We start from the raw sequence: 57,671 nt of genomic DNA, 5'->3' as shown, positions 1-57,671 counted from the left end.
GCGAGCTACCAGTATCAGCTTGCGGCGCTCCTTTAAAATCACGTCGGCAGCGCGGGTAATCAAATCGTCGGATATTCCGCCTGCAATACGGCCAAGGGTGCCCATTGAGCAAGGCACTATAACCATGGTATCAAACTTTGCCGACCCGGACGCAAACGGCGCCATAAAATCAGTTTTAGGATATATTTTGTATGGGATGCTGTTATAATCTTCGTTATCCAGCTCAAACTTCCAGACATCTTTGGCGTTGTCAGACATCACAACCGACACTTCTGCGATTTGTGACTGCAATACCCTCAGCCTTTCGAGCAATAGTTTTGCATATATAGAGCCGCTGGCGCCTGTAATTGCAACTACAATCTTTTTCTTCATTTCCATACAGCGACAAATCTACAGACTTAAAGGCACAAAAAAAGGGTCGAATATAAATACTCGACCCTACATCTACCTATGAAAAACATGCCCTTTGAGAGGGCACTACAAAAGTAATAATAAGTTTTTTAATTTTTAAATAATTTCTTAAAATAAATTTAACCGGCCTTTGGAAAGTTTTTTTCAATAAGTGTTTGAATAACACCATCAACCAAACCAACAGTGGGCACATATATATTTTTAATATTCGCCCACTTCATAACGGTCATATAAATCTCGCAGGCAGGTATAATTACATCGGCACGGTCCTGGTTTAAACCCAGCACATTTATCCTGTCTTTAAGCGAAAAGGAAGTTAAATAACTGTACAGGGCTTTTAATTTACCAAAAGTTAAAGGCGCTTTATCTTTTTCTTCCGACAGTTTATATAGCTTATTGATGTTTCCGCCGGTACCAATACCCGATATCACTTTAAATTGCTTTGTATTTTCGCGAATAAAATCCTTCATATCGTTCCAGTTTTCTTCGGTATCCTGGTTATCGAGCATGCGGATGGTGCCGATATTAAACGACTGTGAAGCCCACATTTCGCCAGACGAAAAAAACGACAATTCCGTGCTGCCGCCGCCTACATCAATATAAAGGTAGTTTTTACTTTTATCTATAGTTTGTTCAGCATGACTGGCGTAAATCATCCCCGCCTCTTTTTGTCCATGCACTATTTCAATATCCAGCCCGGCCTCTGTTTTTATTTGTTTAGCTATCTCTCCCCCATTATTCGCCTCGCGCATTGCCGAAGTAGCATAACCCATATAATCAACCACTTTATAAACTTCCATTAATTTACTGAAAGCCTGCATGGTTTTAATGAGGTCGGCCGTTTTTTTGTCGGATAATTTATGATCCAAAAAGGCATCATCACCCAACCTCAACGGAACCCGAATAAGTGTATTTTTTTTAAAGGAAACAGAACCATTGTTTTCAATGATGTCAGCAATCAGTAGCCTGACTGCGTTCGAACCTATATCTATCGCGGCGTATCTCAATTTTTATTGTACTTTATATTTCAAATAATTATAAATGTCGACCTGTGCCCGTTGAGGGTGGTCTGACTTTGTTTTGTGATATTTATTAGTGTTGTGGCTATTTATCTCGCGCGATTTGGTGTTATCCTCTAGTTGCAAGTCAATAATATCCCGCACCTCTTTCTTTAAGTGCTCGTCGTATATCGGGAAGCCAACCTCAACCCGGGTGTCGATATTGCGAGTCATAAAATCGGCCGATGTTAGGTAAATAAGCTCATTGCCGCCGTTGCAATAAATATGCACACGCGCGTGCTCCAGGTATTTATCGACTATACTTAATACCTCTATATTTTCGCTATAGCCCTTCATGCCCGCTATCAGGCAGCACATTCCCCTTATTATAAGCGTTATTTTAACCCCGCTATTGTTGGCCTGGTATAGCTTGGCTATCAATTGCTCGTCAGCAAGGCTATTCATCTTCAATATCATGTAAGCCTTTTTGCCAGCCTTAGCGTTCTTTATCTCATTGTCAATCAGCTTATAAATTGCAGGCCGCGCGTCAATCGGAGATACGATAAGGCTTTTCAGTCCTTTGGGTAACACTCCCTTGCCCAATGCCTTAAAAACATTTACGAGGTCGGCGGTTATTTTTTTATTGGCAGTAAGCAAGGTATGGTCGGCATACATTCGGGCAGTTTTCTCGTTAAAGTTCCCTGTTGACAAGCAGGCGTAATAAGCTGGTTTTTCCTTTTCTAACCGCATCACCAGGCAAATTTTCGAGTGTACTTTGTAGCCCTCTATGCCGTAAAGCACATTAACGCCCTCTTCTTCCAGCCTGCGGCTCCAGGATATATTGTTTTGTTCATCAAACCTGGCCCTAAGCTCAACCAGGCAGGTTACCTTTTTACCATTCTTGGCGGCGCTCATCAGCGCATGCATTATGCGCGAATTTTCGGCAAGGCGATAAACGGCAATACTGATCTCTTTTACCTTTGGGTCGATAGCCGCCTCGCGCAAAAAATGGATCACGTAATCATATGACTGATAAGGTGTACTGATCAGGTAGTCTTTCTTAGCGATCATGCCCATCAGGCTCTTACCAAACGACAGGCCATCAACAGGCAAAGCGACAGTTTTTTCGTACTCCAGTTCAGGCCTGCCCACGTTAGGGAATGCAATAAAATTTTTAAAGTTATGATACCTGTTACCGGGAATGAGGCTTTCGCCGCTCAGCCCCATTTTGTTTACCAGGTACTTCAGCATATCCAGCGGCATTTCCGAATCGTACAACAAACGCATCGGTTTGCCCTTTTTACGCTTTTGCAGGCTTTTTGAAAGCGAATCGATAAATTTTTCGCTTACCTCTTTATCCAGATCAAGTTCTGCATCGCGGGTAAGCTGGATGGAGTAAGCCTCGACCGAATCATGTTCAAATATGAAGAAGATATCCTCAAGGCTATACCTGATAATATCATCGAGTAAGATGATAAATTTCAAGTTATTAGTCTCCGGAAGTACTATAAAACGGGGCAAGCTATCCGGGAACTCAATAAGCGCCAGCCTCGATTTTTTATTTTTGGTAAGCTTTACAAAAAAGTAAATCGCCCTGTCGCGCAGTTCGGGAAGCGGCAGGCTTTCATCGAGCATGATAGGAACCAGCGTTGCCAGCAAGCTTTCCCTGAAATAACGCTTCACAAACTCGCCGCGGCTTACGTTGAGTTGCTTGTCGTTCAATATAAATATCTTTTCTTCGGCAAGCTGTTTTACAATAATATTCTCGTATAGGTTGTTAAACTTGCGCTCCTGCCTTACTACGATATTCTTTATCTGGTTAAGGACTTTCTTGGGGTTATAACCTAAAATTTCCTTAGCTTTTTCATTCAAATTGGCAAGGCGACTTAGTGTTGCGACCCTGACGCGGTAAAATTCATCAAGGTTTGATGAAAAGATAGCGAGAAACTTTATCCGGTCAATCAGCGGAACAGAGGGGTCGGCGGCTTCCTGCAGAACGCGGTCGTTAAAGTATAACCAGCTAATTTCACGATTAATTAAAGGTATGTGCTTAATATCCATATAAAAAGGGAGCGGCCCCGGCCTTGGTTACAAATCTGCTTATTTAAATGTTAACTTAATATTAACTCATTGGTATGTTAATGTGTTTTTATTATTTAGTTCATCCAGTTCATAGTTGATGGTTCATAGTTAATGGTAAAAAGACAGCAAGTACAGGCCTATCGGCAAAATTGCAGCAGCTATGAACTATCAACTATGAATGTCTTTGCATCGGCTATGAACTATGAACCATCAACTATGAACTAAAATTCACTATTTTTGTCCCACACCAAATTTACCTTGAATTATGCCAACCTTCGATATTGTAAGCAAAATAGATGGCCAAACGCTTGATAATGCCATTAACATCGCAAAAAAAGAGATTTTGAACCGTTATGATTTTAACGATTCCAAAAGCACTATCGACCTTGATAAAAAAACCAACGTGATAACCGTGGTTACGGAAAATGATATGCGGTTAAAGGCTATCAGCGATGCTATTATAAGCCGTATGGTAAAACAAAACCTGGACCCTAAAGCTTTGGATTTAGACGGCAACGTGCAATCCGCCTCGGGAAACATGATACGTAAAGAGATAAAAATCAAGGAAGGACTTGATAAAGAAGCGGCAAAAAAAGTTGTTAAAAAGATAAAAGATAGCGGACTGAAGGTGCAAGCCTCAATTATGGACGACCAGGTACGCGTTCAAGCCAAAAAAATTGATGATTTACAAGCTGTTATAGCCCTTTGTCGCAAGGATGACTTTGGCCAGCCCTTGCAGTACATTAATATGCGGGATTGAGGAATTTCGGATTTCGTTTATTGTTAAATAGCTAATTGGCCGGTTCTGATAAAACTTTTGCTTATAAGGATAGATTTACTTGTTATTGTTTAATTGTTTACCGGGTTGATGCCAATGTTTTAGGCCATGTTGCTATGAACTATGAACCATCAACTATGAACTGCGCACGAAATGGATAATTTAAAAATTACGGTCTTCCAGGGATACTTATATTGGGAAAATATTGACAGGAACCTGCAGAATATTGAACTGAAACTTTCCAATATCCGCGAAAAAACAAACCTGATAATTTTACCCGAAATGTTTAACACCGGGTTCAGCATGGAAGCCGAAAAGCTGGCCGAGCCAATGGGCGGTAAAACCATGAAGTGGATGCAAAAAATTGCAGCCAAATATGAATGCGTGATAACCGGCAGCATTATTATAAAGGATGAAAACAAGTTTTATAACCGCTTAATATGGATGCGCGCCGATGGCACCTATGAATGCTACGATAAGCGCCACCTGTTTGCGCTTGGCAAAGAACACCAAACCTATACCCCCGGCACCAAAAAGTTAATAGTTGAACTTAACGGCTGGAATGTTTGCCCCATGATATGCTACGACCTGCGTTTCCCGGTATGGCTGCGCAATGTTGACGCCGAATATGATTTACTGCTGATCGTGGCCAACTGGCCCGAACGCCGCATTGCGCACTGGCGTGCGCTGATCCCCGCCCGCGCTATCGAGAACCAGGCTTATGTTATAGCCGTTAACCGTGTAGGTCACGATGGAAATGAAGTTTACCACTCCGGCGATTCTACCTGTATTGACCCGAATGGCAATGTGGTTTATTACAAACGCGACGAAGAGGATATGTACACATTTACCATTATTGCTGAGGAAGTGAAGAAAACACGCCGTGCACTGCCTTTTTTGAAGGATATGGATAAGTTTGAAATAAAGACTGAGATTTAGGGATTAGACACGATTTAGCGATTAACAGGATTTTCAGGATTGCCTTCAATTGAAATATTATCCTGTAAATAAAATCAATAACACGCTTTAGCGATTAAAAGGATTTGCAGGATTACCCTCGATGGAGCTGAATCCTGCAAATCCTTTTAATCTAGGAATCGTGTCAATACCGGCCGCAAAGCATCTTTATCCTCCAGTTTTCCATCACTCAGGTAAATTATCTTTCCAATAGGGTTAATTAATATCAGCGTTGGGAAATAATTCACGCCATAAAGCCTGCTAATATCGCCTTCACTGTCAAAAAAGTGTAGCCAGTTCATTCCCTCTTTTTTTATCGCATCGGCAAAGGCTTTCTTGTTTTTGTCTTGGCTCATCCCGATAATTACCAGTTTATCTGCAGGATATTTTTTCCTTATCTCCTTTATGAAGGGAATTTCGGCCATGCATGGACCGCACCAGGTAGCCCAAAAATCAAGCAGTACATATTTACCTTTCAGCGCTGTCAAATCAATTTTTCTTCCGTCAACATCAATTAAAGAGAATGCTGGGGCCATTTCGCCCGTTTTTACGGGGCTTAGGACGGCATCGAATATCTCCTTCAAATTTTGTCCCTCAATACTTTTAGTAAATTTTGCCGGAAAAATCGTATTAAAATAAGTCAATTGTTCTTTTAGAAAAGCAGTATCCCGGTTCAGATATCCGTTAGGTAACTGCACCAACTGGTTACGGAAATACCAAAATGAAAAGTAATCGCCTGGATAGTTCTGCAAAAATAACATGGCGCGTTTAACCCGGGCTTTGTACAGTTTGACAAACTCCCGTTTAATTGAGTCGTTGCGGCCAAGTGCCCCCTTGTTCTGGTTAAAAAAAGCACCCAGTGCTATACCTTCCTTTTTTGTGAAAGCCCAAAGGTCGAGCAATATTTTATTATCAACTGTATCATAAACCCTCACAGCGTTTTCAACATGTGAATAGTCTAACGAACCGTCCATATTTGGCTTAAAGTAAAAGTCAATTTTGGCAGGCGTATCAGTTAAAAAGAAGTCATTGCCAAAGTAGTTCTTGGCGGAATCGCTGTAATTTACATTAAGCGCTGTGTATGGCGAATAATACGCACCACGTAATACGATGGTTCGGTTGTTACCAAAGGTATCAGGTACAAATATTGTACTTTTCCCATTATCGTATTGATAATGAACTTTTTTCGGATTAATGCTACTATCTAATTCAATCGTGACATTGAAGGTTTTTTGCGCAAACAACGCGCCTGGAAAAAATAATGAAACTAAAAAAAGCGCTTTGAATTTACATATGTTGACAGGCATTTAGGCTCGGATTTTATTTTTTCAATGGTATAAACAAAATACCGAACGCAAAAGCTAAAAGACGTTAAAAACCGTTAAAAAGCGTTAAATTCCTGTTACATACAATTCTTTTGTATGCTGTAAATCCCCGTACAAATAATTTAATCTATTTTTACCAACATTAAATCATCCGCTAATTCAATGAAGATTTTATCGCGCAGTATACTTTCGTTTTGTTTTGTTTCAATTCTGGTTCTTTCGGCATTCGCTCAAAAAAAGAAAGATTTCACCAAATACGTTAACCCATTTATCGGCACAGGCGGGCATGGGCATACCTATCCCGGCGCAGTTGTCCCATTTGGAATGGTGCAGCTTAGTCCGGATACACGACTGACAGGCTGGGATGGCTGTTCGGGTTATTATTATAGTGACACCACAGTATATGGCTTTTCGCATACGCATTTAAGCGGTACCGGCATTGCCGATTACTGCGATGTGCTGTTTATGCCAACTACCGGCGATCCGCAACTTAAAAACACGGATTACATGTCGGCCTTTCAAAAGAAAAATGAGGTGGCAAGTCCCGGCTACTACAAAACACATTTAGATAAATACGATATAGATGTAGAGCTTACGGCAAGTACCCGTGTGGGCGTGCACCGTTATAACTTCCCAGGCACTAAAGAAGCCAATATTATTATCGATTTACAACACCGGGATATAGTGCTTGATTCGTGGATCGAGGTGGTTAATGACCATGAGATCCGTGGGTTCCGCCGTTCGAGCTCATGGGCTACTGACCAGTCGCTTTACTTTTATGCCAAGTTCTCCAGGCCGTTTAAAACTTATGGAATAGCCAGCGACGACCAGCTGCAGCAAGGCAAAAATAAGTTGCAGGGCAAAAACATAAAAATGTATATCCGTTTTGATAATCCCGGCGAAGTAATTTCAAAAGTAGGGATATCATCAGTAAGCGCTGATGGCGCTTTAAAAAACCTGGATACCGAAGTTCCCGATTTCGACTTTAAAAAAGTGCAGCGCGATGCGAAGGCATTATGGGTAGATCAACTGGCAAAAATAGAGGTTGAGGGCGGCGGGCCGGATGCGTCGGCACAACAAATGCCTCAAAACACGCAGGATCCGAACGCAGGCTACAACAGCCGCAACGGCAACTATCGCGGTCGTGCTCCTAAAAAAGTGCAACCCGTTGATTACGCCAAACAAAAGCATGTTATATTCTACACTGCGCTTTACCACGCCATGCTTGCCCCGAATGTTTACAGTGATGTTGACGGGCAATACCGCGGCATGGATCAGAAAGTGCACAAAGCCGACGGCTTTAACTATTATACCGTATTCTCGTTATGGGATACCTATCGCGCGGAAGACCCTTTAATGAATTTAATCGACCGCAAACGAACGCTTGATTTTATAAAATCGTTTTTGGCGATGTACGAGCAAGGCGGGCTGCTGCCTATCTGGCCGCTGGCGTCAAGTGAAACGTTTTGTATGGTGGGTAACCACTCCATCCCGGTTATTGTAGATGCTTATGCAAAAGGCATCCGTGATTTTAATGCCGAAGAAGCTTTTACCGCGATGAAAGCTGCCGTAAACCGCAACCAGTTTGGGATGGACTCGTACCGCAACAATGGTGTGGTATTATCTGATGATGAGCCCGAGTCTGTCTCCAAAACACTGGAATATGCTTTTGACGATTGGTGCATTGCACAAATGGCCAAAATGCTGAACAAACCACAGGACTACACCGAGTTCATCAAACGCGCGCAGTACTGGAAAAATAATTATAACAACCAAAACGGATTTATGCAGGCGCGTGCAAACGGCGGCTGGTATACCCCGTTTGAGCCTACCGAGATAAACAATAACTATACCGAAGGCAATTCGTGGCAATACTCGTTTTTAGCACCGCACGATATTGAAGGGCTTGCAGCACGCATGGGCGGGAAACAGGCTTTTGAAACCAAGCTGGATGAACTGTTCACAACCGACTCGAAACTAAGCGGTCGCCAGCAGGATGATGTAAGCGGTTTGATTGGTCAATATGCCCACGGCAATGAGCCAAGCCACCACATGGCTTACCTGTATAATTTTACCGATGCGCCTGAGAAAACTCAATTATATGTAAGCCGCATTTTGCGCGAAGAGTATAGCGATAAACCGGATGGACTGTCGGGTAACGAGGATTGCGGGCAAATGTCGGCCTGGTATGTGATGAGCTCATTGGGGATTTATAATATCGCACCGGGGCAGCAACAATTTCAAATCGGAATGCCTCAGTTTGATAAAGCCGTAATTAACCTGGAGAACGGTAAAAAATTCACCATCACCAATCCGGGCAGCAGCATAAGCCGGGGCAATATTTATTTGCAGGGCATGAACCTGAATAAATCAGCCTATAACAAGCTTTACCTTAATTATGAAGATATTGCAAAGGGCGGTGATTTTGAAGTGTTGACCGGTAAACTGCCGAACAATATATTCGTTTCGAGCCTTGAAAAACCGACATCGAAGATTACAGACAGCCTCATCTTGTCAAATCCTTACATTATAGCACCATCGAAAACATTTAAGCAACCCATAAAAGTTGAAATAAAGGTTGCTGAAAAAGATGCTAAAATTTACTGCACGACGGATGGCTCCGCTCCTACAGCTTCCTCTACACCATATGCCGGGCCTTTGGATGTTGCAGTGAATACAACTATAAAAGCTATCGCCATTCAAAACGGTAAATCAAGCTTTGTGGTAAGCGGTACTTTTACCAAAATCCGGGATGATATCAAGCTCACCCTTGTAAACAAATACCTGCCCAACTACGCCGACCAGGGCGATAATACGTTAATCAACGGAATCCGCGGCAAAGCCAACTGGCGACTGGGTAACTGGCAGGGCTACCAGGGTAACGATGTAGTTGCCATAATCGATATGCAGCAAGTTAAACCCGTAAAACAGGTAACATTCGGCGCCCTGCAGGATAGCCGCGCGTGGATTGTGTTCCCAAAACAAGTGGAGTACTGGTTATCGGACGATGACGTAAACTACAAGCTGGCTGCAACTGTTAACACAAAAGTGGATGTTGCAGATTTAAACATACAAACTCAGGATTATACCGGGCAGATAAATGCTAATGCACGTTATATTAAGGTAATAGCAAAACAATATGGACCGTTGCCAGAGTGGCATGAGAGTAAGGGTAGCCCGTCTTATATTTTTGCGGATGAAATAATTATAGAATGACAGACATTAAATAACGCACATCGTGGGATTTTGGAATATTTTTAAAGGTGATAAAACTCAAAAACAAAGCCTGAGTTCTCCATTATTTTTCCATGAAGATGATTTTTGTCAGGTAGAACTTTTACCGAAAGAAAACCTGAATTTTATTAAATTACAATGTAATCAAATAGAAAGCTCTTCCGAGAAGAATTTCGATGGCACGGGTTACAAGGAAATTTTCATACGGGACGAAAACCCAATCGGACTAAGTACAATAAGTATACAAAAAAGCGAGCTGGAAAATTTTTTATTAGAACTACATCTTCCACGCGCATCTGAAGTTCTAACAGGTTACGGGCAGGATTATCGTATTCAAAGTCTTGATACCGTTGGTTTTGGTTCTGACTATGTTGCAGTTTACTTCCGTTTTGAAGAGGATATCGTAAAAAAAATATGGTTCACCCAGATTTGGAATATCGAAAGGGAAAAACTGGTACACTTTTTAAATAATGTTGGTTTAAAATGGAATCTTTTATTAGTTGATTGGGAAGCAGCGACATTCGTTGATTTATCTAATGAACAAGCCATCATAAATTATTTGAATTAACAATCGGTGGCACGTTAATTATACACGCTCGAAGGCAGTATTTTGTTAACCTCCAGGCTAGCGAAATTGTTTTGCAAGCCAAGCCGGAACGCATGGCTTGGCGAGGTATGTCGCGGGAAACCAAAGACATGTTGTCCTGCGACTCTCTAGTTCAACCTCCCTGTTAGGCACCAGCATGGAAGAGGGCACCGACCAGGGTTTGCTGTTTGTAAAGACTTTTTAGTAACACATGGCGATACCATAACGGTGGAAAGCGAATTGAACAAAGAAACATGCTTTAAGTTTACCATACAGGGAGTACAGTGAAACCTGTCAAAAATTGCCCATTTGCCTTTCTATCCCCGCAAAATGTCATTTGCCCGCTTCAACGAATTTTCAAGGGTATCCCTGATATTTCCTTTGCCGATTTGAAATATTAAACGCGCCTTTTTTAATTCTTCCATTACCTGTATGCTATTCACTTCTGCCAGGATTAGTTTTGTTCCGTTTCTTTTTACGGCTGTGTGCACCTCACGCAATACCCGGATGCCTGTGGCATCAATAACGGGAACGTTTCTCATCCTGATGATCAATACCCTGGCGGGGTTTTCTATCACATTCATCGCATCCTTGAATTTATAGGCTGCGCCGAAAAACAAAGGGCCGGTAATCTCAAAAACATCAACCCCTTTGGGAATCAATGCCGTTGTAAGCACATCTTCTCCCCTGTCAGTCGAAAGGACAGTTTGTTGCACGGAACTAACCTGCATCATCTTTCGCATAAACAGGAAAGCGGCGAGTATCATTCCTATTTCAATAGCTACCGTCAGGTCAACCAATACCGTAAGGGTGAAGGTGGTTATCAAAACAGCGGCATCGCTTTTCGATCCTTTAAAAACGCTGATAAAATTCTCCAGCTCGCTCATATTCCAGGCTACAACAATCAAAATACCTGCGAGGGTTGCCATTGGGATAAGGGCCGCCCATTTGCCGACAAAAAGGAGGATGATCAACAAGGTAACTGCGTGTATGATGCCCGCAACCGGGGTCCTTCCACCATTTTTGATATTGGTAGCTGTACGTGCAATAGCCCCGGTTGCGGGAATTCCACCAAAAATGGACGAACAGATATTGGCAAAGCCCTGGGCAATTAATTCAGTATTTGAACGATGGTTCCCCCCTATCATGCCATCTGCCACTACCGCAGATAATAGAGATTCGATACTGCCGAGCAATGCGATGGTAAACGCCGGCCGTATTAATTGCTGAAGCGTTGCAAGGCTTACAGCCGGAATAACAGGCATGGGCAAAGAAGATGGAATGGCCCCGAAGCGGCTACCGATAGTTTCGACCGGGAGATGAAAAAAATGAACTGCCAGTGTTGTGATGATAATAGCAATTATTGAACCTGGTACCTTACGGGTAATCCTGGGCCACAGAAAAACCAACAGTAAAGTGAACAGCCCGATGCCTATTGCATAACCATTGATTGAAGACAGGTGCTGCCCATAGGCCAGCCACTTGTTTATAAAATCAGCCGGAACGCTCCCCATTTTTAACCCAAGAAAATCTTTTACTTCGGATGAAAAGATGATGACAGCAATACCGGTTGTAAAGCCAATAATTAATGGATAGGGAATAAACTTAATAGCATTACCTAACTTAGTTAAGCCCATTATAATTAAGAGTATGCCGGCAATAAAAGTTGCTATAACCAGACCACTGACTCCAAATTGCTGGACAATGCCATAAACAACCACAATAAATGCCCCGGTTGGCCCGCCAATTTGAACACGGCTGCCACCCAAAACCGATATGATTAGCCCCGCGATAATGGCTGTAAAAATTCCTTTTTCGGGGGATACTCCCGAAGCAATGGCAAATGCAATAGCCAACGGCAGGGCAACAATGCCCACAATCAGCCCGGCTATCACGTCTTTAACAAACTGCTCCTTGCTATAATTTTTTAAAGTATCTATTAACTTCGGTCTAAACATGCTTTGTTTTTTAACGTATTATCATTTTTACAGTGCTTCACCCGCCTATTCTTTTATCCACATTTTCAATGCCTTGCTGTAAAAATTACTGACTAATTGATAGCCGGAGGGAACCTGCATGTGCGGGCAATGAAAAGTTACCAGCCTTGTCTCCGGGGGTTTTTCATCAAGCATCTGATAAACAAACCGGCTATACAAATCGTAAAGCTCGAAAGAAGTTTTTACGGCATAATCAATGCGCCTGTCAGGTTCAATATTCTCATAGAAAGCGTTATAGAAATAAAAATGGTCATAGTCCCGAAAATCCAGTTCTGTCAAATTGCCGTGAATAAAATTCACATTGGGCAACTCAACTTCTTCTTTGGCTATTTCGGCAAATGCATATAGTTCGCTTCGCTGTTCAATTCCATAGAAATTGGTTTCGGGATGAAAAAAGCCAGCGGTAATACAAAATTTTCCTACGCCGCTTCCTATATCCAAAACCCTGGCGTTAGGAATAGCCAGGAAATTGGCCGCCTTTTTTGCTATGTCAACAGGTGTCCAGTGCAGTTGCGACATGTCCTGTATATGTTGAGGGTACAAATCATCAAATGTGTTGTCATGGCGGAAGAGCGAAGGGTTTAAAGTCTCATTAAGCATTCTTTTATTTTTTCTAACAGTTTGGTACTTTTTAAATTTGGCGTATAAAAACCGGAGCGTTTCCATTTGGTTATGCTTTAATCCACATTTTAAGCAGGGCGTTACATGCAATGGCTGCCAGTTTGTAACTTGATGGTATCTCCTGTTCTAAGCTGTGAAAGGTAACAAGGCGGGTTCCGGGAGGCTTTTCATCCAGCTCCGAATGGAGATATTGGGTATAATAGCTATACAATCCCTCTGAAATTTCAATCGTGTCATCAATTTGGTTTGTCGTATCGATGTTTTCATAAAAGGAATTGTAGAAATAGAAGTGATCAAATTCCTTAAAATTAACCTGGGTAATGTTGGCGTAAATAAAATTCACGTTGAACAATTGTGTGTATTGTTTAGCTTCTTCAGCCAGGTAAATTAATTCCTGCCGCTGCTCTACTCCATAAAAGTAAGTTTCGGGAAAATAGAAACCTCCCGCCAAACAAAACTTACCGATACCACTGCCAATATCAAGTACCCGGGCACCGGGCTCTGCTAAAAAACCAGCCGCTATATGGGCGACTGCCAGTGGCGTCCAGTGTTTAAGCGATAACAATTGAAAATGCTCCGGGTATTGCCTGTCAAATGCCGCGTCGTTTGTAAATAAGGGCGGATATAAATTCTCTGTCTTTGAACTTATTAACTGCGCCCCCGGCTGATGTGCAGCAACCGGCGAAAATCCGGGAAGTGTATAAACTTTCATGCCCGGTAAATCTAGACTTTATGGCAGGGGTATTTGTTGTAACAGATCAGCCCGGAAACTGATATTTATCAATTTTAAAAAAAACGTACCTTTGAATTATGAGCTTGTCCGGAATTTTCCCTATTGACCGGTGGAATTTTACCACGCAATCAATGCTAAATATTCTTTCTGAAGAAGAATATGCAGATTTGGTAGCCAATCAAAGCGATCAGAAATATTTGAAAGGCGATGTTATTTTCAGGGAAGGTTCAGTACCTGCCGGTATTTTTTTGATAAGGAGCGGCAAAGTAAAAAAATACAAGGTCGACAATTTGGCTAAAGAGCTGATAATTTATGTGGCCAATCACGGGGAACTGATCGGGTATCATGCTGTTTTATCAGAAGAACGATACCCGGATTCAGCTGCTGCTATCGAGGACAGCCTGATAAGCTTTATCCCAAAAGAAGATTTTATCAGTATTTTACACCGGTCGCCCGCTTTTACACACCGGTTATTGAAAACTTTGAGTCACGAATTTACCGTACTGGCGAATACCATTTCGGTAATCGCTCAAAGAACAGCTCACGAGCGCTTAGCTATTGCACTAATTGTACTGCGTGAAAAATACAAAGACGATAAACCGGGCGAAAAAGACATCATTCTAAATATATCGAGGATGGACCTTGCCAGTATGGCCGGAATTGCACAGGAAAATGTTATCCGGTTGTTAAAGGAATTTAAAGCAGAAGGCATCATAGAAACTGAAGGCAGAAAGATATTGATAAAAGATATCCGAAGGCTGGTTAAGAAATCAAATTACAAGTAGATATTCTCGCGTCGCCTGGTGCGTAAAAAGTGTCAGCGCTATTATGTCTCCATAATAGCGCTGACACCTATTTTGCCCGCATTTTATTTCCTTTAGCTTCATGTGTTACCTCAGCTAAGCCCAAAGCTTCCATCAATGGCGGTACATACATACCAAAACGCCCGCGCAAGCCTTTCTTCAGGCCATACCAGCCGCCAACCGGGTTATCTGCTGAACGCCCCCAGGATTCAACGGTGCCATCTTTTGCCGGCTTTTGTTCGTCGGCGCTGCCGAGTTCCATCCAGTCGCCTTGTTTTTTAAGCATTTCGTGCAGGTCGGTTAAACAGCGGTAATCGTAAAGCAACACTGTTTTGCCGACTGTGCATACCAAAACGTCTTTGCCGTCCTTTACATCGGTGTGCATAGTGTAGGCCGACGATAATGGCGGCGTTTGCAAAGCCAGCGGGTTTTCTTTTGTGCCTATTTTTTCTTTCATTATGGTAGTTTTAATGGTTAGAAAATTTATCTTTTTAACGCAATCTTATTTAAACTATCCGCCAGGCCCTGGCTCATGAATTTTATGTCGTTACCAATAGCGATAAACGTAAAGCCTTCTTCGATATACTGGTTCACAACATCAATGCTGTGGGCATAGATGCCGGGTATCTTGTTATATTTCCTGCAGGCAGCTACTACTTTTTGCCTGGCCTCGTCTATTAGTTTACCTTCCACATTGCCGGTTTGCCCATATGATGCTGCCAGGTCCCCCAGGCCCATAAATAGGACTTCGACGTTTGCCGTGCTTGCAATACCGTCTAAATTAGCAATGCTTTCTTTACTTTCGATTTGAACGATGGATAGTACGCAGTCGTTAGCTTTGTCAAGGTACTCTTTTGTATTCGTGTAAAATGCTGATGCTCTTATGCCACCGATCCCCCGGTTACCCTTCGGCTGGTAATAGCAGGCATTACTAACTTCAGCAGCCTGCTCCGCAGTATCTACTTTCGGTATCATCACGCCTTTGGTGCCAAGGTCGAGGCAAAATTCAATCATACGCCTGTTTTGATCGGCAACTCTTACTACCGGGGTAATTTCGTAGCCATTAATGGCTTGTAAAATATGGAGCAGGTTTTCGTTGGTTATGTGCGATGCCTCAAAATCAATAAGCATCCAATCAAGCGGAAAATTTGCCATAGCCTCGGCAATAAACGGGCTGCCACTAACCAGGAATACTCCGATCGATACGCCGCCGCCATTAATTTTAGCTTTTATCTTATTGTCAAGATTATGCAGATTGTTCATCTTTTATTAGGCTTAGCTGATATTAACGTTATCGTCAATTAGAATGGATAAACTTGTTTGCCTGAAATTGAAGCAATATAAGCAACAAAGCCCGATATTTTCATACCGGGCTCTGCGTATAATTAAAAATATTACAGTTTACTCGTCAGATTTCCCGACCAGTTGCCATGAATAAGATGTGCCGTTTTTTGCGATACCAAAGTAATCAAAGGTACCATTTGAGCGGTCGCCGAACTCATCAAGTACTTCGGCGCCAACAATGCCGGTATTTTTATTGGCATTTGCAACAAATCCAGCTTTAAGGGCAGCTAAATCGTCGGTACTGCCATTGGTTCCTTCAAGTGTGTAGGCTATAGTCCACATGGCATCATAGGCCACCAGCGCAAAAGCGTCAGGGTCGGTACCTGTCTTTGCTTTTATGCGTGCGGCAACAGGCGCCCATTTATCCTGCGTGGCTGCCGACAAGCCAAAAGATGGCGCAAAAAATCCTGTCTTTATTACAAAATCAGCTACTACCGGATCGTTTAAAAATGCTGTGCTTAATACCACGCCATCCCCGCCGAACCATTTTACGCTGCTTAAGACCGGGTCAGCAGCTGCAAGCTTAAATATCTCAGTGCCTTCGTCGAACGATGCCAGGTAAATGGCTGCCTTATCTGCGCCGTAAGTAGTGATCATTGTATTAAGCTGGGTTTTAATGGATGCGACAACTGCAGCGTAATCTGTAGTGGTAGTTGCATACGGATCGATTGCGGCTACTTGCCCGCCGTCAGTAGTAAACGCTGCGCCTGTCGATGTTTGCAGGCCTTTGTTGCCCGCATCGTCGCGCGCCACGGTAACCAATCCTTTAAAGCCTTTTTTTGCTATGGTATTGGCAATTGCAGCACCTTCTATTTTATCCGAAGGGCAAAAGCGGAAAATATTATCGTTAGCTATAGCCAAACTGCCGGCGGTACTGCTTTGGCTCACCACTATAATATTGGCGGCATCGCTGAGCGGTTTCAGCCCGGCCAGCTCAGCGCTTGACTGCGGGCCGATAATAAAGTGTATTTTTTCGCTATTGGCTTTGTTAAATAATGTTTTGGCAATATCCACATCCAGTTTAGTGTCTGAAACCGATGCTGCTATGCGGAATCCAGCATTCTTCTTCGCCAGGTATTTATTGATGTCTTCCATAGCCAGTTGTATTGCTGCACTTGAGGTAACCCCTAACGACGACCAGTTGCCGGTTAACGAGAAAAGCCCCCTAACATCCACAATTTTTGATGGCACATAATATGTGTGATTTTTTTTGCAGGCCTGGAAGGTAATGATTGCCAAAAATGCAATTAGGAGCGCTAATATTTTTTTCATTTAGGTTGATTTGGTGATATTTTTTTGCTCTAAATTAAATAAAATATCCCTACAGGTAGTAATTAATAACGTTTGACAGGGCTATTTATCCAGTTTAACCGTTTCAATACCCTTCCGCTCAAAAGTAACATTAACCGACCTCTCGTATTTAGGCCTGGTGCGATGCACTACATTGGCAGGTATGGTGATTAGCTGGTTAGGCGACAGTTCAACCGTTTTATCCTCCAGGTCGATACACAATACCCCTTCCAATTCCAGGAAAGTTTCGTCAGAATTGGGGTGATAGTGCCAGTAAAAAGGATCTGTCATTATGCTCAGCCTGACTGTATGATCGTTTACTATTGAAAGGGGGGTGTTTTTTATAAGAGTTAACTCCGTTTGTTTCTTGTTTAATGTCAATGGGTATCAACATTGGCGGTTTCACATGCTATAATTTTTTATATATGCCGGTATTTTATTTACACTATTTTGTCACCGGTAAACTTCGGCGTTTAAAGATATATTCCTGCATCATTTAAACAAAAAACTTGTTTTGCGATAAGCAATCTGTCCGTTTCAATTATGCTGCCGGTAAATATTTTAACTGACCAGACAATTATAAAATTTATGCTGCGTGATACCGGACAGTGACTAAGTGTATCCACATTTCAAACGTTTGCGTTGAGTTTAGCGGGCTTATTGTTCACCGACACCGCGTACCTAAGAATATTATAAGTGCTAAACGTGATAATAATCGACCTTACCAAAAACACGTCTTATTTACCAAGCCCATCTGCTAATTTCCACTGCCAGAAGCATTGCTTTTCCACTGTCGGACCACCATCACAACCTAAGATCGCGGCAAATAACTTATCAATCCGGGCGGTGGCTTGATTTTAGTCTCCATCCAAAATCAGATACTTTGGTGTGAACACAAAACGCGCAGTTCATATGAATTTACGCCGAATTCAACATTAACATGGCTTTAACAGCGCCCATTTTTTGCCTTTTACTTAGCCAATACTACATAAAACACTGTTAATAAAAGATTTACGACGCCGTTTTTTAGCCAGAACAAACGTTTGCGCTGTGTTTGAGGGGGTGTTTTTTCGTTTTGAGATAGCTATATCTCTAATTTTCGTTGCTGAAGTTTTATTATAAAACTAACAATAAATTAATACACTGACCCAATTAATTCTAACACCGAAAATGTATGATTAAAATTTACACACTCTCTGATCCGGGTTCCGCAAAAAGTTCTTTTTCAAAAAAGAAGCTTTTTGGTACCCTTTTTAAAATGGCTTGCTGTTGCCTGTTTTTAATGCTACCGGCACTGGCAAAAGCCCAAACCGTGGTAAACGGCACTGTAAAAGACAAGGACGGCCCCATCATGGGTGCTACGGTAACCGAAAAAGGAGCTAAAAACTCTACTACTACAGATTTAAACGGAAAATTTAAAATTACAGTTAAGACTAGCTCAGGTATATTGGTAGTATCTTATATAGGATACAAAACCCAGGAAATTTCAGCAGGCAGCGCTGATGGGTCGACAATTACTTTGCAGGAAGATCTTAACAAACTGAACGAGGTTGTGGTTGTAGGTTACGGCTCGGTTAAAAAGAGCGACCTTACCGGCTCGGTAAGCTCCGTAAAAGCCAGTGAACTTAACTTAGGCGGCACCACCTCAAATTTGGCCCAGGCCATACAAGGTAAAGCGGCCGGCGTTATGGTACAGCAATCGAGCTTTGCGCCGGGTGGTACCATATCAATTACTATACGCGGCGGTAACTCTATTAATACAAGTAACGCGCCGCTATATGTAGTTGATGGTTTTATCTCTGATAACGGTAACCAGATAAACCCTAACGACATTGAGGATATCCAGATTTTGAAGGATGCGTCGGCCACAGCAATATACGGTTCACGTGGTGGCAACGGTGTAATTTTAATTACTACTAAAAAAGGTAAAATGGGCGTTACTGCTGTTGAAGCCGATCTATCAAACGGTCAGCAGTATCTGACCTATCACCCATCGCTTTTAAATGGGCAGCAGTATACCGATATCCAGAACGCTACCGCTGTTGAAGATGGCAAACCGCCTATATTCCCTTCAAACTTTCCATTGGCTAATACCAACTGGTTAAAGGCTGCTACTCAAAATTCAACAGTTCAAAACCGCAATTTAAGCATTAGCAGTGCCGATAAGACTTCAAAAATTTACGTATCGGGTAATTACCTCAAACAACTCGGTGTATTAAAAAACACCAGTTTGGAGCGTTATACCGCCAGGATTGGTGCTGAAAAAACATTGAACGAAAACTTAAAATTAAGCGCCAACTTTTATGGAGCAAGCGGTAATTCAACGTTACAATCATACTCCGGCGACATTACCGCGCCACTGTTCGGCCTTTTAGTCGCGCAGCCAAATATCCCGGTTTATAATCCAGATGGTACTTATTATGTATACCAGGGTAAAAACAATGCATTAGCCACCCTTTTGGAGCCAACCAACAAAAGCGGCAGCAAATTGATAAACGGTAACGTTTCTTTAGATTATATTTTATTTAAAGGCCTTACCTACCATTTAGGAGCAGGTAGTGAGTACGGCCAGGTTACTGCAGGTCAATATACCCCCAGGACGTTGGTTGCCGGTAAAGCAAACGGCGGTATAGCAGCCGAGCAAATGTCGACGGCGTTCAGGTGGCTGGTCGAAAATTATCTGACCTACAAATACAAGGTTAAAGATCACGACTTTACCTTATTGGTAGGTAATTCAAACCAAAAAGACGTTGCCGAGTCACTTGGTGCAGGTGCCAAGGGTTTCCCTACCGATGTTTTTCTGTATTATAACTTAAGTGCCGGTTCTACAGTAAACGGTTATAGCAGCGGTAAATCGGAGTCGTCACTTACCGATTATTACGGCAGGTTGAACTATGCTTATAAAGATAAGATACTGGCTACCTTCACTTTAAGAGATGATGCTTCCTCAAAATTCGGCAGCAACTTCAGGCATGGTATTTTCCCATCGGGAGCTGTGGCTTATAAATTTGGTGATGAGGATTTTATTAAGAACTTAAACACCTTTTCAAACTTAAAAGTGAGGGTAAGCTATGGTGTCACCGGTAATGACAGGATCAACAACTACCAATACCTGAGCACATTTGGTAACTATAGCACTGTGCTTAGTCCGGGTGGGGCGTTGCAGGTTGGTATCGAGCCATCAACGTTGGCAAACCCTAACCTTAAGTGGGAAAGCACAGCACAATTTGATGCAGGTTTGGATATGGGTTTTGCAAACGACCGGATTAACGTTACCATTGATGTTTACCGCAAAAAAACCAGTGACCTGTTACTTAATCTTCCAATAGGCCAATGGTGGGGCTTTAATACCCAACTGGTAAATGCCGGGGCTATTGAAAACAGGGGTATCGAGCTTTCTGTAAATAGCAACAACATCCGCTCAAATGGTTTTTCATGGAACACCAGCTTTAACATTGCATACAACAAACAAAAAGCTTTGGACCTGGGTGGTATCAAAACCATCAGCAGCAATACCGCTAACCCAAGCGGAACGGTATCTGGCCGTGAATTTTCGCGGTTACAAGTAGGACAGGAATTGGGCGAACTTTACGGCTATGTTTATGCAGGCGTACTTAAAACCGGCGAAACTTATGCACCACAGCCAAATTCAAAACCAGGCGACCCTAAATATGTGGACGTAAATGGTGATGGAAAAATCACCCCTGATGATCAGAAATACTTAGGTAACTCAAACCCTCATTACACCATGGGTTTTGGTAACGATTTTCACTACAAAGGCTTTGACCTTAACATATTTATCCAGGGTGCATTTGGATACAAATTGTTTAATATGAACAGGCTGGTATTAGAATCAACAACCAGCACCGATGCCTTAAACAGGTTTGTGGCCGGTAAAAATGAAAATACTGACATTCCGCGCGAAGGTTACTTCCTGAGTACTTATGGCGGCTACGTAAACTCACGCTTTGTTGAGAATGCTTCATATGCCCGCTTAAAATCAGTTTCATTAGGGTATAGCTTCCCGTCTTCATTGTTCCAGCGTATTAAAATTGTACAGGGCATAAGGATATATGGTGAAGCACAAAACCTGCTTACTGTAACGGGCTATAAGGGTACCGACCCCGAAGTAAACGTGCATAACGGCAATACTTCAGGAGGTTTGGATTTTAACGCCTTCCCTGCGTTCAGAACCTTCGCATTTGGTGTTAAAGTTTCTGTTCATTAATCATAATCATCCTTTAACGGATCAACATAAAATTAAAAAAATGAAAAAATATAATATTATCCTGATCATAGCTGCTGTGTTTTTGCAGTTCTCCTGCAACAAAAACCTCGACCCGAAGGTATACAGCAACTTAACCAGTACTAACGCTTTCCACACACAGTCTGACGCGGTGGCCGCAGTAAACGCAGTTTACGCCCGGTTAAAGGGCCCCGCTGTTGGCGATAACTTTGACTATTGGACAGTTAGACACTTTGCCCTAACCGATTTAACAACCGACGTTGGCCACTGCGATTACGGCGGCGACCCGGGTCAGCTTTCATTAGTTCAATGGAACTCTGCAAACGGTTTATTGGCCGAGGACTGGAGACAAATTTACAAGCTGATTGCAGATGCTAATAACGCCATCTATAATCTTTCGGCCATGACGACGATTGGAAATGACGCTAAAAGCCAGTTCCTTGCAGAAATGAAGTTTTTGCGCGCCATTGCCTACCTTGACCTGACAGATGCATGGGGACCTGTAGTTTTGGTAACCGAAAAAGACCTTGCAAATCCGAAATACACGAATCAACCGCCTGTTACCCCGGTTGCAACAATTGATGCGCTGCTGATATCAGACCTGGAGGGCGCTATTAGCACTTTGCCTGTCGATTATCAGAACAACAAATATTACTCAACAAACGATGTTGGCCGTGCAACCAAAGGCGCTGCCATGACTTTGCTGGCTAAACTATACCTGCGCCAGCACCAATGGCAAAAAGCTGCTGATTTAACCAAGCAGGTTATGGACCTGGGCATCTACCAGTTATATCCAACTTATGCCGGTTTATTTAAAGAGGATAACAAATGGTGTTCAGAAAACATATTCTCGGTGTTAAGCGATGCAAACGTAAATGGAACCGAGTTGCTGAATCACTTTGGCCCGCTAAACCACCCGGTATTAACAGACAGATGGCAGTATTACGCCGTAACCTGGGACTTTTATAACAGTTATGGCGATGAAGACGACCGTAAAAAAATGTTCTTTACCGAGTACGATGGTGTTGATGGATTAACGCACAAAGAAGCCCCAACGTTAGGTGCAACCCCGCCGGCAGGTGTTTTATATATGCCCGATGTTGCAACCATGAAATATGCCGACCCAAGCAGAGCTGATAACACTTACTATGATGGCCATAGCGTTGATATTTTACGTTATGCGGATGTGTTATTGAGCAGAGCAGAAGCATTAAACGAGCTAAGCGGTCCATCTGCGGAAAGCATAGGGTTAGTAAATATGGTTAAAGCAAGGTCGCATGCTAAACAATTGGTACTGGGCGAGCTTAACCAATCTACTTTCCGCGATGCACTTTTACAGGAGCGTGGCTGGGAATTGTATTATGAAGGAAAAAGAAGGGCCGATTTAATGAGGTTTGGTAAATATGATGTAGTGGTAAATGCTTACCTGAAACGGGCCGGGCTAAACCAGACAGTAACTTTACCCCGCGATCAGTATTTCCCTTACCCTATAAACCAGGTGAACATCAACCCTAACCTGAATAATTCAGGAAGGCAATAATTGCTCCCCAATTATCTATATAAATAAGAATATACGGCCTTAAAAAGCTGTATATTCTTTACCTTTTAAAATAATGATTACAAAAAAACGGGGTATAACAAAGCGTTGGGTTTGTTATTTAGCAGTATTGGCAATTGGCATAGCCTTTACCGGCTGTGGCAATAAAGCTATTGTTAAAGAAATTCAAGTTGGGTTACACAACAATAACGATTTAAAGATACAGGTAGATGTGACTACCACCGGCCCGGCCGATGTGTATGTGGAGTATTGGGCAGATAAAGATAAAAGCGGCCGAAAATTCAGGTCTTTGTTGTCGAAAAACAAGGACATGCATTCGCTCGTACTTTGCAATATCGTTCCCAATACCGACTACGCTTACAATGTGATAAGCCTTAGCAATGGGGTTAAAAGTGTTAGCAAGGTGTATACTTTCAAATCGCACGAACTGCAAATGTTTTTGCAGGATCAATTTAAAGCCAAAACGGCCGATAAAACAGCTTTACCGGCAGAATTTAAAGATGGCTTAATGCTTATCAACAAACGTTTTGCACCTGGGGTAGCCTATTTGGTTGATTACCAGGGACAGGTAAGATGGTATCATATGATTGACAGGTTAGGCTTTAAAGTGATCAATTTTACAAAAGAGCACACCTTGCTGTCTATTTTGGGCCGCAATGATGAGCCTACCAGCTATGGCAGCGAGATACTGGAAATTAACCTGCTTGGCGATACATTATTACACCTTACCAAAGGTCAGGGCGATTTTAAGCAAACTATACACCACGAGATCCTGAAAAACGATAAAGGCCAGCTGGTGACTTTATTTGTCGATCAAAAAATAATGGACCTTACTGCTATTGGTGGCGGCAAAAAAGATACGGTTAACGGCGATGGCATTATGGTAATGGATAAAACAGGTAAACAGTTTTACAAGTGGAGCGTGTTCGACGTGATGGACCCGTTAAAGGATAAAAACCTGCTAAACACAAAAAAGGACTGGATGCATGCCAACAGTCTGAATTACGATACCGATGGCAATTACCTGATGTCGTTTTACAACAACGGGCAAATCTGGAAGATTGATGCTAAAACCGGTAAAGTGATCTACAAATTTGGTAAAGGCGGCACCATAGCCTTGCCTGCCGAATGCAATTTTACCCAGGCCCACGCAGCCCATATTAATCAGCAGGGCAATTTGATGTTTTTCGATAACGGCGTTGAGAAACACCAGTCGGGCGTGTTTGCCATGAAAATTGATGAACAGAACAAAAGCGCCAAAATTGCCATGCACTTTCAGTTGCCCAAGCAGATATTTAACGGCCGCATGGGCAGCGCGTATATGATAAACGATACCAGCATTTTAGTATGCTGCTCCAAACGGCACATTATTGTATTAACCAACACTAAAGGTGTGTTACAGTGGACGATGGAAACATCGGTACCAACCTACCGAGCCGGGTTTATTAAATATAAACAACTTGACGACTATTTAAAACCATAGATAAAAATGAAAAAGATTTACCAATATACAGCTATTCTGTTTGCGGCTTTGGTACTGATAATTATGGCACAGCTGCTGTCATCATGCAATACACCTGGCACCGCCCAAGCCAATAACCAGGATTCGTTGGCTACCCATGCCGATACCTTAGTGAAAGTTGATACCTCAAAAATGCCAAAGGGTAAATATGGCGCCGCCGTAAAATACGGGAGGGATCTGATGCTTCACACTGCTTATTATATTGGCCCGGATGGGGTAAACGGCCATTATACCGGCAATAAAATGAATTGCACCAACTGCCACCGCGATGCTGGTACAAGGCCTTTTGCTTTTAACCTTGTGCGCTCTTTCCGCGATTATCCCCAATACCGGGCAAGAGAAGGCAGGATACTGTCGCTTGCCGAACGGATCAATAATTGCGTGATGCGCCCGAACCTTGGCAGGCCTTTACCATTAGATGGCAAAGAGATGATCTCGATAATGGCATACCTTAAATTCCTTAGTGATTCGTCACATACCGATAGTCACACCAAGGGCCTTAAAAACATGACGGTTGAACTGCCCGATGTAGCGGCATCGTCAGACCGTGGCGAAAAACTGTATGCGTTGCATTGCCAGCGCTGCCACGCCCAAAATGGCGAAGGAAAAATGCTGGCCAGTAATGTATCCTATGAATACCCACCGGTATGGGGAATGCTGGCCTATCGCCCCGGCTCAAGTATGCACAGGGTTGTTAAACTGGCGCAATGGTTAAAAGGTAATATGCCTTACGATAAAACCACGCTAGGCAAGGCGTTTTTAACAGATGCGGAATCGCTGGATATTGCGGCTTTTATTAACGACGATACCAAACATAAACGCCCGGCACCTAAAACAACCAAAGAGGTTGATTACCCTTTTTACGAAGAAAAAGCTATAGATTACGATAAAGGCCCGTTTAAAGACCCTTTCACCGAAAAGCAACATAAATACGGGCCATACAAACCGATAATTGATTATTGGCAAGGTAAGGGAATTACGCCGGCGATTTAATATTAACGGGAAAGTGGTTTCGGGGGTACAGCCTAAATAGAAAATTATTAGGATGTACCCCTAATTATTTCCCCGTTGTTTTTGTCTTAATAAAAATTAATTGGGCCTCTGACAGCTTTGACTTATCAATGAAATTTCCAAACCTTTTGGTATGATATAGAATCAAAAATCCCGCTATCTCCTTTTGTTTGACGATATGTGGCCAGGAAACCACGCTTTTAAAAGTAATCCCCTGCACCACCATCCCGTCGTCATTGAAAGTGTAGGTGATGTCGTTTTGAAAACTCGGGTTCGACTTAAATTGTCTGACTGATATGATTACTATAAGCGTTGGAGCCAAAACCAGGAATGCCCCTCCAAATACTTCAAAAAGAGGTTTAGTATCATAATAATTTACTAGCCCTAAATAATCGAGAAATACTGTAATTAAAAGATAAAGCCCGACAACGGCGCACAAAATAAAAACCGGCTTTTTATAAAGGCCGATAAACATAACTTTAGCATATTCCTGCGGAGTCATTTTTGAAGTGACAGAAAAGTTCATGGTGCAGTCGGGGTGAAAAAGTTTCTTAAAATTAAAAATATTCACGAGATTATGGCAGGTATAATTTTAAAAAAAGAGTAATTTCGAAAAAAACCAGGGGCCGCACAATGAAAAAAATCAACATATTTCACAAATGCTTCTCTATCCTGTTTCTATGTCTCTGGGTATATTTAGATATCTATCTCAAATTTCAATCGGCTTACTGGTTAATAGGTAAATGTATTTGCATTTTCTTAATATGTGCTGTCGCTTTTTTTATCCGGCTTAGGCAAAATAACGAAAGCATTTGGTCTTCTGTTTTTGCTTTGTTGATGTGTTTTTTTTTGCTCGGATGGTACGAATATCAAGAAATTACGAAATACAACAGGGACGTTTGTCAGGATAAATTTGGCAGGGAGTTTAATAGCAGGCGCCGGAGCCTTTGCGTTCCTGAAATTCCTGCTGATTGGGCAATAGAAGACAGGGACCGTTTTTCAGTTGTTTGGCAACGGAAAGCCCATACTATTGGTCATCAAAGTAAATATATTTCGATTGATAAATGTGTACTAAAGTATGAAGATGACAGTTATAACCTGAAGCCTTTTGATACCATTAAGAGAAGGGTAACGATCAATACACAATATGCCAGGGGCAAAGGCAAAGATTCATTGTTCTATCACTATGAGGTTGGGGACAACACCCGTTCGATTTCGAAAAAACAGGCAGACAGCATATTTGACGCCGAAAAAATCAGGAAAGACTATTGAACTACACGCCTTTTCGCAACAATTAACCTATCACTCACCTGATTTATTATTAAGTTAAAGCAGGGAAAGCATCAATTTTATTCAACTAAAAAAAAAAATAGAACACGCTGACTATACATAAATCACTCGGACAACTAAATAAAACTACTTGATAATCAAAATGTTTCACAGCGTTCCGGGTGTTCCGCGTGCAAAAATGGAACGCTTTGCTGCTGCAAACAAAGTAAAAAAGCGAAGATTGAATAATCGCAGGCATTGGAGAGCGGCGTTTGATCACTCCACCCTACTCACGCTGTATATCTTCACCGGATTAACTAAATATTGCGAAGTATCTTTTTGTGCCTGTATTTTCTTCACCACGTCCATCCCATTGGTTACCTTGCCAAAGGCTGCAAACCCCTGCCCGTCCGGGTTGCGGGCACCGCCATAGTCTAAAGCTGGCTGATCGTTTATACAGATAAAAAACTGGCTGGTGGCCGAGTTTGGGCCGCTGAGCGCCATTGAGAGTGTGCCGTTTTTGTGCAGCAGGCCGGTAAATTTGGTAGTTTCTATTTTTATACTGTCGAGGCTTAAGCTATCAGGCACGTTGCCGCCCTGTATCACCTGGATCTTTACTTTTCGGCTGGCCTCGTTAGCGGGTGTGCACACTCTGAAAAAGCTGCTGCCGGTGTACAGTTTTTTATCTACATACCGCATAAAATTTGCTACCGTGACAGGCGCTTTACCGGGGTAAAGTTCAATAGCGATATCGCCCAACCCGGTTTTGATGAGACAGTGTATTGTTGACTGCCCAAAAGCACTGAAAGTGATTGCTATTAATAAACAAAGCACGGCTATTTTCTTCATATCACTTTGGTTTAGAATTATTGGGAAAGTTAGTGCTTTTTTGACTTCATCGACCTTTAAATATCTTTTATAGGTGGAGTATCACCCGCAGCGTGCGCATTCCTTTTCCCGGTTAGTGTAACGCCGGCACTTGCAACAATAACCAATGCAACCGCAAGCCATTCCTGAAATGACAAGTACTCATGCAGGAACAGGAGACCGGAAAACGCCGCCACGGCGGGCTCCAGGCTCATTAAGATACTAAACGTTTTTGCTGGTATTTTCCGCAGTGCATGCATCTCAAGCGTAAAAGGGAGGGCGCTTGACAGCACGGCCAGCGCAAGCCCCGGCAGCAGCATTACAGGTTTTAGGTGGATGAATAATCCGTTACCTATAGCAACCGGCAACACCAGGACAGACGCAAAAATCATCCCGATAGTAACGGCCTTTCCTCCATCCATTATTTTAGATATACGCCCGCCAAGTAAAATATAGGCTGCCCAAAGTGCGCCTGCAAGCAACGCAAGCAGTACACCAAGAATGTCTAAACCCTTACTGCTCCATGGTGCAACCAATGCTATCCCCACGGCAGCAAGCAGAACCCATAGAAAGTCGATCAGGCGTTTTGAACCGACCAGGGCAAGCGACAGGGGGCCTATAAACTCGATGGCAACACCCAAACCAAGCGGAATGCGGGATATTGCCATGTAAAAAATGGTATTCATTGCTCCTAACGTCAAGCCATACAACGCAACTAATTTCCATTGCGTAGTTGTCAAATTTCGCAGGTTGGGCCGGTTAAAAATAACCAGGATGATGGCAGACAAAACTATCCTTAAAGAAGAAGTTGCGGCTGCGCCAAGTACAGGAAACAGGCCTTTTGCCATAGCCGCCCCACCCTGGAAACTGGTGATAGCCAATAGCACCGCGAACACTGCCGGAAATTCAAGCCCCTTTTTGTTCCTCATTTTACGCTTGTTTTGTCGATTAAAATAATTATTTGGCCGACAACAGATGTCAGTTGAATGTCAGTTCAAAGAACAATATCGGGCGGATTTCATTTCAGCGTTCCATTTTTGCACGCGGAACACCCCGAACGCTATGGAAAACGCTGATTATCAGGCGTTAAATTTTCTACATTTATCGATATTGAAGTAACAGGTGTTCGAAAAACCTTCTCCTTTGCCGTTATTGTCACCAACAAAACCGATGAACATTATAAGCAGAATTAGCCCGCGGCTTTTTGCAAAGGGTAATATTTTGCACACCAAATCCTGTCGGTGACAACACCAACATGGGCGAAAGAGGTAGCTTTATTGCTCTGTCAACGTATTTTGTTCACGATAATAACATTTCCAAAATACTCCAAACGCCACCATCAAATTAACCACAGCAACCACCCAAATCAGCTTAAATAGTATCATCCAGAATATTGCTACAAACAAAAAGAATATCCACAGCATATACTTTTCCATATCCAGCCCGATATAGTATAACAGGCAATGAAACAGCATAGCGATACTGATACCAGCCAGTAACAACTCAACGGCAATCAGTGGGTTAAACCTGCTAAACAGCCAGATAGCTTCAGGCAGCATCAATATCAAATAAACCCCGGCGAAGCTGGCAAATAACTGCGCCCGGCTATAAGGCAGGCCACGGGTAAAACTCAGCCATTTTTCTTCGAAACAGCGTTCCTCGAATATCAGCTTTACATGGGCCACAACCACAGCCAGCAGGGCAATACCGGCCACACGGGTATCGTGCGCAACATCAGCAAACAACAGGAAGAACCCGGTTATCAATAGGTACGACAGGCCTTTGGTGATAAGCCAGGTAACCTTGTGCTGATCGAACACATTATAAATAAACAAGCTAAACCAGGGCTTGCGCCATTTGCTGCTGAGGGTTAACAGCCAGGTTTGGGTATTACCATCCACCAAATTATTAACTGTGCGGCGGTACAACATCGCGCCAAGAGTAGCCAGCAAAAACAGGTAAGCAATAATAGCCGCCGGAATTAGATAATAATGGTGCGCCACGCCCAATACCGCGGCAAACAGCCCGTAAACAGATATGGGCAACAGCAAAACCTGCTGCATATAAAACCAGCTTTTTAATTGTTTGCCGGGTGCAAACGCATTACTGCTGTAAAATAAAAACGCCTGGTTTACTGCCCCTATTTGCCCCACAACATAATGCCAGGTTTTAATACTATAAACAAGCCAGCACAAAAACACCACGCCCATCATCAGCGGACTACTTGCAAGCGTTAGCATTAAAGTTTTGTGGTAGTTCACTATCTGCCCCGGCTCAACCATGCCAAACAGCACAAAAAAGCCCACGGCCAAAATGCCCGCATGCGCCCGGTAAAAGCCCCGGGCAAATATTTTTAAAAGGATGGTGGTTAGTGGTGAGTTCATTAGTAAAGCGCATTTTGTCTGAAACATGATTCACTTGATTTTAGGATGTGAGGATGCCGCATGCAAATCAAAATCAAGAAAATCTTTTAATCAGTTGAATCTTAGTTCAGTTCCTCCCTATAATAATTCCCATAAAACAACAATAACGAAATCCCAAAACAAACCGGCACCAACGCCCAAACCCCGCCAAACAATATTGCCAGCGAAATTGCAAAAAACAGGGCCAGCAACCAGGGTAAATAAGTATTCATGGCCAGGCCAATGCGATATAATACGCAATGGAACAGCATTACAATCGCTATTAATAAAAAGAGCAAGCCGAAAGCTGTAAACAAGCCAAAGCCGGCAAAAAGCCATATACATTCCGGCAGCAGCAATAGCAAATAAGTAAGCGCATACTGTAAAAATAAGCGGCTTAAACTATACGGAAAATTGCGGGTAATCAGCAAATAAACCAGCCCAAACCGGTGTTGCTGGTATATCAGTACAGCATGCGCCATTACAACGCCAAGTATAGCAAATGCTGCAACCCTGTTGTCAGTCGTCACATCTGCAAACGAAAACATTACGCTGATGATGACCATGTAAGATAAAAGCTTCGACAATACAAAAGCCAGCTTCAGCTTATCGAATATTTGATAGATAAACAAGCTAAAGAACGGTTTGCCCCAACTTTGGCCGAGGTTAAGCAGTGTGCTTTGCCGTTTTTCGCTAATGAGGTTATTGATTTGCTTTAGGTAGATAAATGCGCTAACAACAACAAGCAACAGCGTGAATAAAATGATGATACCAACAGTTAAATAATGATGAAACACTAACCCGATTACCGACGCCAGCACCGCATAAAAAACAAAGGGCAGACTAATAATAAACTGCATATAAAACCAGCTCCTAAATTGCACCTTTCGGCTAGCCGATAAAACGCTGTAATACAAAAACTGGTGGTGCTCAACACGCAACTGGCCCGCTACATATTGCCAGCTTTTAACGGTGTAAATAAGCCAGCAGGCAAAAAACAACAGCATCATGGCCGGACTGTTTACAAAGTTGATGAGGATAAAAAACTGGTAATACAGCTCTTTACCGGGTGGCAGCAGCTTAACATCGCCAAGCGTGTTAATGAAAAAGCAATAGCTAACCAATATTACAAACATAAAAATGAGCAAGCCCGAGTTTACCTTGTAAAATCCCCTGGCGAACACTTTTACCAGTATGTTGCTCAACGGCCGTTGCATTAGCGGGTAAATTGCAGGGTTTGGGCATCAACCAATAACTCGCCGGCATCAAGGTGTTCATCAACATCCAGTGCCTGGTGCGAGGACAGCATAAAGCTTACGCCATTGTCGCGGTGTTGGTCGCGTATCCAGCTGTAAAGTATTTTTAACGATTCAGTGTCGATGGTAATCAGTGGCTCGTCAAGCAGTATCAGTTTGGGCTTGCCCAAAAACGCCAGTACCAGCGACAGTTTTTTCAGCATGCCGCTGCTATAGGTACCGATTGGGCGGTCGATATAGCTTTGCATTTTCATGCTGTTGATAAACTGCTGCTCCTGCCCTGCCGGCGCATCTTTGGCCGACGCAAACAGCTTTACCATTTCCATCCCGGTTAAAAACTCCGGGAACAGTGGCTCTGCCTCGGCAAAGTTCACCAGTCGGCGGTAGGCCACCGGTTGTTTTTTTATGCTGATGCCGCCATCCAAAACAATATCGCCATCAAACGCCAGGATGCCCGCAATTGATTTTAGCAGCGTGCTTTTACCTGAGCCGTTAATACCTTTTATCCAGTAAATACCCGGCTTAATGGCAAAGTCATCAATTGTTAACGCAGGAAAATTCCCATAAAATTTTTTGAATTTTATAAAATGCAGCATGCAGGAAGGTTTTCGGTTAGATGGTTGGGGTGATGAATTGTTACAGAAATAACTGCGCAAAAAAATGAAATTTTCAGGTCTTAAACAAAGAGAAGAACCTTATCCGAGTGCAAGGTTTACGACTTATCAATCGCATACCTGTCGCTCGTATAAGATTCTTCACTATCGTTCAGAATGACAAAGGGGTTAGGTTACGCTACGGGTATCCCCAATTTCCCTCTCCAGTAATCGTTTACAAAAACCTGGTTGGGGTCCATTTTGTCCCGCAGGGCCATCCAATCATTCCATTTTGAGTATTGCTCAGAAATGTAGGATACTCCGGATGTAGCGTTAACCGTGTCGGGGATGTATTTACCCCAGTGCGGGCGGTAGTTGAATGGCGCCAGTAAATCCCAGAATGCCTGGTAGAAATCTGCCGGGTTGCCTTTGTTGTGGCCAAACCAAAACACATCGATACGGATAACATCCTGCTGGTACGATGGGCTGAGCCAAAAATCATTTTGCCTGGCTGCATAAATTTCAGTGCTAAAGCTAAGGTCGATGGTAATGGGCTGGGCGTCGTACCAGGCTTTCAGCGCATCCATCACCTGCTCCGACTGGTTAATATCTATCCACAGTTCGGTAAACCAAACCGGCATCAGTTTATCGCTCATCTGGTTATCCATCGGCAGGCCGGTATACCAGCGGTCGGAGAACAGTTGTGGCCCTTTATTCCTGTTGGTGGCCTTATCAACAGTAACAAAAATATCCATTATGGTTGGGAATATTTTGGGTGCGTAATTAGCTTCCACAACGGCCTTAATAACTTGATACTCCAGCGGTTTATCCGCTAAAAGTTTTTGCAGCCAATCCGGCCACTGGCCTATGGCGGTGTATAAAATATCAGCCGCTATAGTGGCAGGAATGGGGCTGCCGAAAATATAAGGCACTTCTTCATAAGGTTTTAAACCATCAGCAGGAGGCGTTGGCGGCGGTGGTACGGTTGGCGGGGTATTCATCAAGTCAAACGCATGTTTCGCCCAGGCCTCCGCGCCGGCCTTGTCGGTACGTTTTGCCTGCCAGGTTACCATCCGCGCCAGGTCGGTGTCCGGCACGTTATTTTGCTGCGGCCACCACATTAAGCGGGTATATTCGGTTTCCTCCAAAAACGTTTGCATGTTGGGTAAGGTGGGCGAATTGCCGAAAAGATTAATTGTGGTGCATTTATCGGCATATTCAATAGTCTCCGAGCCTGCAATATAAAACTGCGGGATGCACCTGAAAGTAGCCGACACGATAACCCCGAGCAAGCCCATAGTTGCTACACCCACAGCAAAGAACGGGTCGTCAGGATTATTGTCGTCCGGCCGTGTAAAAGTTGTAATGGCAGCGCCCTGGCCTGCCTGGCAGGCAACCACATCAACACTTATCACCGCATCTTCAAACGAATACTGCGTTGAGCCACCTGATGAACCGGTTGACAAGAAGCCGCCAATGGTTTGATGGGTGATGCCGCCCAAATCGGGAAGCGCGAGCGGGGGAGTCATGTTATCCAATTGATAACATAAGGAATTTGCTACAGTAGAGATACCTGTAGGGTCGAACGGATCGACACCGAGATGGCAGCCTGCCTGCACTTTTACGGTGTTGGCATCAAGCATCTGGATGGCGTACATTTCGGACAGCATCACGTACTTGTAGGTTTTCCCTGTTACTGATTTTTTTTCGGTCTCAAGGTCGCCTATTAAAGGGATGAATGGCCTGAGCCGCGAAGGCAAATAATCTCGTTGTTGGCTACAGCATCGTTTACGAGTGTAATTACGTCGCCGTTGTTTTCGGGCAACCAATAGGTAGCCCCGTTTACAATTATTGTTTTCATTGCTATAAGATTTAAGTGAGGCTAATTTAACTATTAATTATTCAACATTGCGTAATAAATTGGTTATTAATGTAAGTTCGGGATAAGTTAAACGGTCGCCTCACCCCAAACCACTCTCCAAAGGAGAGGGGCCTCAAAAGCTTTCTTATTCGCGAGGGAAGCTCAAGTCCTCTCCTTTGGAGAGGATTTAGGTGAGGCGAGAGAGGATTTGTGAGTGTAGACCTGTTATATCGAACTCAGTTAATATCAAATATCCTCGATTTTAACCACGGCGATACACCGTCCGGCGCGGAGTGCGCTCAGAATAAATCCTGCACAAGCGTGCCAGTTTAATACATTGCTATGTAATAAATTTACTTTTTCTGCGCTCTCCGTGTGTTCTCTGTATCTCTGTGGTTAAATTTGCCATATACAAAACATTAAACAAGCTAACTATGAAAACAATCCAAATTGAAACATACAACGACTCGAGCGTACTACAGTTAAAGCAGGCCGATAAGCCGCAACCAGGCGACGGCGAAATTTTAATAAAAATAGCCGCCACCACGGTAAACCCTTTTGACATAAAGGTGCGCTCAGGCTCGATGCAGCAGGTGGTACCCGTTAATTTGCCCTGGATACCTGGCTCAGATGCAGCAGGAACAGTTGAAGCCGTCGGCAGCGGTGTCTCACGTTTAAAGGTGGGCGACAAAGTATTCGCATCCTCATTTGGCGGAACTTACGCGGAATATGTGGTTGTTAAAGAAGGCAGCGCAGCTTTAATACCCAAAAACGTAACACTTAACGAAGCTGCGGCCCTTATTATACCGTTGGTTACTTCCTACTCGTTTTTGGTAGAGGGCGGCGAACTGAAACAAGGCCAGCGAGTACTGATACATGGCGCTGCCGGGGCAGTTGGCGGTGTGATGGTACAGTTGGCAAAAGCATTGGGCGCTTATGTTATCGGCACAGCGTCGGGCCAGGGCCTCGAACTGGCAAAATCATTAGGCGCTGATGAGGTGATAGATTATAAAAACCAGGATTTTACCCAACTGGTAAAAGAAGTTGATTTAGTGATTGACCTTGCAGGCGGCGAGACACTCGCTAAATCATTCGCGGTAGTTAAAAAAGCAGGCAAATTATTAAGCGCCGTTATGCCGCCATCGCAGGAGCTGGCACAGCAGTACGGTATTACCGCTCAATTTATTTCATCCGCACCGTCACATAAAAAACTGGAGTTTGGCGCAAAGCTGGTGGAAGAAGGAAAAATTACAACCCAAATTGCCAAAACCTTTAAACTGGAAGATGCCGCCCAGGCACAAGATTTGGTTTCTGGTGGCGGGGTTAATGGGAAAGTGGTTATTGAAGTGGGGAGTTAGAAAATATCTGCCGCTCTTGTTGCCTAAGGGTCGACAAGAGCGGCGGATAACATAAGAACTACTTACTGATTTTAGTAAACACCATATGTCCCTCGGTAATTGATTTTGAAGTACCGCCGGTGTACGGGTACTGTTTGGCTACAAAGCTAAAATCGCCTTCAACCTTATTGCCTACTGTATCGCAGGTGGTAACATTTATCGACCCGGATTGCGAATCGAAACTTAAAACCGGCGATTCCATATAGGTTAAAAATGCACCGGTGCCAAGGGCTGTGCCTGCTGTTTTGTTGCCTGTTGTTGGCGCGAAATGAAACTCCAGTATTTCTACTCCGCCTTTATAAGCGTATACATCCATCATTCGGCCTACAGCAGCAACGCTGTATAATGTGGCATTTGCAGAGTCGACTGTTATGGCTGCGCCGCCGTCGAGCTTAAACGTAAATTTGCCGGTTGTTTTTGCCGGGGTTGGTGTTTTACTATCTTTTTTGCAGGCTGCAATTGTAAGCGAAATAAACAGGCATGCGCCTATTATTTTAAAAAATGAAGCAGGGATTGTTTTCATGATTGAGTTTTGCGCAGTGCTTTTAATTATTAAACTGCATAGCAAACCACGGGATAAATTTCAACTACCGAAATACCATCAAAATGGCATATTTTAATCAGTGCCAGTCGCAGCGTAGTTTTGCCGGCAGGCGATAACAAAGCAATAAACGGCAATAAATTAAGTTTTATACCGAATGGAAATTAATAGGGATTTACAATTTAAATGCATGTTAAAACCTGTAGAGGAAGCAGGAAATTTAAAAAGGCGGTCTTTCCAAAATCCGAAATCGAAAATCCGAAATCCGAAATTTTTCCCTTATGTTTGACTGTATTTTTTCTACACATCCCTAATAAAACAAATGAGTAAATTTTGGGCATATCTAAAATCCAGGCAATTCCGCGTTAATGTGCTGTTGGCCGTTGGCGTGGTTGTGGTGGTGTTTATGGCAATCATCTTCGGCTTAAGCATTTACACCCGCCATGGTACAGGCGTACCGGTTCCGCAGTTAAAGGGCCTGCAAGCCGACAAGGCCATCAGCATATTAAAAGACCAGGGATTTGATGTTAAGATAGATTCGGTTTACGTGCTCGACAAAACACCCGGCTCGGTTATAGAGCAGGATCCCGACCCTGGTACCAACGTAAAAGAAAACCGCACCATTTATTTAACCGTGGTTACGCAGCTAGCGCCCCCCATCAAAATGCCCGATTTAGAGCCCTATACCTACCGCGAAGCTATTGCTACGCTGGCAAACTACGGGCTTAAGGTTGGCGATACTACCTACAGGTCGGATATAGCGCGCGACCGGATACTCGAAATGCGTTTCGGCGGTCAGCCCATAAAGGCAGGCACCCAAATACCCAAAGGCTCACGAATAGACCTTGTACTGGGCAATGGTGAAGGCGCCAGCGAGGTTGATATCCCCGATTTGGTGAACCAGGATCTTGACGCTGCTAAATTTGTGATAAAAAACGGCGGCCTTACCGTGGGTACTATCACCTACCAGGGCGCTATTACCGATTCTACCAGTTTAGTGGTTGTGGCGCAATCGCCTATGAAAACAGATTCGGCAAGCAAAACCAGCAACGGTACCAGGATAAATCTTACAGTATCGCAGGGTAAAAAAGATGCCATCAATCAATAGCCTGGAATTGCACAACCGCATGCAAAGCGGAGAGACGTTAAACCTGCTTGATGTTAGGGAGGAAATTGAATACCATACTTACAACATCGGCGGTAAAAACATTCCCATTTCAAAGGTTAATGAAAACATAAACCAACTGGGGTATAACAAAACAGACGAAATTATTGTTATTTGCAAGGCAGGCCTGCGCAGCGAGACAGCAACTGACCTGTTAACGCGAAATGGTTATCTGCAAGTACGCAACTTAACCGGAGGGTTAATGGCCCTCCAAAAATTAAAACAACAAACACATTAAAATGACTAATAAAAAAGCATCATCGGGCCATACTTTCAGAAAGTTTGTGGTAGTTATGGTGATAATTTTAATAATAGCAGTGGGCTTTACCGGTCTTAATTATTACTTAAAATACTATACCCCTAACGTTACCGATAAACAGGAATACCTTTACATACATACTGGCGCCGATTTTAACACGGTGTATAAAACCATAAAGGACCAGGGCATAGTGAAGGATACGGCATCGTTTTACAAAGCAGCCGAAAATATGAACTATGTGAGCCGGGTTAAGGCCGGCCGCTATCACCTTAAAAGTGGTATGAGCAACCGCCGGCTGATAAATATGCTGGCTTCGGGCACACAGGAGCCGGTTAACTTCTCGTTCCATAATTTAAGGCTGAAGGAAGAATTTGCGGGCTTTGTAGGCAAACATCTTGAACCCGATTCGGTATCGATGTTACGCCTGCTCGATTCCGCAAGCTACCTGCAACAATACGGATTAACACCCGACAATGTATATGTGGTGTTTATGCCGAATACTTATCAACTATACTGGAACACCACGCCCGATAAGTTTTTTAAGCGGATGTATGCCAATTACGAAAAGTATTGGACACCCGAGCGCAAGCAAAAAGCTGCAGCCATTAATTTGACACCGGTTGAGGTATCTGTACTGGCATCAATTGTTGATGCTGAAGCCTTGCACGACGATGAAATGCCTGCTATTGCCGGCTTGTATTTAAACCGCCTTAAAAAAGGCATGAAACTGGAGGCCGACCCGACCGTTATTTTTGCCGAGCACGACTTTACCATTAAAAGGGTTTTGAACAGATACCTGTCCATAAACTCGCCCTATAATACTTATTTACACACTGGTTTGCCCCCCGGTCCTATCATGATGCCATCGGTAAATGCAGTTGATGCAGTGTTGAATTACCAGCATAACGAATACATCTACATGTGTGCAAAGGCCGATTTTTCGGGCAACCATGCGTTTGCAACCAACATGGCCGACCATCTGGTAAATGCCCACGCATTCCAAAAGGCGCTTAACGATAGAAACATCAGGAAGTAATGTTTGAGCATTCTACTAAAATACGGGTGCGGTATGGCGAAACCGACCAGATGGGCTACATGTATTACGGCAACTATGCCCAATTTTACGAGGTTGGTCGCGTAGAAATGCTGCGCAGCATGGGGCTAACCTACAGTGGTATGGAAGCATCGGGTGTTATGATGCCGGTTGTTGAGCTCAGCTGCAAATACCTGAAGCCTGCCCTTTACGATGAGGAAATTACCGTAAAGGTGATTATGAAAGAGATGCCGCGCATCCGCATCCATTTTAACTATGAGCTTTATAACGAAAAACAGGAACTGATAAATACCGGCGAAACCCTGCTGGTGTTCATCAATATGACCACCAATAGGCCATGCCTTGCCCCGGAGGATTTCAGAAATAAATTAAAAGCTTTTTTTGAGTAAGTTTACCCGTAAATGATTTGTGGTTCGCCTCACCCTGCCCTCTCCAAAGAAGAAGGTTATGAAAAGGCTGCAGGTCAAGTCCTCTCCTTTGGAGAGGATTTAGGTGAGGCTACCAAAAACATTGTGGGGCAAATTTGAAAAGCATCAATAAATGAAGTGGGCACATCGTATATTACTGCGGTTCGGGTTTTACAAAAGGTTCATCAAGTGGTCAAAGGGTTATGTCTTACCCGGTTTCCACCCCCTGCCTTTGTATGACGTAGCCGCATTTTTTTCCCACGAAATACAGCAGCGTACGCTGCTTAACAAGGCGTCGGCACTTGCATTTAACTTTATGCTGGCGTTTTTCCCTGCCACTATATTTTTGTTTACGCTTATCCCCTACATCCCCATAAAAAACTTCCAGACCGAGTTGTTGACGGTTTTAGCGACGGTTTTACCCTACAATGCCTACATGGCTTTCCAGGCCACCATTAACGATATTGTGCGAATACATAATGGCAGTTTGTTATCCATCGGCTTTGTTTCAGCCCTGTATTTTGCCACCAACGGCATCGTAAATTTAATGCAGGCCTTTAACCGTTCGTCGCTTATTATCGAAAAGCGGACTTGGCTAAAACGGCGGACTATAGCCTTATCGCTAACTGTGGTAATAAGTGTGGCGTTATTGGTCGCAATTACTTTATTAACCGGTGGTGAAGCATTGATAGCCCTCTTAAAGAAGCACATTGGAGCTGGAAGTGTCTTTTGGATATACCTGCTTAAGCTGTCGCGATGGGTAATTGTGGTATCAATATTTTTTGTAACAATATCCCTACTTTACCGCTACGGGCCCGCGAATAGACAGAAATGGAAATTTTTAAGCACCGGCTCCATTATGGCTACCATACTGGCGATATTGACATCGCTGGGGTTTGCATACTATATCAACAACTTTTCATCTTACAATAAAGTATACGGCTCCTTAGGGGGGCTCATCATATTGATGCTCTGGCTGTATTTAAACTCCCTTATACTGCTGATAGGCTTTGAACTGAATGCCAGCATCGAATATTCCAAACGGAACATTACGGAAGTAAAACCGATGTTTAATACGTTCAGGAAACGGCCGGTGGAATAGCATCTCATTAATACTTTCTTTTACCCGATGTAGGCACTGGTCTGCATATCCAATCCAATTTACTCTTCGAAATAACTACAGATCAAGCCGATAAGCTTGTATCTCTATTGTTATTTAAACTAATTCTAAATAATATTTGCCATTCCAAATTGTGCTTATATCTTTGCGTTTAATTAGACTTAATATAAATAACGAATGAAAACACTATATCTCCTATCTATCCGCCTTACTTTCTTACTCTTAATATGCTGCAACATTGTTAAAGCTGATGACGACCTGGCAACCGGGAAAATATCCGGCACCGTAAAAACTTCTGACGGGCAGCCGGCAGCATTTGTAACGGTATCTGTTAAAGAGCAAAACCGGTCGACCAGTACATCAGATGATGGCAGTTTCGTGATCAGTAATATTAAACCTGGTAATTATACCCTGGTGGTTTCATTTATCGGCACCCAAAGCCAGGAAAAGCCGGTTACTGTGATAGCCGCTAAAACCGTAACGGTAAATTTTGCATTGACCGAAACCTATTCAAAACTAAACGAGGTCGTTATCAGCGCAAATAGGGTCCCCAAACCTGTATCACTGGATAAAGCAAACATACGTGCACTTGATTTACCACAAAGTACCGGAACCGTAAACAGCCGTGTTATTGAAGACCAGCAAATTAACCGGTTGGGCGATGCGGTAAAAAACGTTGCCGGCGTATCATTAACCCAAACACGGGGTGGCGTTGGCGAAACATTTTCGGCGCGTGGCTACAGCATCGGCATAACCGGTGCATCGGGCAGTATTTTTAAGGACGGTGTATTAACAAACACTGCAGGCTTTCCTGAAGCAAGTACGCTGCAATCAGTAGAGATATTAAAAGGGAGCGCTGCATTGCAATATGGAAACGTATCGGGCGGGCTGATAATTAATATGGTTACCAAAAAGCCACAATTTGACGCCGGTGGCGAAGTATCTATTCGCTATGGCAGCTACAACATGTTTAAGCCAAGTGTGGATGTGTATGGTCCGTTGAGTCAAAATATAGCTTTCAGACTGATAGGGGTTTATGAAAACGATGGCAGCTATCGTAACCATGTATACACCGAACGAAAATATGTAAACCCTTCCCTACTGTTTAACCTTGACAAAAAAACAACATTGCTAATCTCCGGCGACTATCTGCGCGAAAGCCTGACACCTGATTTTGGCATAGGTTCACTAAATAACGGACAGGCTATTCCTACTATGGTCCCCCGTTCGCAATATATCAATACTTCGTGGGCCTACAGCCACATGAACCAGTTTTCGGGCATGGCAACCCTTAATCACCAGTTTAATGATAACTGGCACTTAAATGCCATCATATCGGCACAGGGTACCGACATTAACTCGTACCAGGCAAGTTTACCCAACACGGTAAGCGCAACCGGCGAATGGAACCGCGGGCTGGCCAGGGCAAAAACCACTGAGAACGATTATACCGGCCAGGTAAACTTAACCGGTAAATTTAAAACCGGATCAATTGCGCATCAAATTTTGGTTGGAACAGATGTTACCAAGGTTTTAAATATCACCAACGGCTTCAGCATCGATGGCAAAAATATCAGTACCTATGCTTATGATAAGATAAACACCATCGACCTGGGTAAATATGTGCAGCGCACCGATATTCCAAACGCAGTAGATACCGCACGCATTAAAGCCCCTGTGTACCGTGTAGGAACCTACGTGCAGGATTTGGTAAGTTTTACTGATAAAATTAAGATCCTTGCCGGCATACGATGGTCGTGGCAGCAAACTTACCAAACCGATATTCGGTACCTGCAAAGACAAACTTCAGGAAACGGCGTAGCCATAACCCGCTACGACCGTGCGTTCTCGCCAAAAGTGGCGTTCATATACCAACCGGTTAGCACAAGCTCAATATATGTAAGCTACAGCAACAACTTTATTGTGAACAGCGGAACCGATGTTAACACAGGCCAAGGTCTTAAGCCATCACTGGTTAACCAATACGAGGCTGGCGTAAAAAATGAATTGTTTAATGGCAAAATCATTGCTAATGTGAGCGTATACCGCATCATTAACAGTAACCTGGCCGTGGTTGCCCCTTTTAAAGCTGACGGATCGGTTAACAGCGACAATACGGTAAAACAGCTAAACGGAGAAACCACCAGCGATGGTTTTGATATCGACGTAACAGGCCATCTTTCAAAGAATTTTTACTTTATTACGGGTTATTCGTATAACAATGCCCGCTATACCAAAACAACAGGCTTGAAAGGCTCGCCTATTTTAGGCGAAAGGCTGGTTATTAGCCCGGTAAGTACCGCCAACGCCACCTTGTTTTACACGTTTACCAATCCAACCTTAAAAGGGTTTAAAGTTGGCGCAACAGCTTTTTACACCGGCAACCGTATGGCAGGCTACAACAATACCGTTGGACAGGTACAAGCTTACAGCAGGCTGGTTCCAGTTGGTGGCTTTACCACGCTGGACGTTTCAGCAGGGTACACTTATAAAAAGATATCGTTGCTGGCGAGCGTAACCAACGTTACCAATACTTTAAATTACCTGATACACGATAATTACAGCATTACGCCAATCGCCCCGCGACAGCTTTTAACAACATTGGCTTATAAGTTTTAAACCGGCCCGCTAACGGTCTATATAATAAATACAAAACCCCGGCTTAACGGCCGGGGCTTTTACAAAAAGTGAGTAATAATTTATTTGATGATCTTTTAGTCGAATTTCATTATTACATTTCGGAAGGTATAACCAATAAAGGTATATTACTAACCGCAACCACCGCTGCAGTTGCGGATTTGCTAAAAATATTTGCAAAGACACCATGCTGATGATGAACAAGCGCCAGCATATCCGAATCGTTTTCCGCACACAGTCTGTTTAGTCTTTTCACAACGTCCTTTCCCCATATTTGCTTGTAAGTTATATCGGCTTGTTTTATGGCGTTAATATGGGCCTGAATTGCTTTTTCCTTTACCGGGTCGTCCTTTCCCTCAAAAACTGAAACGTGAACAACCTCCAGTTCGAAATTTAATTTTTGCCCAATGTTACCCAGGTAGTTAATAGCATTAATGGCCGACAATTCAAATGTTGTAGCCAGTGTCACTTTTTTCAGATGACGCATCTCTGCCTTTGGCGGGATGATCAGCACAGGACAAGTTGCATGATCAAGTACGTCCATAGTATCGCTGCCAAAAATCAGGTGGTCAATTGTGCTATCTGTACTATTGCCAATTACAACCATCTCTACATCATTTTCCGGGATAACAGCCGCTATATTTTTGCCAAGTGCCCCTTCGCCACATAAGGAGCGTATTTGCGGATTAAAGTCGTCTCCGGCTGATTCGGCTATAACTTGCGTTAATTGAATAGTAAGTTCACATAGTTGAGCCTCACTTTTGCTTTTACTTAAAACAAAAGCTTCGGCAACCCAAGCGCCGCCGGAATAATCCGGAAGAATTGGATGGTCATAATAAGTGTTATACAGCAAAATATCGGCACTTAAAATTTTGGCATGCCTGGCAATAGTTTTAGCAGCGTGGCTAGCATTTTCCGAAAAGTCGGTTAGCACCAGGATCGTTTTCATACAAGCGTTTTTTAAATTATAAAACTGATAATTTGCCAGCGTGACCTGGTTTTATTTATTACTTTCCGTTTTACTGAATGTAAGCAACGGAACCTTGCTGTAAAATGAGTAAACTTTAGCGTTAGATGGCAACAGCAACTTATCTAATAACCGCTTCGATTGGTGTGTAAATAGTGCCAGCAATGATGGTTTATTGGCTTTAACAGCTGCATCAAGGTCTTCCAGTAAAGTATGTGTGATGTTTCTTTCTCTTTCGATGATGTTGACGTGATAATTTAATTTCTTCTCTACAAAATCTGTTATGATTTGTTCCGTGGGTTGAAATTCGTGCGGATATGCAATGTGGATCATATCGATATCCGCACCGATAGGCCGCGCAAATGCGACTACTTTTTCCAGTTCTCTTTCATAATCCATCATATCCGTTGCATACAGAATATGCTTTAACTCCAATAAATGATAAAAGCTCGGAACAGCCAGTACCGGTACCGCGGAATGACTAATTAGTTTACTGGTATGCGTTCCAAATAACTTCTTTAACCTGCCGGCGCCGCGGGTACTGATGCAGATATAGGCGCAATCGTGCTTATCGGCATATTCCATAATCCCGTCGACTACATCAATATTGCTGTGCAGCACCATTTGGCATGGCACGCCCGGCCCCGCAGTGCCGAATAGCTCCGCGGTAAATGCTGTTAATTTACGCATGGTTCTATTTTTAAAGCGCTGCCAGTATTCGTTGTACTCTTCGTCAGTCCATTTAAAAGGCCTTGTTAAATGGTACACATGTAAAATAATAAGCTCAGCCTTTCTTGATTTTGCCATGGTAATGGCAAATTGGATCGCAGATTTAGATTTGGCAGACAGATCGGTGGTGACTAATATTTTTTCCATGATTAAGGCCTCTATTTTTGATGTGCAATAAACAATGGCCTGCCTGTATTTTTCAATAGCAGGTCGGCCATGCTGGTTTTAAACCAGCGCGACACATTCCCACGCTGATAAGCGCCAAGAACTACCAGGACATTTTGGGGGATATTTTTAAGATAGTCTAAAATTTCCCCTTCCGGGTCGCCCTGTAATAAGGTATAAACCGCCTTCGGATAATGGCATTTGATAAATTCGCTTACAAGGTTCTCGTCAGGCAGTTGCCTGGCTTCTTTTGGGTCGGTAACCGAGATTATTTCTGTTTCCTTGTTACACATCCACGGTAACATATAGTTAAACATTTTGATTGCATGCACAGACGAGGGTTTTCCATCGTAGAGCAAAACAACTTTTTCAATTTCGTGGTACTGCCGGGGGACGATTAGTACAGGACTTTGCGTTTCGGCTAAAAAATTCCGGATGAAATCGGTAGGAGCTTTCTCGTTATAATGGCTCATGTTCTCATCCGCCCCTATCAAAACAAGGTCGCTGTAAATACTTTCCTTAAGTAATTCCTGCAAGGCAAAGTTTTTATCGTGGTGAATTGCATAAGGAATTCCGGCTTTTTTGCAGGCGGACTCAAAAACTACCGATGAGATGCGTCTTGTCTCTTCGTCGTTCTCCCGCAGGCGTTTCATTTTTGCCTCAGATACGCCCTGGCTTCCCACCACGTCATAGATGCCATAACTATGGTACAGAAATGATTCCAGGAATACACCTGATAATAGCGCTTTACTATTTTCGGCAAGTTTAATTGCGTAGTTCAGCGTCCCTTCGGAGAATTTCAGACCGTCAAAAGCGGCACTTATTTTTTTCATAGTTCACAGATAAAACCTGTTTAAATCACGAAACACTCGGTGGTTGTTTTTTACTCCTAAACCGATACACAAATTAAATGAACAGCTTACTGCCACTGCATGATAACTATCAGATTTTTAACTGATTGTTGTCACCATTAACCATACGTACCTGAGGCATAAACTCAAAGCCTTACTGACGAACAGTTTCAGCCATGCTGGTCAGTTCTTTATTATCTTTGGCTGTCTGATAACCAACTTTGAATAATCTATCAGCATATTTGATATCGAACATACTATACTTATCCAATTCCGGCTCGAATAAAATGTCACATAAAGCGGAGTTTTGCGCTACATTTTTGGCAATAGCCATATGAAAGCACTGATCGAATACATGAAGCCTATCCAAATTTTTAGCTGGTTTGTAGCGGCGGTTTACATGTGAACCTATGATTTTATCGCATTTACCCGCCAGGCATTCAGCCGGCAGATTATTGAGTACGCCACCATCAACCAGGCGTTGCCGATCATGCTTTTTTGGCGTAAACAGCACCGGCACCGACGATGAACCGATCAGCACATCAATTAACGGGCCTTTAGAAAAAGTTACTGAAGTTCCGCTAATCATATCGGTAGCGGTTACATATAAAGGAACGGAGAGCCTGTCGAAATCATCCATAGGTAATGCCGAATTTAATATCTGTTGCAGACCTGTGGCAGTAAACAGCCCGCCGGAAGACAACACGATTTTAGCCAGGCTGTTATTTTCTTTAACAACGTTCAATATTTGTTTAGGAGCCATGCCTGATGCATATAAGGCGCCGATAATAGCACCCGCGCTTACGCCAGAAATTACATCGGGCATTATACTCATTTCATCCATTAGTTGTAAAAGCCCAAGGTGAGCGATTGCCCTGGCTCCTCCACCAGAAAGTACTAATCCTACTGTTTGCATCGTTTTAATTTATTGGATACTTATATCATACCTGGCAGATATCCTCAAATAAGGATAGTTGCGATTTACATTTGCAAAGCGAACGTAATGGCCATGCAGTGTAAAATATCCGCCCTCGGCACATGCAGAAAACCTCTCCGCAAACCGGTACCTCACTTCACTGGAAAGGGTGTGTAAAAAATAGTAAGACTTATTCCCGTTAACGGTTTTTAACCAGCCCCCCCTGTAGTTTAATGTGTAATAAAACTTGTTGGCGAATACCACACTTCCGCCGGCGTTTACTCCTATACCCATACCATAGTCATAGTTACGGCCGTAATACATGTAGCTGTCTGGTACTGCCCCTAATATTATTAGCCCGGTACCAAAGTTTGTATTTACTTTACAAATTTTTCCCAGCTTTAACTCCGAGAACAGGTTAAACTTTAGACTTTGCGCACTATAAAAAAACGACTGATTGTTAATATAATCGTAGTTGGCCGATAATACTACCAAATGGCGAAAATCCTCGGACGACCGGATGCGCCAGCCTATTAATGAACCGTACACGCTGATAATGTTCACTTTTGTAGAATCGTCCTTTCCAAATTCGGTATTTATTGAAATATTGCTAAACGGGGTTTTAAAGTCTTCATATGGTGTTCCATATAAAAGTTTAATATGTCCGAACCAGCCAAAGTCGCCCCCTTGTTTTCCTCCATTAATCTTTCGTATGCCGAGATCAAACTCCGCGTTTATAACGGAAGAGTCGCGCTCCGGTGAATTGGGAGCCACTTTACCCCATTTCCCATTCATTATCCTGGTTAAGCCATTCATTGGGTTTACTATCAGTCCAAAAACTTCGCTAACCTGGCGTTTAACGCCGCGTGTGCGATTATTGACGATCTTGTTAGACAGGCGATACGTCATCTCGCCCAATACGATCCCACCAAAACCTGTATTGATAAAATCGTTTGTTGCCGGTGGCTGATTTTCAGCAGCAGTTTCCCAAATATAACTCCCCACGAGGGCAGCCGGGGCAGCCTGCCAGAAACTATAGCCGTTGGCCCTGTACGCATTAAAAAACAAACTGCCATGATAAGGGTGCCCAAACTGATTAGTACCCAGGGGATCGTTATCAAAAGCCCAACTAGATGGTTTAATATTATTACTTAAAGTTTTAAAAGAAATATAATAAACTTTGGCATGTCTGATATACCTGTCTACCACATACGGTGTAATTTCAGCCAATCCTAGCTCCAGGGCCGCACGGCCGAACTTTGGTTTGCTTAAAGTATCTGGTAACCGGGCCTGAGCTGTCGACAATGCGGGTAAAAAACATAAAAAGATGAGTTTAAGCATCAAAAATCCGATCCTGAGTCTCATGATCGAGACGGTTTTAAATACTTAAGGTTGTCTGCCGCAATGGTCGCAGACGCATAGTTAATAAATAAAAAACGGGGCAACGGCTTACTTTTAAATATATCCATTATTTAGAAGTATTTTTCTTGTTTTTTGCCTTTTCCAGGTTTTTGAAATATCCCCTGAATAAAAAATTATGTTTCAAAGCTTCCATATTCTGGTTAAAGCCATCGGTTCCTTTTTCAATATTTTCGAGACTGCGGTTTATATTTCTGGCTGCCACGGAATCTTTTAGCAAAACATTCCAGGGCCCTTTGCTCCCTGTTAAATCTCTATTTAACTGTGTAACCAACTTATCTGCATTTTCGCCTGCCATGCGAATCCGCAGCATAGCCTCCTGCAAGTTTTTCGCGAAGCCGGTATCTGCCAACAGGATTCCTGCTCCACCCTTGCCTGCTTTAATCTGCGCCACCAGTGTATTAAGGCTATTGGTCATTTCACCTGCATTTGCAGTGGTTTGATCAATGTGCCGTAACGATGATTTCAAGCTCTTTCCGATGCCGTCGTCATTAAGTAAATCCATTAGGGCACTCTTATTAATTCGCAGAACAGTAATCTTTAAGGCTTCAGATATGCCGGCAATGTTAGTGTTGGTTTTAGCCAGCGTTTGCAGCATTTCATCCATATTAATATTTTTTTGACTGGCCAGTAGGTCCCCTTCTTCAATGCGTGGGCTTTCTCCGGGTGATGGCAAAATATTTACGATTTTATTTCCCATCAAACCCTCGGTGCCGATGGCGGTAACCGCATTTTTATGAATGTATGCCCTAACTTTATCATCAATTAATAAAGTAACCTCTATAGTAGTATCGTTAAGCAGTTTTATGGTTTTGACTGTACCGGCCTGTATGCCCGAAAACAACACGTTGCTACCTTCGGTTAAACCGTTTAAATTAGAGAAGTGCGATTTGACAGCAAAATTACTGCCGAACAGGTTGTGGTTTTTGCCTATCATGTAAAAAGCCAGGATCAGTACCATTAGTCCTGCCAATACAAATACACCGAGCTTTAGGTTGTTTTCTCCCTGGTTTGCCATAATAATATTTATTCAAAAAATTGCTTTATGTGTTGATCTGTTGAGCGTTCAAACTCGTCATATTTGCCCTGTGCATAACATTTCCCATCAAGTAGAAGCGCCACACGGTCTGCCGTGTTTTTCACACAATTCATGTCATGGGTAATAATGATTGATGATGTATGATATTTTTTTTGAAGCTTTAAAATCAGGTTATCTATTTCTCTTGCTGTTACCGGGTCGAGGCCCGTAGTAGGCTCATCGTACAAAATAATTTCCGGCTGAAGGATCATCGTTCTGGCCAGTGCGACCCTTTTAAGCATCCCTCCTGATAATTCCGCCGGCATCATTTCAACGGTATGGGGCAAACCCACATTTTCGAGGGCTTCCATAACCAGCCCATCTATCTTTTGCTGCGAAAAACCAATCCAATGCCTGCGCAGTGAAAACTCCAGGTTTTCCCTCACGGTCATAGAATCGTACAGTGCGTTCCCCTGGAACAGGAAACCTATTTTTGTCCGCATTCTGTCTAATTCTTCATGATTAAGATCCGGTATATTTTCACCAAACACCTTAATTGTTCCGCTGTCGGGTCTCAGTAAGCCAATAATACATTTAATAAGAACCGACTTGCCTGATCCTGATTTACCCAGCACTACCACATTTTCTTCTTTCCCAACCTCCAGGCTAAAATCATTCAACACCACATTGGCCCCAAACCTTTTATATAAATGTTCTATCACAATAACCGCTTCCATATTAATTAAGCCCTAAAATATCAGTGAACTGAACAGCCAGCAGATCGATTAGAAAAATCATAACAGACGATAGTACAACTGCCGAGTTAGCGGAATTGCCTACTCCCTGTGTGCCTTTGGTTGAATTGTAACCTTTATAGCAGCCCACAATGCCGATGGCAAATCCAAAGAAGAATGTTTTTGTAAAAGCAGGTAATAAATCGCCGAAACTAAGGCTGTGAAATACCTGGGTAAAAAACAAATGAAAGCTGGTTACCGAACGGATATTAACACCGATGTAGGCGCCAAACAAACAAATTGCGTCCCCCATAACAGTTAACACGGGCAACATCATTGTAGTTGCCAATACCCTGGTTGCAACCAGGTATTTAAAGGGGTTAGTGCCCCCTACTTCCATCGCATCTATCTGTTCGGTCACTTTCATCGATCCCAGTTCGGCTCCTATGCTGCTGGCTATTTTGCCGGCAAATATTAAAGCGGTTATTACAGGCCCTATCTCGCGCACTATGGCAATACCGACCATTACCGGCAATTGCGATTCTACACCATAGGTTACCAATGAGGGGCGTAACTGCATAGTAAGCACCAGACCCATAATAAACCCGGTAAGCGCTATTAGCGGCAGCGATTTATAACCAATCAGGTAGCATTGGTTAAATAATTCCTTTATCTCAAACCGCGGTTTTATCCCGATTGAAAAAAACCGGCCTGTGAACTCGGCTAGGTTGCCGGTCTCTCCAAAAAACTCGCGGATGTTTGCAGTGAATTTCATAGCCTAAAGATAGGCTGCAAGCCCTGCCACCCTTAATGACAACACTCATGAGAATTACTGATTTACATCACAAATGGTTAACTCTCAACAAATTTTAAAACCCCGTCCCAAGTGCACATTAACACATGATAATAATCAGCGTAAATAATGACACCTGTCATCTTTGCCAGGTTGTATCTAACTAATTTTACATTGATTAAAAAACACTATCATGTTAGGTAAACTGAGCGAGCTACAAATAGAAGATATGCTTAAAAAGCAGGTAACCGGGAGGATTGCCTGCTGCGTGCGAGGGGTGTCGTACATCGTACCGGTCAATTACGTTTACGATGGTACTTACATTTATGGGCATTCGTCTGCCGGAAAAAAAATTAAAATGATGCGCAAGAATCCAAATGTTTGCTTCGAGGTTGACGAAATTCAAAGCATATTCCGTTGGAAAAGTATAATTAGCTGGGGTAAGTTTGAAGAAATAACGGATGCTGATGAACGCGAGCGCACAATGCAGGGACTGATTCACCGGATTATGCCGCTTTCAAATAACCCCTCTGACCACCCATGGCATGGCATCACTAAAAACCCCGGCGATATAGAAAGCAAAGTAGAATTGATTATTTATAAAATACGATTGACAAAAAAAACGGGGCGGTTTGAAGATAATTAAATAAAAAATGCATCAACGGTTCAGTCCGCCCCAGCCAGACTGAACTTATTAAATGTTATAGTTGAGATCGGTAAGCTATGAATGCAAAGAAACCTGTGGTTGGTCATTTACTTCAGCCGCCCCGGTTTCCTGGTTTTTTATTGTAAAAAGCAGTTCCGGTTGATTTTCCTTAACGATTATCGTGTTGACCTTGCACTCATCTTTAATTTTAACCCGCAATGCCTCCTGTGCCGATGGTTCACCATGAACTAAGTAAACTTTTGAAGGTTTGCTGTTGAATTCTCCTAACCATCTGAGTAGTTCACCCTGGTCAGCATGTGCTGATAACCCGCCAATCTCTTTAACCTGCGCCCTCACCGGGTAATACTGTCCATGAATTTTTATTTCGGGCGCCTGGTTTAACAAAGCCCTGCCACGGGTACCTTCGGCCTGGAACCCTATCAGTAAGATGGTGTTTTTAGCATCAGGCAAATAATGTTTTAAATATTCCAGCACCCTTCCGCCTGTCATCATACCACTGGCGGCCAAAATGATCTTGCTGTTTTTTTGCCGGATGATTTTCCTGGTTTGCTGGTAGTCCTGGCTAATAGTAACCCCGCTAAACATTTGTGAACACTCCTTCGCGCTGATCATAACCCAGTCGGTGTGTTGCAGCAATGTCCTGCTTGCCGAGGCAGCCATCGGACTGTCAAGAAAAACCGGCAGACTAACAGGTATTTCCTTTTCCTGTTTAAGTTTATACAACAGGTGGATCACATCCTGGGCCCGTCCCACGGCAAAACAGGGAATCAATAAATTACCGCCGTGAAACAACATATCCTTTATTACAAAAGCCAGCTCATCTGTAAGCTGACTGGTTTTATGCAAGCGGTCGCCATAGGTAGATTCCATAACAATATAATCTGCAGCCTTGGGATGTTGCGGAGCCGGCAGCATTTCCGATTGATATCTTCCTATGTCACCAGAAAACAGAACGGTTTTATCATAACAATTAACCTCAACCGAACATGCACCTAAAATATGCCCGGCCGGGTAAAATTTAAACCAGATATTAGGTGTAAGGCGATATTCTTTTAAAACATCGATGGTGACAAACTTTAATAAAGCCGCTTCAACATCTTTCGTGGTGTACAATGCCAGGGCAGGGTTGCGTTTGCTATAGCCATGCCTGTTAGCTTTGTCTGCATCTTCCTCCTGTAGTTTGGCGCTGTCTCTAAGTATAAGTTCGGTCAGGTCGCGTGTTGGTTCACTCATGTAAACCTTTCCCCTGTAGCCATTTTTTATCAACAGGGGCAGATAACCGCAATGATCCAGATGCGCATGGGTAAGTAATATTGCGTCAATTGTCGTCACATCAACCGGCGGCTTTACCCAATTTCGCTCCCGCAGCGATTTGATGCCCTGGAACAGCCCGCAGTCTACCATTAATTTAAAACCAGGAGCAATTAATAAGTGCTTGGAGCCGGTAACTGTTTCGGCGGCACCCAATGATTGAAGATAGACAGATTGACTTTCCATATGCTTTTTTAGTGACAGCACTAAATTAAACAGAGGGCAATCGTAAACCATTGACCATCGTCATCATTACAAATGATGGATATCATATTGGGATCTGCAGCAAGCCCTTTACACAGTAGGATAAAGGTTCAACCGCGGATATTTACAACGAGACTCTGCTACGCGACATAAAGTCCGGCCTTGCAGCTTAAAATCAACGAGATCGCAGCAAAAATAGAAACAAGAGATGATAGCACTATTTCTTGTTTCTATTTCCAAGTAATTTTAAGACAGGGTGGCATTTTACAAGTGGCTATTTTTGGTGTTTCCAAAACCTGCCCTTTCCTTCGGCTATCCACTCCAAAGCTTCACTTATTCTTTTTTGTCGCGTCTCATCCGTTTTGGCATCGGTAATCCAAATAATATATTCCTTGCGGAAAGAGTTAGATTTGGTTTCAAAAACTTCCTTTACTTTTGGGTTAGCTACTAACGCTGCCAGCAGATAATCGGGGGTTTCCAGTACCTTGGGTTTGTCAGATTCCGGCTTCTCCCTTTTTATCTTGATGCTTTTTTCATTTAACAGCACGGCCTCTTTAAGCATGGCTATAAATTCATCGTCCGGTGGAAGATCGCTTATTTTGCTGATCTTCCCCAAAAATCTTTGGATTGGCTTCAAGTCCTTGTTTGCCTTCAGGCGCGGGTCCGTCATTAGGCCATCCTTCAGGAAGGAGAAAGAGCAATGATTTTTATAGGATGCCATTACAAGCATATTATCGCCATTATAATCAAAATGGGGCAGGCTCCATTTTATCTTCTCTGCGGCGCCCGGGCAATTTTCATGAATAAGCTGGCGCCAGTGCTCAAGAATGGGTTTTGCAAAATCTTCCGAGTTGGCTATGTAAGCATCTACTGCTGAATTGTAGTTCATAACGTTTAATTTTTAAACAGTTTACGATTGCGGGAACTGACTCATATCGAGATAGGCCATTTCCCATTTGTGACCGTCAAGGTCGGCAAAGCTGTGTTGGTACATCCAGCCGTGGTCCTGTGCCTTGGCGTATATCTTTCCGCCCAGTGATTCGGCTTTGCCGACAAATTGTTTCACTTCGTCTGCCGATGCGGCGTCAAGCGCAATGAGTACTTCGGTGGAGTGATGCGCGTCGCAAACTTCAGTATCTATAAAAGATTTGAAATAAGTGGCTGTAAGCAGCATCACAAAAATGCTGTCGCTAACAATCATGCATCCGGCTTTTTCATCGGTAAATTGCGGATTAAAAGAAAACCCTAAATTTTGGAAGAACTCCATAGACTTAGCCAGGTTCGTCACAGGTAGATTAATAAATACTTTAGTTGCCATGTTTTTAAACTGATCGTTTTGGATATATTTAATTTATCAGGCAAAAAAACTTAAACTAAAGCAGGAAATTTGGTCGAAAACTTGGATAAACAGGTCAATTTAATTACTTGTATTGTTTCCGGAACTCCGATGGCGGCAGGCCCACATGCTTTTTGAAAAATTTGCCAAAATTTGCGGGGTCTGAAAAGTTGAGCTGATAGGCAATCTCGGCTACCTCAAAATCGGTGTATTGAATGAGGGATCTGGCCTCGGCGGCAAGGCGTTCGGCGATAAAAGTAAGCGCATTTTTCCCCGAAACACTTTTGACTGATTGAGAGAGATAGTTGGCTGTAACAGAAAGCATATCTGCGTATTCCTGCACGGTGCGCTTATTGATATAATGGTTATCAATTAACTGGATAAATTTACGCAACAGGGTCTGCTGCGTTGTAGCCCGGGGAATTTCCTTTTTCTTCTCCAACGCAAAGTCTTCAAGGTGGTAGAGCAAGCCAAGTAACTGTATCCTTGCTTCAATATGCTGTGCTTTGGCCGACCTTTCATAGGCGTTAAATACAGCTTCAAAATGTTGCGTTAATTGTTTAAATGTGGCATGGTCAAACTTAAACAGGTTAGTATGTAACACATCAAATAAGGGAAATTGCTGGTGAAAGTCTGGCTTGAAGAATGAGAAGCATTCCGGCTTAAAATAAATCACATATCCCTCCAGGTTGTTATTATGAGCAAAACTATATACAAGATTGGGCGAATGAAAGACGAGATATGAATCTGGATCATGAATGGTTTGATCGCCATAATTAACTTCTATCTTACCGGAATTGAAGAACAGGGCAAAAAAATAAAATGAACGTTTAAACGGCGGCCGGTATACCTTCACTTCCTGATCTAGTGGCTTTAACCGTAAACAGTAAAAGTCTGGGTTAGTTGTTCGGCCCGGCCATGGAATAGAAGCCAGGAAATCGTTGATTTCTGTGTAATAGGGAAGAGCAGTTTTTGTTTTCTTCATAATATAAGCCACAAGAAGATTGATCCGAAAATAGAAAAAGAAAATCTATTCATCTACCAATCATAAAATGATCGATAAAAATTTGGAAATATTTTAAATGTGTTTATGTTTGTACATAATAACATATTGGCCATCGTTTAATTCCCTTTTTATATGAAGCTATCATTATCTGCCTTTTTTATTTTGTTATCAGCATGCTCAATAAGCGCCCAGACCCAATCCCGTAAAGCGCAGCTTGCAAAAACAATATTAGCGGATGCCCGCCTGGATACCATCGAAGCCAGGGGATTAAAACTGCTTTCGGGTTTTTCGGCCGGCACCTCATACGCTGAAGTTTGGATCCGGGATTTTAATACATTTATTAAAGGCTCGCTAAAAGTGCATCCCAAAGAGGAGGTAAAGAGCAAGCTCCTGATGTTTTTTAAGATCCAGGGTGCCGATGGTAATATTGTAGATGGCGTGGTTGACAGTGCTACAGCTAACGTAGGTTATGCATACCGTTATTCGCCATTACTGCGTGGTTGGGCCGCACATAAAAACACGGTGGAAACAGACCAGGAATCGTCGCTGGTGCAGGCAGTTAAAAAATACATTGATATTACAGGCGATACTTCCATACTTGATGAGGTTATTGGCAATAAAACAGTTATACAGCGCATGGAAGACGCGTTTAACTATATTCAAAAAGACAGATGGTCGGCAAAATATGGTTTGGTTACCGGGGCCACCACCATTGATTGGGGCGATGTTCAGACGGAAGGCGGCTGGGGTGTAGCTATTAACGATAAAACCAAATGGTCGGCTGATATTTACGATAACGCTATGTATGTTAAGGCGCTTCATGATTTTATAGCCATGAAACCCAAGAACTACAAAAGCACCAACGATTGGGCGGCTGTAGCAGCCGGAATTACCAAAAATGTACGCAAGTATTTATGGGATGCCAAGGTTCAAAAATACCATCCGCATATTTATTTAAACGGAAGCCCTTTTCCGTCCGGATTTAATGAAGACCGGATACTTTATTTAGGCGGATCTATTTGTGCTATTCAGGCTGGCTTTAATATCCCTGCCGAGGTTAAGGAAATAAACCGGCAAATGCTGGCAGCTGCTGCCAAAGAAAAACATGCTACCATCGGCATTACTGTTTACCCCCCGTATCCTAAAGAGGCGTACCCTAATATGGCCCCTTACAATTATCAAAACGCCGGAGACTGGACATGGTTTGGCGGCCGTATGATCGCTCCTCTCCTATTGTATAATATGCCAGCGGATGCCTACAAGGAACTGTCGCCCATGCTCAACAGGGTTATCGCTAATAAAGGTTTTTATGAGTGGTACAATGTACAAACCGGCAAAGCCGAAGGTTCCGGCGACTTTAGAGGCGAAGCAGGCGTATTATACGAGGCCATCACCGCTATAAAACAGTGGGCCGAAAAGAATAAATAGTTGGTCACATTCTTCAGAATCTTCAACGATATTTCGTGGCACTTTTAAAGGTTAAAAGTGCCACGAACTCTGTGTTTTTTCGATTTTGCGCTCCACTTCGCTGAATATCGAATCAACCCCAATTAAACCTGCTGAATTATAAATATAGCGCAACCATTTGCCGCCAATACCTGGGCCGGTGTGCAAAACCGCTCCATACATAAAATTGGTTGGCGACGCCTTTTGCCCAAAGCATCTGGTTAAAATAACGGTTGTCGTTTATGAAAGGGTCTGTTTCACCAATAGCCACAATGATCTCCATTGCGCGTATCGAATTTAAAAGTGTGCAGTCAGATATGTTCGGCAAAAACTGCTGCGGCATGTTGAAATAAATATCTTCGTTGTGATAGGAGTCAAAAAGATCCCTGAAGTCCTCGATTTTTTGGGTAAGATCGTATCGCCCGCTCATGCAGACTAGACGCTTAAAAAGCTGCGGATACTTTAATGCAAAATTGGCGGCATGGTAAGCGCCCATACTACAGCCAGCCACTTGCAATTGACTACCGCCGCTCCGTGACTGCATTAGCGGGACTACTTCCTTTAGAATGTATTGCTCATATTGCAAGTGCCGCCTGATACGATCTGCAGGGTGGATATTATTGTTGTAAAAGCTTTCGTTGTCGACACTGTCAACGCAAAACAGCTGGAATTCGCCGTTATTTATACGCTCCCGCAGGGCATCAACAATACCCCAGTTTTCGTAATCAAAAAAACGGGCCATACGGGTAGGGAAAAATAGTATCGCCCTTCCACTATGCCCAAAAACCAGCAACTCCATCTCCCGTTGCATCCGGTCGCTATACCATTTGTGATATTCCCTCTTCATTGGTATGGCTTAGTCGGGCAAATGTCCTTAAAACGTGTTAACTGAAGATAAATGCTGGGTTAACAATCGACACATATTTTATCAGCAATAATTGTTTTCCACAGGTTATACCCCTGGCTGCTCAGGTGCAGGCCGTCATCCAAAAATAAATCCCGGTTGGGCCGTCCATCAGCGTTGAGCATAGCCGTAAATACATCTATATATTGCCAATCGGGAAGGCGGTCGGCTATTTCCTTTGCTATCAGGCCGTTGGTAAAACTAAACTGGTCTGCAATGTTCCACCGTCTTACGCTTGGTTTTAGCGAAATAAAATAACATGGCAGGTCGCCAAAATGCTGTTTGGCAACAGCAGCCAGTTGCTGAAAAAAGATAAATATTTCCTCGGGGTGCCGGCCATCCCCCAAATCATTATCGCCCGCATACACAACTAACCGTTCGGGCTTATAGCCATGCATTACCCGGGCAAAAAACCAAACGCAGGCCGCCAGGGTCGAACCGCCAAAGCCAAGGTTAACAGGTTGCAGGTTGGGAAGATCGCTCTGCATGCTATCCCATAGCCGGATGGTTGAGCTGCCATAGAAAATTGTCCCGGCTTTATAACCTGTTTGCCGGCCGGTTGTTTCCAGTCGTTTTACTTCATCTTCGTACCAAAACATACCGGCAAATTTAACTTTTTGATTTGAGGCTTAATGTAAAAAATCAAATCATCGAGTAGGAAGTAAGGGATTATTTCCCTTACTGTCCTCTCACACCACCGTACGTGCCGTTCGGCATAAGGCGGTTCATTAAACATTAACAGTTTTCAGCGGGGTTGTGATGTTTTTCAGACTTACAAACCCCGCTCTCTTTAGAAGTGCGTTGTTTAAGGCGCTGGTAAGGATTGGACTATGTACCGTTCGCCAGTGACCCTTTCGGGTATTACCCCATTGGTAGGCTTG

The 57,671-nt window shown here is 43.1% G+C and carries 53 protein-coding genes (1 of these 53 running past the window's edge); 19 read left to right on the top strand and 34 right to left on the bottom strand.

What is annotated here, in order from left to right; translation table 11 throughout:
• The 3 genes from NAF19_RS25465 to ppk1 all read right to left on the bottom strand — a co-directional run.
• Window positions 1-372: the 5' portion of a UbiX family flavin prenyltransferase gene (locus NAF19_RS25465; protein ID WP_252793186.1), read on the bottom strand. Its footprint begins 189 nt before the window's first position; the window shows 372 of its 561 coding nt (coding positions 1-372); the start codon lies at window positions 370-372; its stop codon lies off the left edge, out of view.
• 158 nt (window positions 373-530) lie between these two features.
• Window positions 531-1,418 carry a Ppx/GppA phosphatase family protein gene (locus NAF19_RS25460; RefSeq protein WP_252793185.1) on the bottom strand — a complete coding sequence of 296 codons (888 nt, stop codon included), beginning with the start codon at window positions 1,416-1,418 and terminating at the stop codon, window positions 531-533.
• 3 nt (window positions 1,419-1,421) lie between these two features.
• On the bottom strand, window positions 1,422-3,470 hold the full coding sequence (ppk1, locus tag NAF19_RS25455) for a polyphosphate kinase 1 (protein WP_252793184.1): 2,049 nt from the start codon (window positions 3,468-3,470) through the stop codon (window positions 1,422-1,424).
• 286 nt (window positions 3,471-3,756) lie between these two features.
• Here ppk1 and NAF19_RS25450 point away from each other — a divergent pair, with 286 nt between their 5' ends.
• The gene (locus NAF19_RS25450; RefSeq protein WP_252793183.1) at window positions 3,757-4,251 is read left to right on the top strand and encodes a YajQ family cyclic di-GMP-binding protein; all 495 of its coding nucleotides are present in this window, start codon (window positions 3,757-3,759) and stop codon (window positions 4,249-4,251) included.
• Window positions 4,252-4,422: 171 nt separating this feature from the next.
• On the top strand, window positions 4,423-5,208 hold the full coding sequence (locus tag NAF19_RS25445) for an amidohydrolase (protein WP_252793182.1): 786 nt from the start codon (window positions 4,423-4,425) through the stop codon (window positions 5,206-5,208).
• A gap of 146 nt (window positions 5,209-5,354) precedes the next feature.
• On the opposite strand, the gene NAF19_RS25440 is transcribed toward NAF19_RS25445, so the two are convergent.
• Window positions 5,355-6,533 carry a TlpA family protein disulfide reductase gene (locus NAF19_RS25440; RefSeq protein ID WP_252793181.1) on the bottom strand — a complete coding sequence of 393 codons (1,179 nt, stop codon included), beginning with the start codon at window positions 6,531-6,533 and terminating at the stop codon, window positions 5,355-5,357.
• 180 nt (window positions 6,534-6,713) lie between these two features.
• Here NAF19_RS25440 and NAF19_RS25435 point away from each other — a divergent pair, with 180 nt between their 5' ends.
• Entirely contained in the window at window positions 6,714-9,767 is a 3,054-nt protein-coding gene (locus NAF19_RS25435) for a GH92 family glycosyl hydrolase (RefSeq protein ID WP_252793180.1), read from the top strand.
• Between the two features lie 22 nt (window positions 9,768-9,789).
• The gene (locus NAF19_RS25430; protein ID WP_252793179.1) at window positions 9,790-10,353 is read left to right on the top strand and encodes a hypothetical protein; all 564 of its coding nucleotides are present in this window, start codon (window positions 9,790-9,792) and stop codon (window positions 10,351-10,353) included.
• Window positions 10,354-10,688: 335 nt separating this feature from the next.
• Here the strand turns inward: NAF19_RS25430 and NAF19_RS25425 are convergent, their stop codons facing one another.
• From NAF19_RS25425 to NAF19_RS25415, 3 genes are read right to left on the bottom strand one after another with little or no spacing between them, the layout of a single operon-like run.
• Entirely contained in the window at window positions 10,689-12,329 is a 1,641-nt protein-coding gene (locus tag NAF19_RS25425) for a SulP family inorganic anion transporter (protein ID WP_252793178.1), read from the bottom strand.
• Between the two features lie 45 nt (window positions 12,330-12,374).
• The gene (locus NAF19_RS25420; RefSeq protein WP_252793177.1) at window positions 12,375-13,034 is read right to left on the bottom strand and encodes a methyltransferase domain-containing protein; all 660 of its coding nucleotides are present in this window, start codon (window positions 13,032-13,034) and stop codon (window positions 12,375-12,377) included.
• Between the two features lie 4 nt (window positions 13,035-13,038).
• The gene (locus NAF19_RS25415) at window positions 13,039-13,701 is read right to left on the bottom strand and encodes a class I SAM-dependent methyltransferase (RefSeq protein WP_252793176.1); all 663 of its coding nucleotides are present in this window, start codon (window positions 13,699-13,701) and stop codon (window positions 13,039-13,041) included.
• Between the two features lie 98 nt (window positions 13,702-13,799).
• Between NAF19_RS25415 and NAF19_RS25410 the strand changes: the two genes are divergently transcribed.
• Window positions 13,800-14,507 carry a Crp/Fnr family transcriptional regulator gene (locus tag NAF19_RS25410; protein ID WP_252793175.1) on the top strand — a complete coding sequence of 236 codons (708 nt, stop codon included), beginning with the start codon at window positions 13,800-13,802 and terminating at the stop codon, window positions 14,505-14,507.
• Window positions 14,508-14,574: 67 nt separating this feature from the next.
• Here the strand turns inward: NAF19_RS25410 and NAF19_RS25405 are convergent, their stop codons facing one another.
• From NAF19_RS25405 to NAF19_RS25390, 4 genes are all read right to left on the bottom strand, one after another.
• Window positions 14,575-14,982 carry a DUF6855 family protein gene (locus NAF19_RS25405; protein ID WP_252793174.1) on the bottom strand — a complete coding sequence of 136 codons (408 nt, stop codon included), beginning with the start codon at window positions 14,980-14,982 and terminating at the stop codon, window positions 14,575-14,577.
• Window positions 14,983-15,008: 26 nt separating this feature from the next.
• Window positions 15,009-15,788: an HpcH/HpaI aldolase family protein gene (locus NAF19_RS25400; protein WP_252793173.1), complete on the bottom strand. Its 780-nt coding sequence runs from the start codon at window positions 15,786-15,788 to the stop codon at window positions 15,009-15,011.
• 138 nt (window positions 15,789-15,926) lie between these two features.
• Window positions 15,927-17,141, bottom strand: a complete 1,215-nt coding sequence (locus NAF19_RS25395) for an ABC transporter substrate-binding protein (RefSeq protein ID WP_252793172.1) — start codon at window positions 17,139-17,141, stop codon at window positions 15,927-15,929.
• Window positions 17,142-17,222: 81 nt separating this feature from the next.
• Window positions 17,223-17,450 (bottom strand): cupin domain-containing protein, encoded by a 228-nt coding sequence (locus NAF19_RS25390; protein WP_252793171.1) that lies wholly within the window; start codon window positions 17,448-17,450, stop codon window positions 17,223-17,225.
• An 883-nt stretch (window positions 17,451-18,333) separates the two neighbouring features.
• Here NAF19_RS25390 and NAF19_RS25385 point away from each other — a divergent pair.
• From NAF19_RS25385 to NAF19_RS25370, 4 genes are all read left to right on the top strand, one after another.
• Window positions 18,334-21,387 carry a SusC/RagA family TonB-linked outer membrane protein gene (locus NAF19_RS25385; RefSeq protein ID WP_252793170.1) on the top strand — a complete coding sequence of 1,018 codons (3,054 nt, stop codon included), beginning with the start codon at window positions 18,334-18,336 and terminating at the stop codon, window positions 21,385-21,387.
• Between the two features lie 40 nt (window positions 21,388-21,427).
• Window positions 21,428-22,945, top strand: coding sequence for a RagB/SusD family nutrient uptake outer membrane protein (locus NAF19_RS25380; protein ID WP_252793169.1), 1,518 nt, complete (start codon window positions 21,428-21,430; stop codon window positions 22,943-22,945).
• Between the two features lie 73 nt (window positions 22,946-23,018).
• A complete protein-coding gene (locus NAF19_RS25375) occupies window positions 23,019-24,446 on the top strand; it encodes an aryl-sulfate sulfotransferase (protein ID WP_252793168.1) in 1,428 nt (475 codons plus the stop codon).
• 6 nt (window positions 24,447-24,452) lie between these two features.
• The gene (locus NAF19_RS25370; protein WP_252793167.1) at window positions 24,453-25,478 is read left to right on the top strand and encodes a c-type cytochrome; all 1,026 of its coding nucleotides are present in this window, start codon (window positions 24,453-24,455) and stop codon (window positions 25,476-25,478) included.
• Between the two features lie 64 nt (window positions 25,479-25,542).
• Here NAF19_RS25370 and NAF19_RS25365 read toward each other — a convergent pair whose 3' ends face one another.
• Window positions 25,543-26,022 carry a YcxB family protein gene (locus NAF19_RS25365; RefSeq protein WP_252793166.1) on the bottom strand — a complete coding sequence of 160 codons (480 nt, stop codon included), beginning with the start codon at window positions 26,020-26,022 and terminating at the stop codon, window positions 25,543-25,545.
• A 311-nt stretch (window positions 26,023-26,333) separates the two neighbouring features.
• Between NAF19_RS25365 and NAF19_RS25360 the strand changes: the two genes are divergently transcribed.
• Window positions 26,334-26,768, top strand: coding sequence for a hypothetical protein (locus tag NAF19_RS25360; protein ID WP_252793165.1), 435 nt, complete (start codon window positions 26,334-26,336; stop codon window positions 26,766-26,768).
• Between the two features lie 273 nt (window positions 26,769-27,041).
• Here NAF19_RS25360 and NAF19_RS25355 read toward each other — a convergent pair whose 3' ends face one another.
• The 7 genes from NAF19_RS25355 to NAF19_RS30615 all read right to left on the bottom strand — a co-directional run bounded on the left by NAF19_RS25355 (window position 27,042) and on the right by NAF19_RS30615 (window position 33,744).
• Window positions 27,042-27,614 carry a peptidylprolyl isomerase gene (locus NAF19_RS25355; RefSeq protein ID WP_252793164.1) on the bottom strand — a complete coding sequence of 191 codons (573 nt, stop codon included), beginning with the start codon at window positions 27,612-27,614 and terminating at the stop codon, window positions 27,042-27,044.
• Between the two features lie 56 nt (window positions 27,615-27,670).
• A complete protein-coding gene (locus tag NAF19_RS25350; RefSeq protein ID WP_252793163.1) occupies window positions 27,671-28,561 on the bottom strand; it encodes an EamA family transporter in 891 nt (296 codons plus the stop codon).
• Window positions 28,562-28,906: 345 nt separating this feature from the next.
• Window positions 28,907-30,016: a hypothetical protein gene (locus NAF19_RS25345; RefSeq protein WP_252793162.1), complete on the bottom strand. Its 1,110-nt coding sequence runs from the start codon at window positions 30,014-30,016 to the stop codon at window positions 28,907-28,909.
• Between the two features lie 101 nt (window positions 30,017-30,117).
• Window positions 30,118-31,251, bottom strand: coding sequence for a hypothetical protein (locus NAF19_RS25340; protein ID WP_252793161.1), 1,134 nt, complete (start codon window positions 31,249-31,251; stop codon window positions 30,118-30,120).
• Window positions 31,251-31,886, bottom strand: a complete 636-nt coding sequence (locus NAF19_RS25335) for an ABC transporter ATP-binding protein (RefSeq protein ID WP_252793160.1) — start codon at window positions 31,884-31,886, stop codon at window positions 31,251-31,253. The genes NAF19_RS25340 and NAF19_RS25335 overlap by 1 nt, the downstream gene beginning before the upstream one ends.
• 191 nt (window positions 31,887-32,077) lie before the next feature.
• A complete protein-coding gene (locus NAF19_RS25330) occupies window positions 32,078-33,643 on the bottom strand; it encodes a D-arabinono-1,4-lactone oxidase (RefSeq protein WP_252793159.1) in 1,566 nt (521 codons plus the stop codon).
• Window positions 33,610-33,744: a hypothetical protein gene (locus tag NAF19_RS30615; RefSeq protein ID WP_256484470.1), complete on the bottom strand. Its 135-nt coding sequence runs from the start codon at window positions 33,742-33,744 to the stop codon at window positions 33,610-33,612. Before NAF19_RS30615 ends, NAF19_RS25330 begins: the two co-directional genes overlap by 34 nt.
• A 434-nt stretch (window positions 33,745-34,178) precedes the next feature.
• Between NAF19_RS30615 and NAF19_RS25325 the strand changes: the two genes are divergently transcribed.
• Window positions 34,179-35,102 carry an NADP-dependent oxidoreductase gene (locus NAF19_RS25325; RefSeq protein WP_252793158.1) on the top strand — a complete coding sequence of 308 codons (924 nt, stop codon included), beginning with the start codon at window positions 34,179-34,181 and terminating at the stop codon, window positions 35,100-35,102.
• A gap of 58 nt (window positions 35,103-35,160) precedes the next feature.
• On the opposite strand, the gene NAF19_RS25320 is transcribed toward NAF19_RS25325, so the two are convergent.
• Window positions 35,161-35,664 (bottom strand): hypothetical protein, encoded by a 504-nt coding sequence (locus NAF19_RS25320; protein WP_252793157.1) that lies wholly within the window; start codon window positions 35,662-35,664, stop codon window positions 35,161-35,163.
• Between the two features lie 340 nt (window positions 35,665-36,004).
• Here NAF19_RS25320 and NAF19_RS25315 point away from each other — a divergent pair, with 340 nt between their 5' ends.
• The 6 genes from NAF19_RS25315 to NAF19_RS25290 all read left to right on the top strand — a co-directional run bounded on the left by NAF19_RS25315 (window position 36,005) and on the right by NAF19_RS25290 (window position 42,306).
• Complete coding sequence (locus tag NAF19_RS25315; RefSeq protein ID WP_252793156.1) at window positions 36,005-36,790, top strand: PASTA domain-containing protein; 786 nt, start codon at window positions 36,005-36,007, stop codon at window positions 36,788-36,790.
• Complete coding sequence (locus tag NAF19_RS25310; protein ID WP_252793155.1) at window positions 36,774-37,085, top strand: rhodanese-like domain-containing protein; 312 nt, start codon at window positions 36,774-36,776, stop codon at window positions 37,083-37,085. The genes NAF19_RS25315 and NAF19_RS25310 overlap by 17 nt, the downstream gene beginning before the upstream one ends.
• 1 nt (window position 37,086) lies before the next feature.
• Window positions 37,087-38,142 carry an endolytic transglycosylase MltG gene (gene mltG / locus NAF19_RS25305; protein ID WP_252793154.1) on the top strand — a complete coding sequence of 352 codons (1,056 nt, stop codon included), beginning with the start codon at window positions 37,087-37,089 and terminating at the stop codon, window positions 38,140-38,142.
• Window positions 38,142-38,549, top strand: coding sequence for an acyl-CoA thioesterase (locus tag NAF19_RS25300; RefSeq protein WP_252793153.1), 408 nt, complete (start codon window positions 38,142-38,144; stop codon window positions 38,547-38,549). Before mltG ends, NAF19_RS25300 begins: the two co-directional genes overlap by 1 nt.
• 151 nt (window positions 38,550-38,700) lie before the next feature.
• Window positions 38,701-39,669 carry a YihY/virulence factor BrkB family protein gene (locus tag NAF19_RS25295; protein ID WP_252793152.1) on the top strand — a complete coding sequence of 323 codons (969 nt, stop codon included), beginning with the start codon at window positions 38,701-38,703 and terminating at the stop codon, window positions 39,667-39,669.
• A 195-nt stretch (window positions 39,670-39,864) separates the two neighbouring features.
• Window positions 39,865-42,306, top strand: a complete 2,442-nt coding sequence (locus tag NAF19_RS25290) for a TonB-dependent receptor (RefSeq protein WP_252793151.1) — start codon at window positions 39,865-39,867, stop codon at window positions 42,304-42,306.
• 112 nt (window positions 42,307-42,418) lie between these two features.
• On the opposite strand, the gene NAF19_RS25285 is transcribed toward NAF19_RS25290, so the two are convergent.
• The 8 genes from NAF19_RS25285 to NAF19_RS25250 form a co-directional block, all read right to left on the bottom strand.
• Window positions 42,419-43,273 carry a universal stress protein gene (locus tag NAF19_RS25285; protein ID WP_252793150.1) on the bottom strand — a complete coding sequence of 285 codons (855 nt, stop codon included), beginning with the start codon at window positions 43,271-43,273 and terminating at the stop codon, window positions 42,419-42,421.
• A gap of 51 nt (window positions 43,274-43,324) precedes the next feature.
• Window positions 43,325-44,167 (bottom strand): universal stress protein, encoded by an 843-nt coding sequence (locus NAF19_RS25280; protein WP_252793149.1) that lies wholly within the window; start codon window positions 44,165-44,167, stop codon window positions 43,325-43,327.
• 11 nt (window positions 44,168-44,178) lie between these two features.
• Complete coding sequence (locus tag NAF19_RS25275) at window positions 44,179-45,018, bottom strand: universal stress protein (RefSeq protein WP_252793148.1); 840 nt, start codon at window positions 45,016-45,018, stop codon at window positions 44,179-44,181.
• A 172-nt stretch (window positions 45,019-45,190) separates the two neighbouring features.
• On the bottom strand, window positions 45,191-45,952 hold the full coding sequence (locus NAF19_RS25270; RefSeq protein ID WP_252793147.1) for a patatin-like phospholipase family protein: 762 nt from the start codon (window positions 45,950-45,952) through the stop codon (window positions 45,191-45,193).
• Window positions 45,953-45,961: 9 nt separating this feature from the next.
• Window positions 45,962-47,317 (bottom strand): DUF3943 domain-containing protein, encoded by a 1,356-nt coding sequence (locus NAF19_RS25265; RefSeq protein ID WP_252793146.1) that lies wholly within the window; start codon window positions 47,315-47,317, stop codon window positions 45,962-45,964.
• Between the two features lie 103 nt (window positions 47,318-47,420).
• Window positions 47,421-48,389 (bottom strand): MlaD family protein, encoded by a 969-nt coding sequence (locus NAF19_RS25260; protein WP_252793145.1) that lies wholly within the window; start codon window positions 48,387-48,389, stop codon window positions 47,421-47,423.
• A gap of 8 nt (window positions 48,390-48,397) precedes the next feature.
• Window positions 48,398-49,126 (bottom strand): ABC transporter ATP-binding protein, encoded by a 729-nt coding sequence (locus NAF19_RS25255; protein ID WP_252793144.1) that lies wholly within the window; start codon window positions 49,124-49,126, stop codon window positions 48,398-48,400.
• A 1-nt stretch (window position 49,127) separates the two neighbouring features.
• Window positions 49,128-49,898: an MlaE family ABC transporter permease gene (locus NAF19_RS25250; RefSeq protein ID WP_252793143.1), complete on the bottom strand. Its 771-nt coding sequence runs from the start codon at window positions 49,896-49,898 to the stop codon at window positions 49,128-49,130.
• Between the two features lie 211 nt (window positions 49,899-50,109).
• Between NAF19_RS25250 and NAF19_RS25245 the strand changes: the two genes are divergently transcribed.
• Entirely contained in the window at window positions 50,110-50,562 is a 453-nt protein-coding gene (locus NAF19_RS25245; protein ID WP_252793142.1) for a pyridoxamine 5'-phosphate oxidase family protein, read from the top strand.
• A 75-nt stretch (window positions 50,563-50,637) separates the two neighbouring features.
• On the opposite strand, the gene NAF19_RS25240 is transcribed toward NAF19_RS25245, so the two are convergent.
• The 4 genes from NAF19_RS25240 to NAF19_RS25225 form a co-directional block, all read right to left on the bottom strand.
• On the bottom strand, window positions 50,638-52,080 hold the full coding sequence (locus NAF19_RS25240) for an MBL fold metallo-hydrolase RNA specificity domain-containing protein (protein ID WP_252793141.1): 1,443 nt from the start codon (window positions 52,078-52,080) through the stop codon (window positions 50,638-50,640).
• A gap of 292 nt (window positions 52,081-52,372) precedes the next feature.
• The gene (locus tag NAF19_RS25235; protein WP_252793140.1) at window positions 52,373-52,987 is read right to left on the bottom strand and encodes a YdeI/OmpD-associated family protein; all 615 of its coding nucleotides are present in this window, start codon (window positions 52,985-52,987) and stop codon (window positions 52,373-52,375) included.
• 21 nt (window positions 52,988-53,008) lie between these two features.
• Window positions 53,009-53,416, bottom strand: a complete 408-nt coding sequence (locus tag NAF19_RS25230; protein WP_252793139.1) for a VOC family protein — start codon at window positions 53,414-53,416, stop codon at window positions 53,009-53,011.
• 103 nt (window positions 53,417-53,519) lie between these two features.
• Complete coding sequence (locus NAF19_RS25225; protein ID WP_252793138.1) at window positions 53,520-54,419, bottom strand: helix-turn-helix domain-containing protein; 900 nt, start codon at window positions 54,417-54,419, stop codon at window positions 53,520-53,522.
• Between the two features lie 153 nt (window positions 54,420-54,572).
• On the opposite strand from NAF19_RS25225, the gene NAF19_RS25220 reads away from it, so the two are divergent.
• Window positions 54,573-55,868, top strand: a complete 1,296-nt coding sequence (locus tag NAF19_RS25220) for a glucosidase family protein (protein WP_252793137.1) — start codon at window positions 54,573-54,575, stop codon at window positions 55,866-55,868.
• A 136-nt stretch (window positions 55,869-56,004) separates the two neighbouring features.
• Here the strand turns inward: NAF19_RS25220 and NAF19_RS25215 are convergent, their stop codons facing one another.
• Together NAF19_RS25215 and NAF19_RS25210 are read right to left on the bottom strand one after the other, a co-directional pair.
• Window positions 56,005-56,733 (bottom strand): esterase family protein, encoded by a 729-nt coding sequence (locus tag NAF19_RS25215; RefSeq protein WP_252793136.1) that lies wholly within the window; start codon window positions 56,731-56,733, stop codon window positions 56,005-56,007.
• A 59-nt stretch (window positions 56,734-56,792) separates the two neighbouring features.
• The gene (locus NAF19_RS25210) at window positions 56,793-57,389 is read right to left on the bottom strand and encodes a GDSL-type esterase/lipase family protein (RefSeq protein ID WP_252793135.1); all 597 of its coding nucleotides are present in this window, start codon (window positions 57,387-57,389) and stop codon (window positions 56,793-56,795) included.
• Window positions 57,390-57,671 lie beyond the last annotated feature (282 nt).

Source organism: Mucilaginibacter flavidus (assembly GCF_024055575.1).
GTDB classification, from domain to species: domain Bacteria; phylum Bacteroidota; class Bacteroidia; order Sphingobacteriales; family Sphingobacteriaceae; genus Mucilaginibacter; species Mucilaginibacter flavidus.
The sequence above is the reverse complement of the archived record's forward strand: the minus strand, read 5'-3'. Positions and strand labels throughout refer to the sequence as shown.

What these genes read in the sequence shown, in the direction of transcription:
- ppk1 (WP_252793184.1), bottom strand. Translation starts at nt 3,470, where the DNA reads ATGGATATTAAGCACATACCTTTAATTAATCGTGAAATTAGCTGGTTA.
- NAF19_RS25450 (WP_252793183.1), top strand. Translation starts at nt 3,757, where the DNA reads ATGCCAACCTTCGATATTGTAAGCAAAATAGATGGCCAAACGCTTGAT.
- NAF19_RS25445 (WP_252793182.1), top strand. Translation starts at nt 4,423, where the DNA reads ATGGATAATTTAAAAATTACGGTCTTCCAGGGATACTTATATTGGGAA.
- NAF19_RS25440 (WP_252793181.1), bottom strand. Translation starts at nt 6,533, where the DNA reads ATGCCTGTCAACATATGTAAATTCAAAGCGCTTTTTTTAGTTTCATTA.
- NAF19_RS25435 (WP_252793180.1), top strand. Translation starts at nt 6,714, where the DNA reads ATGAAGATTTTATCGCGCAGTATACTTTCGTTTTGTTTTGTTTCAATT.
- NAF19_RS25425 (WP_252793178.1), bottom strand. Translation starts at nt 12,329, where the DNA reads ATGTTTAGACCGAAGTTAATAGATACTTTAAAAAATTATAGCAAGGAG.
- NAF19_RS25420 (WP_252793177.1), bottom strand. Translation starts at nt 13,034, where the DNA reads ATGGAAACGCTCCGGTTTTTATACGCCAAATTTAAAAAGTACCAAACT.
- NAF19_RS25415 (WP_252793176.1), bottom strand. Translation starts at nt 13,701, where the DNA reads ATGAAAGTTTATACACTTCCCGGATTTTCGCCGGTTGCTGCACATCAG.
- NAF19_RS25410 (WP_252793175.1), top strand. Translation starts at nt 13,800, where the DNA reads ATGAGCTTGTCCGGAATTTTCCCTATTGACCGGTGGAATTTTACCACG.
- NAF19_RS25405 (WP_252793174.1), bottom strand. Translation starts at nt 14,982, where the DNA reads ATGAAAGAAAAAATAGGCACAAAAGAAAACCCGCTGGCTTTGCAAACG.
- NAF19_RS25400 (WP_252793173.1), bottom strand. Translation starts at nt 15,788, where the DNA reads ATGAACAATCTGCATAATCTTGACAATAAGATAAAAGCTAAAATTAAT.
- NAF19_RS25395 (WP_252793172.1), bottom strand. Translation starts at nt 17,141, where the DNA reads ATGAAAAAAATATTAGCGCTCCTAATTGCATTTTTGGCAATCATTACC.
- NAF19_RS25390 (WP_252793171.1), bottom strand. Translation starts at nt 17,450, where the DNA reads ATGACAGATCCTTTTTACTGGCACTATCACCCCAATTCTGACGAAACT.
- NAF19_RS25385 (WP_252793170.1), top strand. Translation starts at nt 18,334, where the DNA reads ATGATTAAAATTTACACACTCTCTGATCCGGGTTCCGCAAAAAGTTCT.
- NAF19_RS25380 (WP_252793169.1), top strand. Translation starts at nt 21,428, where the DNA reads ATGAAAAAATATAATATTATCCTGATCATAGCTGCTGTGTTTTTGCAG.
- NAF19_RS25375 (WP_252793168.1), top strand. Translation starts at nt 23,019, where the DNA reads ATGATTACAAAAAAACGGGGTATAACAAAGCGTTGGGTTTGTTATTTA.
- NAF19_RS25370 (WP_252793167.1), top strand. Translation starts at nt 24,453, where the DNA reads ATGAAAAAGATTTACCAATATACAGCTATTCTGTTTGCGGCTTTGGTA.
- NAF19_RS25365 (WP_252793166.1), bottom strand. Translation starts at nt 26,022, where the DNA reads ATGAACTTTTCTGTCACTTCAAAAATGACTCCGCAGGAATATGCTAAA.
- NAF19_RS25360 (WP_252793165.1), top strand. Translation starts at nt 26,334, where the DNA reads ATGTGTTTTTTTTTGCTCGGATGGTACGAATATCAAGAAATTACGAAA.
- NAF19_RS25355 (WP_252793164.1), bottom strand. Translation starts at nt 27,614, where the DNA reads ATGAAGAAAATAGCCGTGCTTTGTTTATTAATAGCAATCACTTTCAGT.
- NAF19_RS25350 (WP_252793163.1), bottom strand. Translation starts at nt 28,561, where the DNA reads ATGAGGAACAAAAAGGGGCTTGAATTTCCGGCAGTGTTCGCGGTGCTA.
- NAF19_RS25345 (WP_252793162.1), bottom strand. Translation starts at nt 30,016, where the DNA reads ATGAACTCACCACTAACCACCATCCTTTTAAAAATATTTGCCCGGGGC.
- NAF19_RS25340 (WP_252793161.1), bottom strand. Translation starts at nt 31,251, where the DNA reads ATGCAACGGCCGTTGAGCAACATACTGGTAAAAGTGTTCGCCAGGGGA.
- NAF19_RS25335 (WP_252793160.1), bottom strand. Translation starts at nt 31,886, where the DNA reads ATGCTGCATTTTATAAAATTCAAAAAATTTTATGGGAATTTTCCTGCG.
- NAF19_RS30615 (WP_256484470.1), bottom strand. Translation starts at nt 33,744, where the DNA reads ATGAAAACAATAATTGTAAACGGGGCTACCTATTGGTTGCCCGAAAAC.
- NAF19_RS25325 (WP_252793158.1), top strand. Translation starts at nt 34,179, where the DNA reads ATGAAAACAATCCAAATTGAAACATACAACGACTCGAGCGTACTACAG.
- NAF19_RS25320 (WP_252793157.1), bottom strand. Translation starts at nt 35,664, where the DNA reads ATGAAAACAATCCCTGCTTCATTTTTTAAAATAATAGGCGCATGCCTG.
- NAF19_RS25315 (WP_252793156.1), top strand. Translation starts at nt 36,005, where the DNA reads ATGAGTAAATTTTGGGCATATCTAAAATCCAGGCAATTCCGCGTTAAT.
- NAF19_RS25310 (WP_252793155.1), top strand. Translation starts at nt 36,774, where the DNA reads ATGCCATCAATCAATAGCCTGGAATTGCACAACCGCATGCAAAGCGGA.
- mltG (WP_252793154.1), top strand. Translation starts at nt 37,087, where the DNA reads ATGACTAATAAAAAAGCATCATCGGGCCATACTTTCAGAAAGTTTGTG.
- NAF19_RS25300 (WP_252793153.1), top strand. Translation starts at nt 38,142, where the DNA reads ATGTTTGAGCATTCTACTAAAATACGGGTGCGGTATGGCGAAACCGAC.
- NAF19_RS25295 (WP_252793152.1), top strand. Translation starts at nt 38,701, where the DNA reads ATGAAGTGGGCACATCGTATATTACTGCGGTTCGGGTTTTACAAAAGG.
- NAF19_RS25290 (WP_252793151.1), top strand. Translation starts at nt 39,865, where the DNA reads ATGAAAACACTATATCTCCTATCTATCCGCCTTACTTTCTTACTCTTA.
- NAF19_RS25285 (WP_252793150.1), bottom strand. Translation starts at nt 43,273, where the DNA reads ATGAAAACGATCCTGGTGCTAACCGACTTTTCGGAAAATGCTAGCCAC.
- NAF19_RS25280 (WP_252793149.1), bottom strand. Translation starts at nt 44,167, where the DNA reads ATGGAAAAAATATTAGTCACCACCGATCTGTCTGCCAAATCTAAATCT.
- NAF19_RS25275 (WP_252793148.1), bottom strand. Translation starts at nt 45,018, where the DNA reads ATGAAAAAAATAAGTGCCGCTTTTGACGGTCTGAAATTCTCCGAAGGG.
- NAF19_RS25270 (WP_252793147.1), bottom strand. Translation starts at nt 45,952, where the DNA reads ATGCAAACAGTAGGATTAGTACTTTCTGGTGGAGGAGCCAGGGCAATC.
- NAF19_RS25265 (WP_252793146.1), bottom strand. Translation starts at nt 47,317, where the DNA reads ATGAGACTCAGGATCGGATTTTTGATGCTTAAACTCATCTTTTTATGT.
- NAF19_RS25260 (WP_252793145.1), bottom strand. Translation starts at nt 48,389, where the DNA reads ATGGCAAACCAGGGAGAAAACAACCTAAAGCTCGGTGTATTTGTATTG.
- NAF19_RS25255 (WP_252793144.1), bottom strand. Translation starts at nt 49,126, where the DNA reads ATGGAAGCGGTTATTGTGATAGAACATTTATATAAAAGGTTTGGGGCC.
- NAF19_RS25250 (WP_252793143.1), bottom strand. Translation starts at nt 49,898, where the DNA reads ATGAAATTCACTGCAAACATCCGCGAGTTTTTTGGAGAGACCGGCAAC.
- NAF19_RS25245 (WP_252793142.1), top strand. Translation starts at nt 50,110, where the DNA reads ATGTTAGGTAAACTGAGCGAGCTACAAATAGAAGATATGCTTAAAAAG.
- NAF19_RS25240 (WP_252793141.1), bottom strand. Translation starts at nt 52,080, where the DNA reads ATGGAAAGTCAATCTGTCTATCTTCAATCATTGGGTGCCGCCGAAACA.
- NAF19_RS25235 (WP_252793140.1), bottom strand. Translation starts at nt 52,987, where the DNA reads ATGAACTACAATTCAGCAGTAGATGCTTACATAGCCAACTCGGAAGAT.
- NAF19_RS25230 (WP_252793139.1), bottom strand. Translation starts at nt 53,416, where the DNA reads ATGGCAACTAAAGTATTTATTAATCTACCTGTGACGAACCTGGCTAAG.
- NAF19_RS25225 (WP_252793138.1), bottom strand. Translation starts at nt 54,419, where the DNA reads ATGAAGAAAACAAAAACTGCTCTTCCCTATTACACAGAAATCAACGAT.
- NAF19_RS25220 (WP_252793137.1), top strand. Translation starts at nt 54,573, where the DNA reads ATGAAGCTATCATTATCTGCCTTTTTTATTTTGTTATCAGCATGCTCA.
- NAF19_RS25215 (WP_252793136.1), bottom strand. Translation starts at nt 56,733, where the DNA reads ATGAAGAGGGAATATCACAAATGGTATAGCGACCGGATGCAACGGGAG.
- NAF19_RS25210 (WP_252793135.1), bottom strand. Translation starts at nt 57,389, where the DNA reads ATGTTTTGGTACGAAGATGAAGTAAAACGACTGGAAACAACCGGCCGG.